This window comes from Pseudomonas sp. ADAK2 TE3594 (assembly GCF_053628675.1).
On record NZ_JBRJGV010000001.1, the window covers coordinates 2,778,503 to 2,836,173 of the forward strand.

Annotated in this window: 49 protein-coding genes, 2 tRNA genes and 1 pseudogene (1 of these 52 cut by a window edge); 28 read left to right on the forward strand and 24 right to left on the reverse strand. The window is 57.7% G+C overall.

Annotated features, from left to right (window positions below; translation table 11 throughout):
* Positions 1 to 1,029 carry the 3' portion of a transposase gene (locus tag AB7M22_RS12565; protein ID WP_184744775.1) on the forward strand. The gene continues 345 nt to the left of window position 1, outside the view, so 1,029 of the gene's 1,374 nt are visible here — the last part of the coding sequence; its start codon lies off the left edge, out of view; the stop codon is at positions 1,027 to 1,029.
* 245 nt (positions 1,030 to 1,274) lie between these two features.
* On the opposite strand, the gene AB7M22_RS12570 is transcribed toward AB7M22_RS12565, so the two are convergent.
* The 3 genes from AB7M22_RS12570 to AB7M22_RS12580 all read right to left on the reverse strand — a co-directional run bounded on the left by AB7M22_RS12570 (position 1,275) and on the right by AB7M22_RS12580 (position 8,288).
* Complete coding sequence (locus AB7M22_RS12570) at positions 1,275 to 4,115, reverse strand: AAA family ATPase (protein ID WP_454186534.1); 2,841 nt, start codon at positions 4,113 to 4,115, stop codon at positions 1,275 to 1,277.
* Positions 4,116 to 4,679: 564 nt separating this feature from the next.
* Positions 4,680 to 7,016, reverse strand: coding sequence for a KAP family P-loop NTPase fold protein (locus AB7M22_RS12575; protein ID WP_454186535.1), 2,337 nt, complete (start codon positions 7,014 to 7,016; stop codon positions 4,680 to 4,682).
* A gap of 381 nt (positions 7,017 to 7,397) precedes the next feature.
* A complete protein-coding gene (locus AB7M22_RS12580) occupies positions 7,398 to 8,288 on the reverse strand; it encodes a hypothetical protein (RefSeq protein ID WP_454186536.1) in 891 nt (296 codons plus the stop codon).
* Between the two features lie 584 nt (positions 8,289 to 8,872).
* Between AB7M22_RS12580 and AB7M22_RS12585 the strand changes: the two genes are divergently transcribed.
* From AB7M22_RS12585 to AB7M22_RS12605, 5 genes are all read left to right on the forward strand, one after another.
* Positions 8,873 to 9,388 (forward strand): Hcp family type VI secretion system effector, encoded by a 516-nt coding sequence (locus AB7M22_RS12585; protein WP_007900657.1) that lies wholly within the window; start codon positions 8,873 to 8,875, stop codon positions 9,386 to 9,388.
* Between the two features lie 126 nt (positions 9,389 to 9,514).
* Positions 9,515 to 11,557, forward strand: coding sequence for a type VI secretion system tip protein TssI/VgrG (gene tssI / locus AB7M22_RS12590; RefSeq protein ID WP_454186537.1), 2,043 nt, complete (start codon positions 9,515 to 9,517; stop codon positions 11,555 to 11,557).
* A 4-nt stretch (positions 11,558 to 11,561) separates the two neighbouring features.
* Positions 11,562 to 12,284: a DUF4123 domain-containing protein gene (locus AB7M22_RS12595; RefSeq protein ID WP_454186538.1), complete on the forward strand. Its 723-nt coding sequence runs from the start codon at positions 11,562 to 11,564 to the stop codon at positions 12,282 to 12,284.
* Entirely contained in the window at positions 12,284 to 17,158 is a 4,875-nt protein-coding gene (locus AB7M22_RS12600) for an RHS repeat-associated core domain-containing protein (protein ID WP_454186539.1), read from the forward strand. The genes AB7M22_RS12595 and AB7M22_RS12600 overlap by 1 nt, the downstream gene beginning before the upstream one ends.
* A 2-nt stretch (positions 17,159 to 17,160) precedes the next feature.
* Positions 17,161 to 17,382, forward strand: coding sequence for a hypothetical protein (locus AB7M22_RS12605; RefSeq protein WP_454186540.1), 222 nt, complete (start codon positions 17,161 to 17,163; stop codon positions 17,380 to 17,382).
* Between the two features lie 219 nt (positions 17,383 to 17,601).
* Here the strand turns inward: AB7M22_RS12605 and AB7M22_RS12610 are convergent, their stop codons facing one another.
* Complete coding sequence (locus AB7M22_RS12610) at positions 17,602 to 18,528, reverse strand: hypothetical protein (protein WP_454186541.1); 927 nt, start codon at positions 18,526 to 18,528, stop codon at positions 17,602 to 17,604.
* A gap of 281 nt (positions 18,529 to 18,809) precedes the next feature.
* On the reverse strand, positions 18,810 to 20,183 hold the full coding sequence (locus tag AB7M22_RS12615) for a transposase (protein WP_184744775.1): 1,374 nt from the start codon (positions 20,181 to 20,183) through the stop codon (positions 18,810 to 18,812).
* Positions 20,184 to 21,890: 1,707 nt separating this feature from the next.
* Here AB7M22_RS12615 and AB7M22_RS12620 point away from each other — a divergent pair.
* A complete protein-coding gene (locus AB7M22_RS12620) occupies positions 21,891 to 22,541 on the forward strand; it encodes a S1 family peptidase (RefSeq protein WP_454186542.1) in 651 nt (216 codons plus the stop codon).
* 413 nt (positions 22,542 to 22,954) lie between these two features.
* Here the strand turns inward: AB7M22_RS12620 and AB7M22_RS12625 are convergent, their stop codons facing one another.
* The 7 genes from AB7M22_RS12625 to AB7M22_RS12655 form a co-directional block, all read right to left on the reverse strand.
* Positions 22,955 to 23,557, reverse strand: a complete 603-nt coding sequence (locus AB7M22_RS12625) for a terminase small subunit (protein WP_454186543.1) — start codon at positions 23,555 to 23,557, stop codon at positions 22,955 to 22,957.
* Between the two features lie 614 nt (positions 23,558 to 24,171).
* Entirely contained in the window at positions 24,172 to 24,504 is a 333-nt protein-coding gene (locus AB7M22_RS12630; protein ID WP_454186544.1) for a phage holin family protein, read from the reverse strand.
* Positions 24,505 to 25,033: 529 nt separating this feature from the next.
* Positions 25,034 to 25,393, reverse strand: coding sequence for a PA0613 family protein (locus tag AB7M22_RS12635; RefSeq protein WP_454186545.1), 360 nt, complete (start codon positions 25,391 to 25,393; stop codon positions 25,034 to 25,036).
* Positions 25,386 to 27,605, reverse strand: a complete 2,220-nt coding sequence (locus AB7M22_RS12640) for a VapE domain-containing protein (protein ID WP_454186546.1) — start codon at positions 27,603 to 27,605, stop codon at positions 25,386 to 25,388. Before AB7M22_RS12640 ends, AB7M22_RS12635 begins: the two co-directional genes overlap by 8 nt.
* Entirely contained in the window at positions 27,595 to 27,819 is a 225-nt protein-coding gene (locus tag AB7M22_RS12645; protein WP_008080171.1) for a TraR/DksA family transcriptional regulator, read from the reverse strand. Before AB7M22_RS12645 ends, AB7M22_RS12640 begins: the two co-directional genes overlap by 11 nt.
* Positions 27,812 to 28,330 carry a phage regulatory CII family protein gene (locus tag AB7M22_RS12650; RefSeq protein WP_009049401.1) on the reverse strand — a complete coding sequence of 173 codons (519 nt, stop codon included), beginning with the start codon at positions 28,328 to 28,330 and terminating at the stop codon, positions 27,812 to 27,814. The genes AB7M22_RS12645 and AB7M22_RS12650 overlap by 8 nt, the downstream gene beginning before the upstream one ends.
* Positions 28,331 to 28,650: 320 nt before the next feature.
* Positions 28,651 to 28,875, reverse strand: a complete 225-nt coding sequence (locus tag AB7M22_RS12655; protein ID WP_045123078.1) for a helix-turn-helix transcriptional regulator — start codon at positions 28,873 to 28,875, stop codon at positions 28,651 to 28,653.
* Positions 28,876 to 28,975: 100 nt separating this feature from the next.
* Between AB7M22_RS12655 and AB7M22_RS12660 the strand changes: the two genes are divergently transcribed.
* The 9 genes from AB7M22_RS12660 (at position 28,976) to AB7M22_RS12700 (ending at position 33,108) form a co-directional block, all read left to right on the forward strand.
* A complete protein-coding gene (locus tag AB7M22_RS12660; RefSeq protein WP_258700448.1) occupies positions 28,976 to 29,725 on the forward strand; it encodes an XRE family transcriptional regulator in 750 nt (249 codons plus the stop codon).
* A 77-nt stretch (positions 29,726 to 29,802) separates the two neighbouring features.
* Positions 29,803 to 29,982 (forward strand): hypothetical protein, encoded by a 180-nt coding sequence (locus AB7M22_RS12665; protein WP_258700447.1) that lies wholly within the window; start codon positions 29,803 to 29,805, stop codon positions 29,980 to 29,982.
* Positions 29,979 to 30,569 carry a hypothetical protein gene (locus tag AB7M22_RS12670; RefSeq protein WP_258700446.1) on the forward strand — a complete coding sequence of 197 codons (591 nt, stop codon included), beginning with the start codon at positions 29,979 to 29,981 and terminating at the stop codon, positions 30,567 to 30,569. The genes AB7M22_RS12665 and AB7M22_RS12670 overlap by 4 nt, the downstream gene beginning before the upstream one ends.
* Positions 30,570 to 30,579: 10 nt before the next feature.
* Entirely contained in the window at positions 30,580 to 30,864 is a 285-nt protein-coding gene (locus AB7M22_RS12675; RefSeq protein WP_258700445.1) for a phage antirepressor KilAC domain-containing protein, read from the forward strand.
* Positions 30,851 to 31,030 (forward strand): hypothetical protein, encoded by a 180-nt coding sequence (locus AB7M22_RS12680; RefSeq protein WP_122707920.1) that lies wholly within the window; start codon positions 30,851 to 30,853, stop codon positions 31,028 to 31,030. Before AB7M22_RS12675 ends, AB7M22_RS12680 begins: the two co-directional genes overlap by 14 nt.
* The gene (locus tag AB7M22_RS12685; protein WP_258700444.1) at positions 31,023 to 31,403 is read left to right on the forward strand and encodes a pyocin activator PrtN family protein; all 381 of its coding nucleotides are present in this window, start codon (positions 31,023 to 31,025) and stop codon (positions 31,401 to 31,403) included. The genes AB7M22_RS12680 and AB7M22_RS12685 overlap by 8 nt, the downstream gene beginning before the upstream one ends.
* Complete coding sequence (locus tag AB7M22_RS12690; protein WP_454186547.1) at positions 31,400 to 31,873, forward strand: hypothetical protein; 474 nt, start codon at positions 31,400 to 31,402, stop codon at positions 31,871 to 31,873. The genes AB7M22_RS12685 and AB7M22_RS12690 overlap by 4 nt, the downstream gene beginning before the upstream one ends.
* Complete coding sequence (locus AB7M22_RS12695) at positions 31,870 to 32,076, forward strand: DUF4224 domain-containing protein (protein WP_258700442.1); 207 nt, start codon at positions 31,870 to 31,872, stop codon at positions 32,074 to 32,076. Before AB7M22_RS12690 ends, AB7M22_RS12695 begins: the two co-directional genes overlap by 4 nt.
* The gene (locus AB7M22_RS12700; RefSeq protein ID WP_454186548.1) at positions 32,077 to 33,108 is read left to right on the forward strand and encodes a site-specific integrase; all 1,032 of its coding nucleotides are present in this window, start codon (positions 32,077 to 32,079) and stop codon (positions 33,106 to 33,108) included.
* A gap of 93 nt (positions 33,109 to 33,201) precedes the next feature.
* On the opposite strand, the gene AB7M22_RS12705 is transcribed toward AB7M22_RS12700, so the two are convergent.
* From AB7M22_RS12705 to AB7M22_RS12715, 3 genes are all read right to left on the reverse strand, one after another.
* A tRNA-Leu gene (locus tag AB7M22_RS12705) sits at positions 33,202 to 33,288 on the reverse strand.
* Positions 33,289 to 33,483: 195 nt separating this feature from the next.
* Positions 33,484 to 33,557 (reverse strand) — tRNA-Cys (locus AB7M22_RS12710).
* A 340-nt stretch (positions 33,558 to 33,897) separates the two neighbouring features.
* Entirely contained in the window at positions 33,898 to 34,803 is a 906-nt protein-coding gene (locus tag AB7M22_RS12715; RefSeq protein WP_454186549.1) for a helix-turn-helix domain-containing protein, read from the reverse strand.
* Positions 34,804 to 35,125: 322 nt separating this feature from the next.
* Here AB7M22_RS12715 and AB7M22_RS12720 point away from each other — a divergent pair, with 322 nt between their 5' ends.
* Positions 35,126 to 36,436, forward strand: a complete 1,311-nt coding sequence (locus AB7M22_RS12720) for an ABC transporter substrate-binding protein (protein WP_454186550.1) — start codon at positions 35,126 to 35,128, stop codon at positions 36,434 to 36,436.
* Between the two features lie 212 nt (positions 36,437 to 36,648).
* On the forward strand, positions 36,649 to 37,422 hold the full coding sequence (locus tag AB7M22_RS12725; protein WP_454186551.1) for an L-iditol 2-dehydrogenase: 774 nt from the start codon (positions 36,649 to 36,651) through the stop codon (positions 37,420 to 37,422).
* Between the two features lie 30 nt (positions 37,423 to 37,452).
* Here AB7M22_RS12725 and AB7M22_RS12730 read toward each other — a convergent pair whose 3' ends face one another.
* From AB7M22_RS12730 to nirB, 5 genes and pseudogenes are all read right to left on the reverse strand, one after another.
* Positions 37,453 to 38,316 (reverse strand): methyl-accepting chemotaxis protein, encoded by an 864-nt coding sequence (locus AB7M22_RS12730; protein ID WP_454188795.1) that lies wholly within the window; start codon positions 38,314 to 38,316, stop codon positions 37,453 to 37,455.
* Positions 38,311 to 39,066: pseudogene (locus AB7M22_RS12735) on the reverse strand (MCP four helix bundle domain-containing protein); the annotation flags it as partial. The pseudogene AB7M22_RS12735 and the gene AB7M22_RS12730, both read right to left, overlap by 6 nt.
* A 164-nt stretch (positions 39,067 to 39,230) precedes the next feature.
* On the reverse strand, positions 39,231 to 39,671 hold the full coding sequence (locus AB7M22_RS12740; RefSeq protein WP_008013462.1) for a CBS domain-containing protein: 441 nt from the start codon (positions 39,669 to 39,671) through the stop codon (positions 39,231 to 39,233).
* A 31-nt stretch (positions 39,672 to 39,702) separates the two neighbouring features.
* On the reverse strand, positions 39,703 to 40,089 hold the full coding sequence (gene nirD / locus AB7M22_RS12745; RefSeq protein WP_454186552.1) for a nitrite reductase small subunit NirD: 387 nt from the start codon (positions 40,087 to 40,089) through the stop codon (positions 39,703 to 39,705).
* A complete protein-coding gene (gene nirB, locus AB7M22_RS12750; RefSeq protein ID WP_454186553.1) occupies positions 40,089 to 42,650 on the reverse strand; it encodes a nitrite reductase large subunit NirB in 2,562 nt (853 codons plus the stop codon). The genes nirD and nirB overlap by 1 nt, the downstream gene beginning before the upstream one ends.
* 954 nt (positions 42,651 to 43,604) lie before the next feature.
* On the opposite strand from nirB, the gene AB7M22_RS12755 reads away from it, so the two are divergent.
* From AB7M22_RS12755 to AB7M22_RS12770, 4 genes are all read left to right on the forward strand, one after another.
* Complete coding sequence (locus AB7M22_RS12755) at positions 43,605 to 43,964, forward strand: DUF6124 family protein (protein ID WP_454186554.1); 360 nt, start codon at positions 43,605 to 43,607, stop codon at positions 43,962 to 43,964.
* A gap of 280 nt (positions 43,965 to 44,244) precedes the next feature.
* Positions 44,245 to 44,850, forward strand: coding sequence for an SCO family protein (locus tag AB7M22_RS12760; protein WP_008013467.1), 606 nt, complete (start codon positions 44,245 to 44,247; stop codon positions 44,848 to 44,850).
* Entirely contained in the window at positions 44,850 to 45,323 is a 474-nt protein-coding gene (locus AB7M22_RS12765; RefSeq protein ID WP_454186555.1) for a copper chaperone PCu(A)C, read from the forward strand. The genes AB7M22_RS12760 and AB7M22_RS12765 overlap by 1 nt, the downstream gene beginning before the upstream one ends.
* A 163-nt stretch (positions 45,324 to 45,486) precedes the next feature.
* Positions 45,487 to 46,413: a bifunctional 5,10-methylenetetrahydrofolate dehydrogenase/5,10-methenyltetrahydrofolate cyclohydrolase gene (locus AB7M22_RS12770; RefSeq protein WP_050562571.1), complete on the forward strand. Its 927-nt coding sequence runs from the start codon at positions 45,487 to 45,489 to the stop codon at positions 46,411 to 46,413.
* Positions 46,414 to 46,580: 167 nt separating this feature from the next.
* Here AB7M22_RS12770 and AB7M22_RS12775 read toward each other — a convergent pair whose 3' ends face one another.
* Complete coding sequence (locus AB7M22_RS12775) at positions 46,581 to 47,099, reverse strand: SgcJ/EcaC family oxidoreductase (protein ID WP_008013037.1); 519 nt, start codon at positions 47,097 to 47,099, stop codon at positions 46,581 to 46,583.
* A 168-nt stretch (positions 47,100 to 47,267) separates the two neighbouring features.
* On the opposite strand from AB7M22_RS12775, the gene AB7M22_RS12780 reads away from it, so the two are divergent.
* From AB7M22_RS12780 to AB7M22_RS12795, 4 genes are read left to right on the forward strand one after another with little or no spacing between them, the layout of a single operon-like run.
* Positions 47,268 to 48,452, forward strand: a complete 1,185-nt coding sequence (locus tag AB7M22_RS12780) for a sensor histidine kinase (protein ID WP_454186556.1) — start codon at positions 47,268 to 47,270, stop codon at positions 48,450 to 48,452.
* On the forward strand, positions 48,449 to 49,099 hold the full coding sequence (locus tag AB7M22_RS12785) for a response regulator (RefSeq protein ID WP_454186557.1): 651 nt from the start codon (positions 48,449 to 48,451) through the stop codon (positions 49,097 to 49,099). The genes AB7M22_RS12780 and AB7M22_RS12785 overlap by 4 nt, the downstream gene beginning before the upstream one ends.
* Complete coding sequence (locus AB7M22_RS12790) at positions 49,096 to 51,423, forward strand: ATP-binding protein (protein WP_454186559.1); 2,328 nt, start codon at positions 49,096 to 49,098, stop codon at positions 51,421 to 51,423. Before AB7M22_RS12785 ends, AB7M22_RS12790 begins: the two co-directional genes overlap by 4 nt.
* Positions 51,420 to 51,884, forward strand: a complete 465-nt coding sequence (locus AB7M22_RS12795; RefSeq protein WP_007901111.1) for a response regulator — start codon at positions 51,420 to 51,422, stop codon at positions 51,882 to 51,884. The genes AB7M22_RS12790 and AB7M22_RS12795 overlap by 4 nt, the downstream gene beginning before the upstream one ends.
* Here the strand turns inward: AB7M22_RS12795 and AB7M22_RS12800 are convergent.
* Positions 51,861 to 52,778 carry an alpha/beta fold hydrolase gene (locus AB7M22_RS12800; RefSeq protein WP_008013031.1) on the reverse strand — a complete coding sequence of 306 codons (918 nt, stop codon included), beginning with the start codon at positions 52,776 to 52,778 and terminating at the stop codon, positions 51,861 to 51,863. The genes AB7M22_RS12795 and AB7M22_RS12800 overlap by 24 nt on opposite strands.
* A gap of 307 nt (positions 52,779 to 53,085) precedes the next feature.
* Between AB7M22_RS12800 and AB7M22_RS12805 the strand changes: the two genes are divergently transcribed.
* Positions 53,086 to 53,763 (forward strand): glutathione S-transferase family protein, encoded by a 678-nt coding sequence (locus tag AB7M22_RS12805; RefSeq protein ID WP_454186560.1) that lies wholly within the window; start codon positions 53,086 to 53,088, stop codon positions 53,761 to 53,763.
* Positions 53,764 to 53,845: 82 nt separating this feature from the next.
* Here AB7M22_RS12805 and AB7M22_RS12810 read toward each other — a convergent pair whose 3' ends face one another.
* Positions 53,846 to 55,120, reverse strand: a complete 1,275-nt coding sequence (locus AB7M22_RS12810) for a glucarate dehydratase family protein (RefSeq protein WP_454186561.1) — start codon at positions 55,118 to 55,120, stop codon at positions 53,846 to 53,848.
* Positions 55,117 to 56,514, reverse strand: a complete 1,398-nt coding sequence (locus AB7M22_RS12815) for an MFS transporter (RefSeq protein ID WP_454186562.1) — start codon at positions 56,512 to 56,514, stop codon at positions 55,117 to 55,119. Before AB7M22_RS12815 ends, AB7M22_RS12810 begins: the two co-directional genes overlap by 4 nt.
* 106 nt (positions 56,515 to 56,620) lie before the next feature.
* On the opposite strand from AB7M22_RS12815, the gene AB7M22_RS12820 reads away from it, so the two are divergent.
* Entirely contained in the window at positions 56,621 to 57,523 is a 903-nt protein-coding gene (locus tag AB7M22_RS12820; protein ID WP_007895703.1) for a LysR substrate-binding domain-containing protein, read from the forward strand.
* Positions 57,524 to 57,671 lie beyond the last annotated feature (148 nt).

Here is a 57,671-nt window from a genome sequence, read left to right on the forward strand (position 1 = left end):
CGGGACAGCGATCTGTTTCGCTGGTTGTTCAACGAGGTGCTGCGTCGTTGCATGGATGCTGGCCTGGTCAAAGGCGAAGGATTTGCTGTGGACGCCAGCATCATCAAAGCGGATGCGAGTCGGCAGCGCGGCGTACCGGGTGATGAACAGGTCAACTGGAGCGATCCGGCCCTGAGCACCCGCGCCGTGCGTGAGTACCTTGAAGCCCTCGATGAAGAGGCTTTGGCCGAAACGCTACCGAAGCGTTTATCACTGACTGATCCTCAGGCTCGCTGGACCGCTGCTCCAGGCGGCCCCGCGTTCTACGCTTACTCGACGAATTATCTGATCGATACCGAACACGGCGTCATCGTGGATGTGGAGCCTACACCGGCTCATCGAACGGCCGAGGTTGAGAGCACCAAGACAATGATCGAACGGGTCGAAGCGCAGTTCGACATCAAGCCGGAGCGCCTCATTGGCGATACCGCTTACGGTACAGCGCCGATGCTGGCTTGGATGGTGGAGGAAAAAGACATCGAGCCGCATGTGCCGGTGTGGGACAAAACAGAGCGCAAGAACGACAGTTTCTCGAGCACCGATTTCCACTGGAATGAAGAGGCTGATGAATACCGCTGCCCGGCCGGCAACGCCTTGCGCAGCGAGTGGCGAGCCTTCAAGAACGAGCGTTCGCACGTCACCAAAGCCAACACCATCATCTTCCGATCCAGACAGACCGACTGCGTAGCGTGTCCGATGAAAGCCAAGTGCTGCCCGAACACTGCGTTTCGTAAGATCGCCCGCAGCGTCCATGAAGCCGCTCGGGATGTGGCTCGGCGCATTGCAGCAACACCGGCGTATCAGCGCTCTCGCCACGAACGTAAAAAGGTCGAAATGTTGTTTGCCCACCTCAAGCGAATCCTGAAATTGGATCGCTTGCGACTACGTGGCATGAGCGGCGCGACCGATGAGTTCACGCTGGCCGCTGCGGTGCAGAACCTGCGCCGGCTGGCCAAATTTACCTCTCAAGGTCCACCGGTCACGGGATAGGTGCGCCTGCACTAAGCAAAAACCTCAAACTAACCCACTAACTGAGCGGCAACGGTCAACGAAGGGCCGAAAAACCACTCAATGTGGTGAGTAGGTTCTCCAGTGGTAGTCGTGCCTGAGTTCAGGCGATCTGAAAATCCGACTTTTTCAACAGAATCGACCCAAAGCGGCCGTTGAGTCCTCGCAGAATATGAGCTCAAAGCAGCCAGATCTGCTCCAAGCGGAACAGAGGTCATGGCAGTTCTTTAGCTTTGCTCGCGCTGAGCGACGCTGGCGAGACACTGTTCGATGAACTGAAGCTCCTGGTCGAGCTCGACCGCGCGCTTTTCCAGAGCTTTCAACGCCGCCTTGTGCTCCTTCTGCACCTCTTCTGGCGCCTTGACGAGTCTGGCAAGCTTGCGCTGCCTCCACGCGATATCACCGTTCAGGTCGGCAAGACATTTGACGCCTGATTCTCTCTTCTTAGCTGTAAATAGCTGGCACTCCAAATAGCGGATGGCGTCGTAGATTTTAACGACCTCACTGCTAGTCTTTGAGTGCACGAAGTTCAGGCTGCCCTCGTCGAAGGCGTGGTGCTCCTGGTTCTGCCCACCCCAGTTGACCAGGTCATTCTTGATGAAATTGAAGTATGACAGGTCATAATCAATGAACGGTTCCACCAGCGAAAAGGTGTGTTCCAGGCTGACCTGCAGGTACATGCTCTTCTTGAGCTGTGATTTATTAAAGTGCGCGGTTACTTTGACCTCATTTTCTATGCAGAACTCAAGCACCATGGATTCGAACCAGATACGACAATAGAGCAGCGCTTGACGCACATCGAATACCGAAAGCGCGGCAAGAATTTTCTCCTGGAAGCTGCCCACGTGATCAATGACTAGAATGCCTTTGTTCGTATAACTGAGAACATTACTGGTGTACTGCACCTGCTGAGCATGACGCTGGGCAATAATACAGAAACGCTCCCAGAAAAGACGGTCATGGGTGGTGACGAGCATTTGGATCCGGCGCAGGTAAGCATCGCTGAAGAACAGGTCGATGATGTTCGATCGGTGATCGGTGTCGATCGCATTGACGACGTCATCGAAGACGATGAGCGGGAAGTTGTTCTTCTCGGCCATCGCCAAGAGGATGGACAAACCCAGCGCTCGCAGATGCCCTTCGCTGAGCACCGCAAACGCATCAAGGATTGATCCGTCCACGCTGGTAATCTTGATCCGATAGCTATCCGCCTGGCGGTCGAAGGTCAACGACGCGATCTGCTCATGGTCATCGTCGTGGTTGTTGATCGCGCGGTAGTACTCGGCAGCCTTGGCTTCGATCCCGGTGATTCGCGCTTTCTCCAGCTCAAGCTTGTAATCCAGCAGGTCGCGGTACAGCGTTCGGTACTCAGCTTCCAGATCCTTGAGCAACTGGTTGAACTGGCTATTGTCGACTGCATCGTTGAACAATACCGCTTTTTGCTTTATCAGGTCTGCCATCTGGTCGTTGGCGACCTTGAACTCGCTTATCGCCAGTTTTTTTCTGTCGAACTGCAGCTTCAGCAATTCGTCAATTTCTTTCAGCTGCGTCACCCGTTCTTCGAGGCGGGCTGCCTGGGCGTCTGCCTGGCCAACCTCCCGAAGCTTGCGCTCACAGGCGCGCAAGTAGTCCTCAATCTGATCTGCACTCCGCGCGTAGAGCTTCAGAAACGAGTCGAGAACGGACGGCGCCACTTCCGAGCGATCGGTAGCGGCATGGAACTTTGCAAGCTCCACCTCCAATTCGTCCATGTTCAGTGGGCAGGGAACATCGGCATGCTCATTGCCTTTCACCGCGCCGATTCCGGTCGCGACTCGTGAAGCCCAGAGCGCGATCCGGGCGTCATTTCTCTGCCTGGATTGCTTGAGGGACTCCAGTGCACCCAACGCCTTGATCTGCTCTCGCGCCCTCTCGAACGGGTTCATCACCACCTGGTCGAGGGGCGTCAGGCATGCGGGACAGGTTTCCCCGACCTGCAACTGTTCGATGGCCACCAATGCCTCGTATACGGCGCGATAATTGACCTCGCAGGCCCTCTGCAGAAATACCTTCTCGATATCGGCTCTGCGGTGGAGCAAGCGCTGAGCGATGGCACAGATACGCCTGACCTGCGTTAGCGGTATAGCGAACGGGGCCTTGGCGGCTCGCAGGCGCTCAGCGCCACGAATATGCATTTCAACCGTGTCGCGCAGCCGCAAGACCTTTCGGCGTACATCGAAGTCTTGGTTGGCCCTCAGCCCCAGCAGCCTACAACTCTCGAAAATCGATGCATGAAGGTCTGTCCTGTGATTACGGCGCAGCTGGAGCAGGCTTACCCGGGCACGTTCCAGGGTGTCCAGTGCCTCGGCTTGATCAGCACGCATGAAGGCTTTGAGCGAGAAGCTTTCAGGCCGGACGAACCGAGAAATGACCTCCTGGAGTTCTTCCAAACCAAACAAGGTGGCCAGGACATCACTCTCGGCACTGCCAGTATCCTTGGAGCCCAGCAACGAAAATTCTTGAAGACGGTTCCGATCAATGAAACAGCCCGACCAGCTGATGCTTCGCTTGACTGGTAACTTGTCTGTTCCCATCAGCATGAGCTTGGGCTTCACCTCTCCCCGGGCGATGTACTGATTGACCTTAGTCTTGCGCCTGGCCGCTTCTTTGATATCGCCAGTGGTGCCGATTTCCACCGCCTCGCACAACGATGATTTGCCGCCGCCATTGGGTGCGTAGAAGATGTTCTTCAGCTTGCTGAAGCGAATGAAGGTGCCTGTGTCGTCAGGGCCAAATTCTCCGAAGCCTCGGAAGTTTTTTACGCGAAGGTAGTCCAACGTGCCGAGTCCGGACGGCGGTATTCGATCCAGTTCCGGCTTGCTGTCGAGCACCTTTTTGAAGCGTGCGGCGATGCGCTGATAGTTGCGACCCAGCAACTGGTCAGCTGCCGCTGTGATGTGCGTTTTGATGTGGTCGGAATAGCGGCCCTTGCCTTGGTTCGCCTGGTACATGCACCAAAGCAGCACGAGGTAAGCGTCACTGCGTCCTTCAAGATTCTGCCTTGCAAAACTCAAAAGGTACTGGCTCATCGCGCCTCCTCCCTGATACGCATGAGCGTAGCCGGACTGAAATCAGAAAGCCATTATCGCCAAGCCAAGTGTCGAGGCCCTTTGCTATTGTTGAGCTCTGCCGATCTAGGCTTGGTACCTCATAGGATTCAGCTCTGCTTCTTCATAATGATGCTCGTTCCGGGCACGTCCCATCAAAACCAAGGGGACGACCAATAGACGCGACCTGCTAGGGGGAACGGGACGGAATCTGTGATGAACTATGCTAGGGAGCCATAAAGACTTGGCGTCTGAGCTTACACAGGCGATTGTCCGCTGTGGGTCGATTGCAGCCCCTCGTCACGGGCAGCCATCGGCCCAGGCTGTGTGAAAACGTTTTGGAGCAGGTTTTACAGTCAAGACTGGAACGAAAATCGCGCTCCTACGCAAATTTCCGGTCTGCTGATGAATTTTACGTAGCAACGCAGACTTCAAAACGGCGCATGCGTTTTCACACAGCCTGGGCCAGAAGAAGCCAGGCGGATGCGTCTGGAAAATCCGGCGCGCTTCAGCTGTACGTTGCCTATATATCAATAGGCCCCGCGATCAGTAAAAAAGGTCGCCCTCTTTTATTCCGAGCCAGATCTCGAGATGGTTATGCAAAGTTCTCAGGGACAACTCGTGCTCCGAGAAATCGGCGGGATTGATCGCGTCGCACCTAGCCTTGGCCACGTCGATACCGATGAAGTCTTCGATCGTCTCTCTGTTGAACATGTTGTGCACTGTGGAGACTCGATCACCCCATGAATGGCTTTTGCCAGTGCTCATCATGCGAGTGGTCATGCTTGCAAAGCCATCGTCGGTTTTGATTGCGTCTAACATCCAGCAACGAGGCTCGTCAAAGGAACCCGAATAATCCTTCCATCGGTAAAGTTGGAACATGAGATCCGGCGCGGTAATCAAAGCGTAACCGCCCGCCGCGCGACTCCTTATCAATTGCAACCATAAGGCCTTCATCGCCTCGACAGTATCGAGATCGAGTACTGGATCAAAGGTATCTGCCTTACCTTCTTTCTGATCGGCGGGATCATTCAAGTGAATCAGCATCGCAGCAACGGATAGCGCTTTAGTCCGGTGGAGCGCTTCGAGCGCTAGATCACCTCGTAACTCTTCCGGGATTCGCTTTAGGAACCAAGAAGTCGCTCGCCATGCGGAAATCCACGGAGAATTGAAGGAATCGCCACGCAGACCCACGAGTTTCTGAGCAATGCTGAACATCCCTGGCAGCAGCACAGCAGCGTTCTCTACAGGAAGGCGATCAACGGACTCGTCGAATCTCGCAACGAGCGACGATAGCAAGCCGTCTGCCTCGACTTCTGCGATCGTGGCAGCTAGACCGGCATCTGTCGCCGTCGCATCTAAGAACTCGACGAAGCGACGCTCCGACATTTCGCCGAGCGCCGTCTGGAGTTCGAAGTAACGTGGAAAGTAGCGCGGCGAGCAAACCCGCTTTGCCGCCAGCCAATTGAGATGAAAACCGTCACCATAGTTGGTGCCGCCGAATGCCCACTCGAGAGGCGGGAACAGCTCATTGACCGTGTCTCGGGCGATGGCGCGGCGCTCTTCCGGCACGACCTCAAGAAACCGCTCGGCTGCCGCTCTTTCCGCATCCTGCCTGCCGTCACGCTGGAAACGCCGTTCTTGGAGAACCAGCGCCCTTTCTCGGAACAGCGCCTCGTGTAGGTCTGACTCGAAGACTCGTAAAGCTTCCAGAACCAAGAAGTCCACAATATTCACTTCGAAGACGTCGCCGGACGCATGCAATGGCATGTGAACTGCGATGGACGAGATCAGTCGACGCGCATCTCGCATGTTGCGTAAGCGGGGTTGGATGCACCCGATCAAGGCGTTACCCCAGCGCGTCTGCGAAAAACCGTTCGCCTCGGTCGCATAGCGGTCCACCAACTGGGACAGTTCCTCCAAAAAAATGCGATGCACGATCGACACCGGTACGACGGGTAGGTCGAAGTTGGCTTGCACGATTTTTTCGAGGAAGGCGCGACCATCGCCGTCGGCGACCGGGTCAAGCGCTCGTTCTACTATGCTGGGCTGGAACAGCAGCACGAAGACGATATTGGGCAAGTTGGCGTTCGCCTTTACCTGCCGGAGGAGAGCCCGAATTTGCTCGGGTTCGAGCCTATCAATGTCGTCAACGAAGACGATTAATGGTCGATGGAGTTCGCGAAGACGAACGTCCAGCGCTTCACGTACCTTGTCGAGCGGCTCGCCAGTGCGGTCCCTCCCGAAATGCAACAGCGTGCGTCCGAGAAGAGACGTGCCAACGGAAAGAGCGGCGAGAGCGGCCGCGATTTTCGCAGCAGTGGGAAGATCGAAGCCTATGGCTGAAGCGACGAAGAGCACTGAAGCGTTCGTTAGCGCCGACGAAATGACGTGATTGGAACCACTGGCCTTTTTAAGCGGTGCGCTGGCTCCTGTCAGAATCGTCCCGTAGCGTCGCAGCGCTTCAGCACGGGCGTGCTCTGCCTTTGAATGCTCGCCCCCTAGTCGATCAGCTATTTGGCCGAAGAGCGCGCGCGCGATCGCGCTGCTGTCGCCCCACTGCCAGGGATTGAAATCAAGCCAGCCCGTGTCGTCGTTCCTAGCTTCAAGTCGTTCTGTAATTAGGTTCTTGAGGGAAGACTTGCCAAAGCCCCATCCGCCTCGGATTGCGAACACTCTACCTTCACGCGGACTGAGCTCCGAGAGCACGCCGGCTATGCGGTCTGCGAAGTCAGCCCTCCTAAGGCGATCCTCTGACTTCGTCCGAATCGGCGCCTCCGATCCGATTTCGCTCATCGGCTGATTGACCGTAGCGGCATCGTTTTTGAGCTTTGCTTGACGACGGGCACGCCACGCTGACAGGCGGGTCAATAGTCCGGTCATAGTGCTGGAACTCTCAGGGAAACTTCCGTCCGGCGCGAAGCGCGTTGCGTGGTGAGTGGTTTCATAGCATTTTTCCAGCCCAAGGCCCCGGTTCCATAGGAAGATGAGGACCCTGCCTCCGTTAACACACGGTCACTGGAGAGATCAGCGCCAAGGGTCTCTATAAACGCGGCGAATGATTGCCCGTCGCGTATGCTACCCAGCAATTCATCAAGATCTACAAACATCGGCATCCCTGCATCAGCGTATTGGCGTGAGAGTGAGAGTGAGAGTGAAGGCCCGCATGCTGCTATTCACGAGGATAGGGAGTCAACCCAGTGTCTGTATATGGCTGTGGATTCAACCGGTCGATAGTTGCCATTCGCTTGAGAGCATCTGCTCTCAAGCTCCAACTCGCAATCGCGCCCAAATGCTGGCCTTGGCTCTATTCCATAATTCCGGTATAGGGACAAAGAAAAGCGATATGACCTTCAAGAAACCAGCAAGCTTCTTGCTCTCCGGATTGATCGGTTCGCTGGCAATGTGTATGGCAAGTAGGTAGCGGTAAACTCGCCGGCTAGACAGAGGTAACAGGCCGATCTGCTCGAGCAGCGAAGGACCAATCTCGCGAACCATGCCAGTGGCCATGATCCATAACAGTACAAGTTCGGTGCATAAAAAAGCACTAATCACGATGTTGACGCCTAACGTTCTCCAGTCTTGCAAGGCTTCGAAAATCGAGTCGACGCTGCTTCCCAAGGTTACCAGCGTGGCAATAATTGCAACAATTGCAACCAGCAATCCTATGAATCGCGCAGGGTCGGGTAGCCGGAAGAACGCAGCGAAGCGTGGCCCCATGGTGTCGTTGCTAGCCAACCGTCGAATTTCCTGGCGCTCCTCCCACTTATGTCTCAAGTCTCTTGCCCTATCTAAAAGCTCGCTTGGACAACATTCATAACGCTTGCACAGCCACTCTTGCTGGAGCCGTAAACGCTCGGTGCGGGAAGTGCTTGGGCCTGCTCCCAAACCTTCCGCACGAATCTGAGAATACACCTCTCCCATGTGTGCCGCGCAGATCATGGTAATCAGCAATATGGGAAGCAAAATAGGTATGTAGTGGGACAGCGTGATCCCAGGTACTTCTATTAGCGCCCACAGCAGTGCTATCAGGCAGGCGGCAATCCAGACTAGACAACTACGCGCGTCTCGTCTGCGCCAAGCAGCTTTGAAGGGGACTCGCTCAAAAAGCTGAAAGTGTTCTTCGAGATCGATGTGGAGTTGGCTAATGCTCATAACGCGCTTCGCTACTCAGGCAAAATCATGAGCTTATACAGCTTGATCGACCGCGCAACAGCTTCATATTGAAATTGGAATTCTCGGGCTTGCACACTAGATCAATGATCACAATTGGCCTTAGCCGCTGACCTCAAAGGTCAGCCCATGGACCAGTACGACGATTAATCTGATGAACTCATCTTTTGGCCACCCAAACCAGCGCCTATCTCTGTGCTTCAAATCTACCTATCGGCTGCAAATGTCCACTGGCATTTTGTGTCGAGCTCGCTCTTGATGGCACAACGCCACCATGCGCAAGAAGTTGCGCAACTATTTCGGTGAAAAGTCCCCCAGCGACGCTGGACGCCAGGTTTATCAAGCCCTCCAGCCGAGTGCGCAAGAAGTTGCGCAGTGGTGCGCAACTTCTTGCGCATTTTGTCGGGCGATCTCGGTTCAAATCCGTTCAGACGATTGAAAAACCCCTCTCAACCCACCGGCCTATATGGCTTTCACCATTTCTGGCACGGACCTTGATAACAGTCAGGCACCCACCGGGCGATACCGCCTCCCGGGCACCCTAACTTTTAGCAAGGAGCACATCCATGGCTACACCAGCGTACATGTCCGTTACTGGCGAGAAACAAGGCCTGATCACCGCCGGCGCGTTCACCGCCGACTCCGTTGGCAACACCTACCAGGAAGGTCACGAAGACCAGGTCATGGTTCAGGCTTTCAGCCACGACGTGATCATCCCGCGTGACCCACAGTCCGGCCAACCGACCGGTCAGCGTGTACACAAGCCAGTCGTAATCACCAAGGTCTACGACAAGTCTTCGCCACTGCTGCAAGCGGCGCTGACCTCCGGCGAGCGCATGAGCGAAATCGTTATCCAGTGGTACCGCACCTCGGCTCAAGGCACCCAAGAGCACTACTACACCACCAAACTGGAAGACGCGATCATCGTCGCCATCAACAACAAAATGCACAACTGCCAGGATCCGTCGAACTCGCACTTCACTCACCTGGAAGAAGTGCAATTCACCTACCGCAAAATCACCTGGACCCACGAAGTATCCGGTACTTCGGGTTCCGATGACTGGCGCGTTCCGGTCGCCTGATCCAGGCCGACCGTTTCAAGCATCGGCCAGCTCTGCTGGTCGATGTTGTTTACGCCCTTCCAGAATTTTGCGTCCATTGACCCGGCTTCCGGGTGTCAACGAACGCCGCAGCACGAGGAACAAGGGATGTTCGCGCCGGCCAATCAGACTCACTTTGCCCTGACTATCGAAGGTCTGGAAAACGATCTCCAGGTCTTTTCCCTGCAAGGTCGGGAAGCCATCAGCCAGCCTTTTGTGTTTGAGGTGGAGCTGGTCAGTGAACAACCGTCCCTGGACCTCGAGACCCTGCTGCACAAACCGGCCTTTTTGCAGCTCTCGCCAGACGGCAGCGGCATCCATGGCCAGATCTATCGCGCCGCCCAAGGCGATTCAGGCAAACGCCTGACCCGCTACGCGGTGACCCTGCGTCCGCAGCTGTCTTACCTGGCGCACCGCATCAACCAACGCATCTTCCAGAACCTCACCGTGCCGAAAATCGTTGGCATGGTCCTCGAAGAGCACGGCATCCAAAGCAATGCCTACGAATTCAAAGTCGGGGCGATTTATCCCGAGCGCATTTACTGCGTTCAGTACGATGAATCGGACCTGCAGTTCATCCAGCGACTGTGCGAGGAAGAAGGTATCCACTACCACTTCCAGCACAGCGCCACGGCCCACAAGCTGGTGTTCGGCGATGACCAGACGGTGTTCCCGAAACTGGCGCCCGTGGCCTACCAGCAAGACTCCGGCATGGTCGCCAACGACCCGGCGATCAAGCGCTTCGACCTGCGCCTGGAAACCCGCACCAGTCGCACCACCCGCCGCGACTACGACTTCGAAAAACCGCGCCTGACGCTGGAAAGCGAAAACCGTGGCGACGCCCTGCCCGACCTCGAAGACTACGACTACCCCGGCCGTTTCATCGACCGCGAACGCGGCAAGCACCTGGCCAAACGCGCCCTCGAGCGTCACCGCAGCGACTTCCAGCTCGCCGAAGGCAAAAGCGATCAGCCGTTGCTGGTCAGCGGTCACTTCCTGGCCCTGACCCAACACCCAAAAGCCAAATGGAACGACCTGTGGCTGTTGACCGAAATCCTTCACGAAGGCAAACAGCCGCAAGTGCTGGAAGAGTCGGTCACCAGCAACACGACCCAGCTCAAGGACGACTTCCACCAGGGCTACCGCAACCGCTTCCAGGCCACCCCGTGGGACGTGCCGAACCGCCCGCCGCTGAACCACCCCAAACCACGCATTCTCGGCAGCCAGAGCGCCGTGGTCACCGGGCCAAAAGGTGAAGAGATCCACTGCGACCAATACGGCCGCGTCAAAGTGCAATTCCATTGGGACCGCGAAGGCCAGGCCGACGACAAGACCAGCTGCTGGCTGCGCGTCTCCTCCGCCTGGGCCGGCGCCCACTACGGCGGCATCGCCATCCCGCGGATCGGCATGGAAGTGCTGGTCAGTTTCCTTGAAGGCGACCCCGATCAACCGCTGATCAGCGGCTGCCTGTACCACAAGGAAAACGTCGTCCCCTACGCCCTGCCGGCGAACAAGACCCGCAGCACCTTCAAAACCCTGAGTTCTCCGGGCGGCGGCGGTTTCAACGAACTGCGCATCGAAGACAAAAAGGGCCAGGAACAGATCTTCCTGCACGCCCAGCGCGACTGGGACGAAAACGTCGAGCACGACCAGAAAATCCGCGTCGGCAACGAACGCCACGACACCGTCGAGCAAAACAGCTACAGCGAATTCAAGGCCGAAGAACACCACACCGTCTACGCCGACCGCAAAGTCGAGGCCCGGGCAAACGACCACCTCACCGTGGGCGTGAACCAGCACATCAAGGTCGGCACCGGCCAGTTCATCGAAGCCGGCCAGGAAATCCACCTCAGCAGCGGCATGAAAGTCGTGCTCGAAGCCGGCAGCGAACTCACCCTCAAGGGCGGCGGCAGCTTCATCAAGATCGACGCCAGCGGCGTGACGCTGAGCGGGCCGGTGATCAACATGAACTCCGGCGGCAGCCCCGGCAGCGGGACCGGAGCGGCGCCGTTGATGCCTGGGGCGTTGAAACAGGCTGATGCGGATAAGGCTGGCGCGGTTCTGAGCCCGGCGCAGATCAATACGCTGAAACGCAACGCGCCGTTCTGTGAAGAGTGCGAGAAGTGTAAGGCAGGTGCTTGTGCGATCTGATCTGATGACTCCGCAGGCTTGGCTGGCTGAGCGGCCGTTGCAGACGGGTGAGCGGTTGTACCTGATCGTTAGCGCGGCCAGTGATGCCGAAGCGCTCAAGACGCTTTACCAAAATGAACCCACAACCCAGGCGATTCCGATCTGGGGCGGTACACCCTATGCGGCTTGGCAGCCCGTGATGCCCTACCTCACCGAATTGAAACCCAACTCAAGCTTCCTGCCATGGATCGCCGAAACCGACGCCCTCGATTGGGGGTGGCTGGCCGTATCCAGCAGCGAACCGAACGTGGTGTTCGAACATCTGCGTAGCCTCACTCAGGTTCGGATGCCGGATGGGACTGAAGTGTTTTTCCGGTTCTGGGATGGGCGGCATATCTATCCGATTCTGGAAGGGCTCGGCGATGCCGCAGGGGAAGTGCTGCCGGTGTTTGATAGGTATCTGATCAATGGGAAGAGTCTGGAGGTGGGGCCTCGCGCGGTGCCATCGGCGAAAGACTGGCCGTGGTGGGAGGTGCCGAAGGATTTGTTGGATGGATTGACCAAGGAAAATCCAACGGCCCTGATCGGCAACCTGATGCAATGGCTGGAAGAAGAACGTCCCGACATCTACACCGCCTGGCCTGAAAACAACCTGAAGCTGAAAGTCACCCGTTTCGTGCGCCGGCCGGATACTCCGAAAAATCTTAAAGAAGCGCTGTTAAACCACCTGATTCTGGAGCAAGGCTGATGGATCGCGTTGCCACTATCGAAGCACAACTGGACACCTTCAAAAACAGCCTGAAGCTGTACCGTGAAGAAACCAAGAGCTGGTATGCGCAGCTTGCTGACAAAGCCAGCCGGGCTGCAGATATGCCTTCGCTTCTCGGTATGGAGCGAGTGATTAAGGCTGGCGACTCCAGCAAATCTGTCAGCATGACTGACGATGACTTTTCATACGTCGCGCGGTGTCCGCTAGTAGGTCCGCTGCTGATTGAAAGCAAATTTGAATCGCTTTATGACATCCCTATCGGCGACATCAAAGTCGACATCATTGCAGTTGATGGAGGCGCGAAGTCGACGATTACCTTAGATAAGCAAGGTAAAGGCAGCTTTCAGGGAGAGCCCGGTAAAGCGTACAAAATCCACGTCCACGACCAGGTAACGTCAGCGCAGATCGACGCCCTTTTCAAATCCTACGACGGCTTAGCTGCCGATTTGGAAGGATTCCTGCGCAAGGAATGGGCAGGCTTCAAACCCCAATGGTCGAACCAAAGTGCTTCAGCCAAAGCGATGGCGATAGGGACCGGCATTCTCGAAGGTGGATGGGAAGCCATCAAGGGCGTCTGGGATGGCATATCAAAAGCGCTAGACATCCTTCAAAACCCTAAAAAATTCGCAGCGGATTTGGGCGCTGGCGCCGAAGAACTGATCAAGCTTGCCGAAGAAGCGCCAGACGTCATGAAACAAGCCATGTTGCTTGCGAGTGACGAGGCTGCACTGTTTTTGATGGTTCACTGCGCATCAATCTGGGTTGCAGGATTACCGCCTACACAAGCGGCGGGCCAAGCGGCGAAGATGACATCCGCCGCCGTCATCGGAATTCTCATCGACATCGTGATTTCGGTCGTGCTGACCGTTGCGGCCGAAGGTGCCGGGCTGTTTTACCTTGCCGCACGGTTGGCTAAGTACGGCCAGATCATCGTCAAGGCTGTTACCGGTTTTGTGAAGTCGCTGTTCAACATCATCAAAGGCTTTATGGGCTACGTAGGAAAATACGTCGCTGTTGCCGCCCGTGGTGTGGCGACTCGGGTAGAAAAAGGAGTTGCGCAGCTGCGATTTGATGGCAAGAACAACACGACCGTTGAGCACGGAAAACGTCCTGACGACGCCTCGCATCAATCAAAAACTCCCGACGACAAAAGTGCGGGGCCTGCTCAGGACACCTGCACCAACGGATGCCCGGTTTCAATGGTCACGGGTGAAGAGTTATTGACCCTCACCGACGGCCAGCTCGACGGACTGCTGCCTTTTGAGTGGACGCGTTTGTACCGCACCAGTGCGGTCGAGATCGACAACCGTCTCGGGTATGGTTGGAGCCATGCTCTTTCCCATCGTCTGGATCTGGATGATGAAGGGGTGCTGTGGACGGACAACGAGAACCGAAAAACTCGCTTTCCGATGCCGACACAGCAGCGCCCCGCCATCACCAACAGCCTGTCAAAAGCAGCCATCTATCTGGGTTCCACTCCCGGCGAACTTATCCTGACGCAAGCCGGACAAAGTCCGCGCTTTTACCATTTCCTTGCGGGCCGCTTGATCACCATCAGCGACGCCTACGACAACCAGTTGCTGTTGAGCTACGACTTTGTTGAGCGTATCCAGCGTATCGACAACGGCGCCGGTCGCTCCTTGCTCATCCGTTATGAAGATCGTCATATCGTCGCCGTGGATTATCAGCAGCGTCGCGCCGAATACACGGATCAGGGTGAACGACAGGAACCTTGGGTCACCGTACAAACGTTGGTGACCTATCGGTACAACCGCCAAGGCGAACTGGTCAGTGCCACCAACGCTGCAGGTGAGACTGAGCATTACCGTTACAACGACCAACACGTCATTTTAGAGCGTCAACTGGCCGGCGGTGCGAGCTTCTTTTGGGAGTGGGAAAACGAAGGTAAATCTTCACGCAGCGTCCATCACTGGGCCAGTTTTTCGCAGATGGACTCGTATTACGCTTGGGACGATGCCGGCAAAGTCACCGTTACGAACGTGGATGGCAGCGAGCAGATTTATGTGCACGACGAAAATGCGCGACTCATCAGTGAGACCGCTGCAGACGGCGCAGAAACACAAAAGGTCTATGACGACAAAGGTCGTCTGATCGAAGAGAAGGATCCACTCGGCGCAATCACCGAATACCGCTACAACGACTCGGGTTTGCTTGCCGCTGTTATTCCTCCTGAAGATGCACCAACGTTTTACGAATACCGACATGGCTTCGTGAGCGAGATTTATCGTGGCAAAGCCAGTTGGAAATACCAGCGAAATGGCCAAGGCGATATCACCCGACAGATAGATCCTGACGGTAACGAAACACACTACAGCTACGATGCCCATGGTCGTGTGCTGGAGATCGTTCATCCAGACGGCGGGCGGCATCAGCTCGTTTGGAACGGACTGGGTCAGTTGCTCGAAGAAGCGCTGCCCGATGGTGGCCGGCGTAAGTACCGCTATGACGCTCTGGGTCGTCAGATCACCCGCCAGGATGAACACGGCACTATCACCCATTACCAATGGGATGCGGCTGGCCGCTTAACGCAGATCATCCAACCAGGCGGGGCGACTCGCACTTTCACCTATAACGCCTACGGAAAAGTTACAGCCGAGCGCGATGAACTGGGCCGCATCACCCGCTACGAATACGCCGACGACCTGCAGCTTGTCAGCCGCCGTATCAACCCAGACGGAAGCCAGCTGCGCTACCGCTACGACAACTCACGCCTGCTGCTCACGGATATCGAAAACGAGCGCGGAGAACATTACCAGCTCGACTACTATTCGAACGGTCTAATACAACAGGAAACAGGTTTCGACGGTCGCCGCACCGCTTACGAATACGATCTCAATGGCCACCTGCTGAAAAAAACCGAGTTCGGCGACGACGGTAGCGAACTGGTCACCGAGTACCAGCGTGATGCCGCTGGCCGCTTGCTCGTGAAGGCCTTGGCCGATGGCGAGGAAATTCACTACAGCTACGACGCCCTCGGCCGTTTGGTCAACGTCAATGACGGTCGCTGGCCGCTGGCCTATGAATACGACTCACAAGATCGACTGATCACCGAACACCAGGGCTGGGGCACGCTGCGTTACGAATACGACAACGTCGGCCAACTCAAGCATTGCCGTCTACCTGACGGTAGTAAGCTTGACTATCGCCGACTGCCTGGTGGTCACCTCAGCAGCATTGATCTCAATGGTTCTCGCCTCACGTCTCACCAGTTCAAGGCTGGTCGTGAACAACAGCGCCAGCAAGGAATGTTGCTGAGCCAGTACCAATACGACGATCAGGGTCGCCTGCAGTCTCACAACGTCAGTCAGCGCGATAGCGTCGTGTTCCAGCGCCGGTATAGCTACGACGCGACCGGCAACCTCGCAGCTATCAATGACAGCCTCAAAGGCATCCGCAACTTTCACTATGATCCGCTTGATCGTCTGATCAGCGTACGGGGTGGTACGCCGGAAAGCTTTGCGCACGATCCAGCCGGCAACCTGTTAGGCCAGAATGACCTGCCCGTTGCCAGTTTGGTCAACGTCAAGGGCAACCGTTTGCTCATGCAGGGCGACCGCCACTACGACTACGACGCCTACGGAAATCTGATTCGCGAACGCCGGGGTACCGGACAGAAACTCGTCACTGAATACCGCTATGACAGCCAGCATCGTTTGATTGGTGTCAGTCTTCCAGGCGGTAGTATCGCGTCCTACAAGTACGACACTTTCGGCCGGCGCATCGAGAAGACGGTCGATGGCCATACCACCGAATTTCTGTGGCAAGGCGAACGACTGATCGTAGAAAGTGGGGACAATCGGTATCGCACCTATGTCTATGAGCCCGACAGCTTCCGCCCTTTGGCGTTGCTGGATGGTGAAGGCCCGCTAAAAGCCACGCCGTTCTATTACCAGCTCGATCACTTGGGCACACCGCAGGAACTCACCGATTACAGCGGTGCGATCATGTGGTCGGCCAAATATCGGGCCTACGGCAACCTGGCTGCGCTGGACATCGCGGAGATCGATAACCCGCTACGTTTTCAAGGCCAGTATTTTGATGCGGAGACAGGCCTTCACTACAACCGTCATCGCTACTACAGCCCGAGCACAGGACGGTTTCTGACCCCTGACCCGGTAAAACTTGCAGGTGGCTTAAACAATTACCAGTACGCTCCGAACCCTACAGGTTGGGTAGACCCGCTCGGCCTGATGTTCAGGGCGATTACGAAAGCTGTTTCCGGTGTGGCCAAGAAGGCACCGCTAAAACCCTCTGCGAACTGCCCCAAGCCAGCTAGTTCATCATCTCCAAGCGCTACCCCTACCCTTGCAGACTCCAGCGTAAAGAGCGGAGATGTTACTCCTCCGGTAGTCACAGAATCGAAGCCTGACTTCTATGTCGGACCGTCCGGACCGGACTCGACATTGCCAGCCACGGGCTACCGATACATGGGTTACCAAAATGCCGATGGGAGTGTCAACGGTCGCGCACAGGACACGATCGACACTCAAGAAGCTCGACTGTCGTATTTTGGATTCGAGAAATTTGAGACTGGCGACGCTGCGACGGAAGCTTTCCAGGTACGAGCGCCGAAGCATGTCACTGCGGCCGACCCAGATCCCGCGTGGAGTGATGGTCGTCTGCGATTGAAGTTTGACACGCTGCAACTCTACAAAGATGGTGTGCCCAACGCTACAGTGCCGCATGAACTCGGTGGCAAAGGTCCAAACCTGGAACCGTTCACCAAAGCGTACCCTGAGTACGGAACGGGTGGCGCACAACAAGTCATCCCGAAACCGGGTAATCCCACTGTCATTAAAGTGGATGAAGTCACCATTTTGCCGGAGAAGTAAAAGTGCTAACCGATCTGCAGGCCCGCGTATCACTCAAAGAGCTGATCGAAAAATACCTCAAGGGAAGAGATCCCGATTACGACCGCCTGATCGAAATCGTTCAGGATCCTTCGCGGCAAGTTCCGATCAGAGGTGTGCTTGAAGACATTAGACGGTACAACAAGGTCCAGTACACGCAGCAGGAGCTTGAGCTGATCGACGACCTTTTGTACATGTATGGGTGAGACGAAGCGTGTGAATAGCGGGCGAATGGTTGAAATATGAACGACTTTGATTAGCGCCCGTTCAAGCTTGGCGAGAGCAGCGCAAGCCGTTTAGCTCATTCTGTCTTCCCATTTTGATATCTAGCATTACCCGATAGCTGCCACTGATGACGGTCAGCTATCGGCCAAAAGCGGACTGTGCAGCGCATCACCCATGACCGCCGTTAATTGATTCGTAGTCTAAACAAGACTAACCAGCTCGACTTTTTTAATTCTTTGAGCCGAGTGAACAGTATCGAACTCGCGATCGCTCGTTTGCGGAGTGATGCCGTCAACAACTTCAATGCCAAGAAGATTCCTCAGCGGTATTAGTGATTGAGGAAATGTGGATTCCAATACAAGGATCGCTCTCGCGATTTGAGGGCGTGCTTCAGCGAGCAGCACTGCGTCCATAACAGCTCTGTATTTAACGCATTGGAATAGCCCCCTTACAATGTCAGATTCCGCAGAGACTGCAGATTTGACCTCCGCAGCTACCCAAACCGCTTTGCTATTGAACGAGACGTCAAGGCTGTCACCGGATGGTAACCGGTATTCGGTCACTCCCACTGGGATGTTAGAGCTGAGCCCGATAACGCGCGGGTTACATGCAACATAGTCTTTGAGCGCCTTATGGTCCTCGCTCTCTCCAGCGCCGTAGCCCTCACTGGCTTTTTTTAAGATAGGTGAAAAGTCGCACGCTACTGGCTCAATCGAAAGCGCTTTAAGAACTTCGTCCCATCGAGCAAAGGAAAAGACGTGCGCAAGTTCTGCCTCAACAATGACACGTTTCTGGCGAAGCGGAAGTGCTGAAAAGTCCTCTTTTTTCACGAGAAACCAACCAATGCCCTCTCCTGGTAGGCCGGTGTTTTTGTTGATCACGAGACACTGAAGAGGTGGAACCTTGACCTTCCATATCTTTGAAAGACGTTCTAACGATTGGCCAATGCTCCCAAGAACATAATTAAGGTTGCGCGGGTTAGGCATCCCCAGTTCCTCGGCAAGATCGGAATAAAAAACTGGGACACCCGCCTTCGCTTGACGAACAAGCAGAGGAAGCGCGGCGCGGGCACGTATTTGGTAGGCCTTATCACCCGAAATTGGCTCAGAAACCTTCGCGGTACTCATTTCTCTCCTTGAATATATAACTGGTTAGACGTCATGTCTCGGAAGACAGTTATGAGCGTATACAATTATTCGGGATCGAGAGTAGCCTATGGCCATCATTTGCAGCAAGGTCCGCTTTGGGTCGATTCTGTTGAAAAAGTCGGATTTTCAGATCGCCTGAACTCAGGCACGACTACCACTGGAGAACCTACTCACCACATTGAGTGGTTTTTCGGCCCTTCGTTGACCGTTGCCGCTCAGTTAGTGGGTTAGTTTGAGGTTTTTGCTTAGTGCAGGCGCACCTATCCCGTGACCGGTGGACCTTGAGAGGTAAATTTGGCCAGCCGGCGCAGGTTCTGCACCGCAGCGGCCAGCGTGAACTCATCGGTCGCGCCGCTCATGCCACGTAGTCGCAAGCGATCCAATTTCAGGATTCGCTTGAGGTGGGCAAACAACATTTCGACCTTTTTACGTTCGTGGCGAGAGCGCTGATACGCCGGTGTTGCTGCAATGCGCCGAGCCACATCCCGAGCGGCTTCATGGACGCTGCGGGCGATCTTACGAAACGCAGTGTTCGGGCAGCACTTGGCTTTCATCGGACACGCTACGCAGTCGGTCTGTCTGGATCGGAAGATGATGGTGTTGGCTTTGGTGACGTGCGAACGCTCGTTCTTGAAGGCTCGCCACTCGCTGCGCAAGGCGTTGCCGGCCGGGCAGCGGTATTCATCAGCCTCTTCATTCCAGTGGAAATCGGTGCTCGAGAAACTGTCGTTCTTGCGCTCTGTTTTGTCCCACACCGGCACATGCGGCTCGATGTCTTTTTCCTCCACCATCCAAGCCAGCATCGGCGCTGTACCGTAAGCGGTATCGCCAATGAGGCGCTCCGGCTTGATGTCGAACTGCGCTTCGACCCGTTCGATCATTGTCTTGGTGCTCTCAACCTCGGCCGTTCGATGAGCCGGTGTAGGCTCCACATCCACGATGACGCCGTGTTCGGTATCGATCAGATAATTCGTCGAGTAAGCGTAGAACGCGGGGCCGCCTGGAGCAGCGGTCCAGCGAGCCTGAGGATCAGTCAGTGATAAACGCTTCGGTAGCGTTTCGGCCAAAGCCTCTTCATCGAGGGCTTCAAGGTACTCACGCACGGCGCGGGTGCTCAGGGCCGGATCGCTCCAGTTGACCTGTTCATCACCCGGTACGCCGCGCTGCCGACTCGCATCCGCTTTGATGATGCTGGCGTCCACAGCAAATCCTTCGCCTTTGACCAGGCCAGCATCCATGCAACGACGCAGCACCTCGTTGAACAACCAGCGAAACAGATCGCTGTCCCGAAAACGGCCGTGTCGATTTTTGGAAAAGGTCGAGTGATTGGGGACTTCATCCTCAAGGCTCAACCGGCAGAACCAGCGATACGCCAGGTTCAAATGGGCCTCTTCGCACAACCGCCGTTCGGAGCGAATGCCGTAGCAATAGCCCACGATCAGCATGCGGATCATCAGTTCAGGATCAATCGACGGACGCCCGATCGGGCTATAAAAATCGGCGAGGTAATGGCGCAGGTCGTTCAGATCGAGACACTGATCAATGCTTCGCAGAAGGTGATTGGCTGGGATGTGATCTTCAAGGTTGAACGAGTAAAACAGTCGATCCTGCCCACTCGATAACTGTCCCATCATGCTGTGTGCTTCCCTGCTGGCCAATGCAGAGATTTTGCCGCAGGCCAGACAGGGGAGCTACTTTTTCAACAGAATCGGTCGAAAGCGGACATCGCAGACTTAGCGTCGAATGACGGCCTGTGCGCCGCCTCCGTGACCCGGTATCCGGAGTACGGCATGATTTTCCATAAGCCCAGCTTCGACGATGCTGCGCCAGCCATGCCAAGCGACGAAGGGGCGTCCCGAGATCAAAAGCTGGAGTTCTCTTCTTTGGGCCCTTTCGGACACATCAGCCGCGCGACTACGGAAAGCCGAGTACGTCGCTGAGACGTTTTGAAAATTGTCGAAGAGTGCCATCCCGGAGTACGCGTCCATTGTCAAACTCCAGTGACTAGGGGGGACGGCCTTGAAGTGTGGATTGATAACAAGTCCGATCCTGCGCACTTCTACCTCGGTTGGTCGGTCAGCTAGATACTAAAAAAGCTGACTCAACAGCCGTTCTGGACCCTTATCCTTGCAGCCTTGGTCAAATTAGAGGTAGTCAATGAAGCCAGCAACGCCCTGCAGGCCGGCTTGTCCTGTGACCTTCCCGCCGGGGCCGCCTTGCCCACCGTCAACCTTCGCAACCGGAAAAGTCCCTGTTGTTTCGCTGAGCTCGAGTCCCAGGTAACCCCCGTCGCCTCCTGGTGCACCGCCGCCGCCGCCCCAGCCGAGTCCCATGGCCCCATCATTACCTTTGCTGCCGTCCGTACCAGCGGCGCCGTGGCCGCCTGTCAAAATGAACTCGCCTCCAGAGCCGTCGAAAGTTCCCAGACAACGGATAAATACCAAACCACCATTCCCTGATACGCCCCGTCTGCCTCCAGCCCCCCCGCCAGGGGCGCCACGCATATCAGTGGCATCCGCTCCGGGCTTTTCACCCTGCATACCGTTCGATCCAGGGCCACCACCCCCGCCACCCGCTTGTGTCGTACCATGTGCGCCTCGTCCTCCGTGACCTTTACCCATGACGCCCTTTCCGGTTCCATCTCCTCCGTCTCCTCCGGCCGAGGTCATCGGAAATTGGTACCTCAGCGCCCGCCCTTCAGGTGTGATTGCCTCAATGGGCTCAGTCGTGGCGTAAAAATTTTGGTACTCGATCGTGCCGTGTATGTCGCAATTACCAACGCAATGAAGAATCAGCCACTGCCTTGAGTTGGGCGCAACCCGCAGGACAGCACCTTTTGCGATATTGATTTCCGAGCAATGGTATGTCCGGGCTGGGATTTCCAGTACCTCGCCGGCAGCGACTCGTAGCGGTTGCAGAGCAAAGTCATACATGGTGTCTCCTCCCATAGTAGTTCGCACGTCCAGTGTAGTTGCCAGGCGAATTCATGCTCTCGTGAAAAACCCGCCTTGTTTTGGCCAGGCTACGAAATACCGGCGGAGGGCTCGTGAAATGCGACAGCATTCGGCCAAACGTGGACGGTGGACACGGTGATGGCAAATGAGTAGTGTCACGGATGTTGCTTGCGACTCTAGCGGGCAGCAGGGCTTGCCGTAATCCATGTCGCATGTCTCCCTGAGTAATATCGCGTTTGCCGCGACCACCTCTAAGCTAGACAAGGACTTACAGGGCAACAGGGAGCGTTATACGACAGGCCATCGGGACAAGAAACGCGACATGACATGTCACCTAATACCTAATACCTAATACCTAATACCTAATAATAGTTAGGCAGCACAAACATGATCACAGCCAATATTATTCAAAGAGTATTCCGCATCTCTCATAAGGGGAGAACGGCCTCTGCGTATACAATTGAAAAAGATGAAAATCAGTATTTGATTTCAGCGTCTCATGTCTTTGATGGCTCATCGGAAATCCCTAGCGTAACCATATATCAGGATGGTAAATGGAAAGACATTCATGTCCAGACTGTCTATAATTCGCGCGACGTTGGCGACACAATTGTGTTCAAACTACCCTATGATATTTCACCTAGACATAAAATCTCCCTAGGTACCGAGAATATAATATGGGGAACATGGGCCTATTTTTTAGGTTTCCCATTTGGGATAACCAATCCCGATAAAGGAATTAACAATAATTTCCCTATCCCGTTCATTAAGGCAGGATTAATTTCGGGGCTAAATTTTGAGCGCGAAGGACTAATTACGGTATTTCTAGATGGCCACAACAACAAAGGCTTCTCTGGAGGTCCGGTTGCCTGGATCAACCCTGAAGACAGAAAAGAAATTCAAATAATTGGCACCGTAAGCGGCTACTTGACTGAGAGCCCCATTCATACACAGACGCTTGATGATATTAAAGATTACGGTAACAATGCAGGAATTATCGAAGCATTTTGGATAAAAAATATCCTGAATTTAATATGAGCAGTAGCCTAACAAACTGTTCAAGGCCGTTCGTCGCCCAGAAAAGCTAGGCGCGCGTCTCATCTTTCCCGAGAATCACCCGGTCCCTCGCGCTGAACGCGCCCAGTCTGTGAGACCGGGTGAGTCTCGGGAAGAGGAACTACAGGAGCAAAGTGAGTGGCTGCTTTTGGCCGATTCTGTTGAAAAAGTCGGCTTCGGTTGTCACGGCAGAAAAGTACGCGTCTGAGATTGAAATCCGTGTTTTGCGCAGAAGAGTTTGGGCTCAGATTTGACATAGCAGCGTGCAAAAAAGGAGTTTTCACCGCTCAATGTATGGCTGGTCAAACTGGGTCGACTTTTTCAACACAATCGGCCGAAAACAGACCTCACTCAATCACGCTGCGAGCCGAATAAAAGCGTGTTAGCAGATATTCTCAGCACTCGCTCAATGCGAATCCGAAGTCGTCACTGGACACCTGTGCCGCCTCGTTGAGCCGTTGACGCAGGGCGGCAGTCAACTGCCTCTCTACTTCCCATGGATCCGACAGGGCAGCTAGCTGGGGTGCCAATTGCGGTGACAGGCTCATCAGCGACTGATTGAGCGAACGCGCCGTCTCATACGCGGCTTTCTGCACAAAGCTGATCTCCACAAGCTCTCCCTGTGCCTTTCGAAACTCCATCTCCGCCATCCGCGCGAGATAATGCTCCCGATGGGCTCGTGCCTTCTGAAAGTCAGGAGTTTGCCCATGAGCAAAATCAGTGGGCAGCGGCGCAGCCGTGTTAGTCGGCTCGGATTGCGCTGAGAGTTGACTGTACACGTCACGCTGAAGCCGCTCCTGTTGGTGGCGAGCGGCGACAGCGGCCTTGCTTGGATCGGCGGTATCGCGGATCAACGCTTCGGTGGCCAGCACGTCGACTTGCTTGCCGTTGGGAGACAGGACCAGCCGGCCGTTTTCCTTAAGCCAAGTGATGTAACTCGGTGACCGTCCGATATGTGCAGCGAAGGCGCTTTTGGACAGATACGTGGCTGTGCTCATAAGCCCTCCTTTTCAGCGGCTTTTCAATGAATCCTTTCAAGATTTCAGTGGATTGAAATTTCAGTAAGCTGGCGGACCTCCCACTAACACGATCCCGCGGGTTTCCGACCCCGTGTTGGTTGAAAAGCTCCAGGGGCCCCGTCGGTTTTCAGCTCTCCCCTGCGCGCGGCTCTTCCAGTTGGCTGCCTCCGCCCCCGCTGCCTTCGCACCTCGCGGATTTAAGCGATCCGGATTTCATCCAGGCTGGTCAACTGCCAATCGTTAATGCCTATACCCTTCATCACATAGCCGGCATTGCGTTCGCTCCAGATGGTCGACGATTTCACATTGCGTTGGCATGGTCATGTCCTGGTACTGAATAGGAAGCGGAACCCCCTATGTCGGGTTGAATCTGCAAAAAGATCGGGGTTCGAATTACCCCATTCCTCCAGATCACCGGAAGGACCCATTTAAAATTGGGGGAAGACCTCGATCACAGCCTGAATCGCCGCAAAAAAGACGGACATCGCTGCGAAATTTTCAGCTAGAGAGAATCCGCGAGTTCGATAACCCGTGTAGGGGGCGGCGCTCGGGGAGGACCCGTAAAAAACGGCCCCCCGCCCGGCCTGCCCAGCTCATGCCTTCGGCTCGGCCTCGCTCAGGTCCAGCCGCTTGGCCACCCAGCGCTCGTACAGGCCGATGGCGACATCGGCGCCGGCCATCGCGGTCAGGCAACCCAGAGCGCCTGCTGTCCAGATCGACAAGCCTGCGCCGAACAGCAACATCATCGCTGACACGCCGCAGACGATGCAGGCACCGGACCGAAGTGCGAGGCGGCGCAGTAATACCCAGCCTCGTGCCCCATCCTTGTCAGCGCGCCACATCTCGCCGGACACGCCACCGACCAAGGACAGGGCAATCACCAACCAGATCGGCATCTCTGCCAGTGCCTGTTGCTCGTTCGTCATTGCCCTGCCCCTTAAACAAAAAGACCCGGCGCAATGGCCGGGTCAGGTGGTGGCTTGTCTGCCGCATTCTGCGGTCGCACCCATCGAAGATGGCCCCTTTTTACAGGTCGATTCTGGTGGCAGCAAGACCGTTTTAATGCCATCCGGTGAATGTGTGGGGTACGCCCGGTGAACGGCTGGCGAATGTCGGTGAATATCTATCCCGGCTGTCTTTTGCTGTGGCGGCGTCCCATACGTCCCACCTCTCTAAAACTAGGTGGGACGTCTGAAAGCCCCGCAGATTGGGGCTTTGCCCCACCGTCCTACTTTTATCTCTTCTTTCTCGTGTAAAGAGAGAAATTTAAAAAGCACGCGTGCGCGTAAACGCGCGTACCTGTACCCGCTACGCACACACGGGCGGGAGGCAGGAAAAAGGTGGGACGGTGGGACAGCCCAACAACGAAGCGGCCTGCGCCCGTCCCACCACCGCAAAAAGCGGTGGGACGGAGGCAGGCCGGTGGGACGGCGTAAGCCAGAGGGATGCCCACGATCAAGCCGCTTCCCCCAGGAGGAAGTGCTCGACCACGATGTGGGCGTCATGCAGGCGTTGGTAATAGATGTTGCGCGTACAGCCACTTCGCGCCAGACGCGCTGCCAAGGGCGTATCGGGTTGGCAGTAATGCACCTGCACCACCGTCATCAGCTCGGGATCGAGGCGTTTCTTGACGATGCGTTCGATGTCCAAGGAGGCTTCCAGCGGCACCCTGCTCCCGCGCCTGCCGCGCAACAGCTGACCACCGCTTTCCATCATCATCGCGACCATGTTGCCGCCCGAGTAACCGGCGGCCACCTCATCGCTGTTCAGCTCCTGCGCCCATTGCTTGAGGGCCATATCGATTGCCTTAATCATCGAAGCACGGCTCCTCGAATTCGTCCTTTTGCAACGCAGGCGCCCTGCCCCAATGCTCCGGTTTCTTGTATGCCCATGGCCGCTGGCCGCTCTTGCTCAAGGCACCCAAACGGAACCGTCGCCAGCCCAACCGGTGCATGATCGCCCCGACGCGCATCTGCTCCGGCTTGCCCCAATGCCCGGGATCGAGCTTGAGTGCCTGACTCATCACTTCACTACCGGTGGCGGTCTCGCCGATCTGCGACTCCTCCAGCCAGGTCAGGATCGGACCTTCCCATTCATCCACGACAAAACGCTGGTCCTGGGCTTCGGCGAACATCGGCGCTTCGTCCGGCGTCACCCACCACAAGTCTCCCGCCTCGTAACAGAACACGGCTTCGGCCCAGAGCTGATCACGGATCTCGCGCAACAACGCCACGTCGACCTTGGTACAGGCCACCGGCCAATACCGGCGGTTGCCGGTGGCGTCCTTGAGATACTCGTCCTGGTTGGTGGTACCGACGAACACACACTGGCGTGGCACGTCCATGGTTCTGCGGCCATAGCTCTCGCGGTAGGTGTCGGTCGAGGCGGAAAAGAACTGCTTGGCCTTAGTGCTCTCGGCCTTGTTGAAGCTGTCCAGCTCGCCCAATTCGACGATCCATTTACCGCGGATCGCCTGAAAGCCGTCCTTGTCGCCGAGCGCAAACGGCGTGTCCATGAACCACTCACCGCCGAGCACACTCATGGCGGTCGACTTACCGGCGCCCTGCGCGCCTTCGAGGATCATCACCGAGTCGGCCTTGCAGCCAGGCTTCATCACCCGGGCCACGGCCGAGATCATCCAGCGCTTGCCGACCTTGGCGGTGTAGTCGCAGGCCGGCACGCCCATCACGTCGGTGAGCCAGGCATCCAGGCGCGGCACGCGGTCCCACTCCAGCTTTTTCAGGTACTCGCGCACTGGGTGAAATGCGTGGTCATGAGCAACCACACTCACCGCCTCAATCACATGCGACGACTTCACGCGCAGGTTGTACTGCTGCGCGAGCCACTTCATCACCCGCACGTCATCGATGTCGGCCCACTCGCCGGTGCCACCGCCATAGGGCGCTGCACGCAACTTGACGATCTTCGAGCTGAACGCGCTGTAGCTGATCACCCCGGCCCAGCGCTCATCGTGAGCGAGGATCAGTTCGACATTCTGCATGTGCGCGATCAGCGCGCCGCTTTCACTGCGGGCGAGCTGGTCTTTCCAGCCACCGGCAGCCGGTGGACGCACCACAGCCAATACCTGACGACGCACCGCGTCGAGCCCTTCGGCGACGTGCAGATCGTTGAAGTCGGTCCACTTCTCGTGGCGTTCGACCGAGAAGATCGGCGCGACCACCTGGGCACCGACAATCAACGCAGCATTGCTCGCCTTCTCCTCACCGGGGTTCCAGGCGTCGCCGTTGGGCTTGGTGGTCTTCCAGTCATCGTCGCGGCAGATGATCAGCGGGCAGCCGGCGAAGCGTTCGCGCATGACCTTGCACACGGCCAACAGGTTGCCCGCATCGAAGGCCACCGCCACGGCAAGCGAGGTCGCCATGTGTAGGCTGGCGCCGGTGGCGTAACCCTCACAAACCAGCACCGGTTCGCCCGGTACCGGGTGCGGGCCGAGCAGGTGAAAGGTGCCCTCCTTCGCCATCCCGTAAGGCCAGTAGGATTTGTCACGGCCGGTGTCGTCCTGCTTGTTCGGGAAGATCACCTGCAGGCCCATGATCTGCTCACGGGCATTGTTCATCGGGACCAGTACGGCGCCGGTGCGCGGCGCGTAACGGACCTTGATGCCGACGATCTGTTTACGGTCCAGGTAGTCGCTGCGCCCGGTGGTCGGCATGCGCTCGAACAAACCCTGCGCCCTTTTCGCGGCCCGCCGCGCAGCGTTATTCGCGATTTCCGCGGCGCGGCGCTTGGCTTCTTCCTGACGCGCACGCATCACTTCACGCTCTTCCGGCGACATCCGCCCGGCCTTGACCTTGATCTTCTGCGTCTCGCCCGAACGCCAGTCACCGAAGGCGCCGAAGATCAGCGTGTCGCCCTTCTCCGTGCGCTGCTCGTGGACGACGTACCAGCCGTTCTTTTCCTTACCCTTGTCCTGCGATGTCTTGCAGCGCGTCAGCTTGCCGAACACCAGCGGTTGCGCCGGCTCCAGACCGTAATCGGCAAATTGCCCCAACACTTCATCGAGCATGCTGAATCCCCCGCTCAGAGAGGGACTGGCAACTGATGCACTGCGAGCAGCCCGGTTGTGCCAGGCGGCGTGCTTCCGGAATCGGATCGTCACAGGCTTCACAGAACAGCAAAGAATGGGCAGCGCTTTCGGCCTTGGCAGCGCTGCGTGCGGCCATGGCCTGATCGATGCGTTCCTGCACCAGATCGTTGGCGAAATCGGCAATGTCAGCCACGGTCGGCACCTCGCGTCGTCTGGTTGACGTAGGTGGCGCGGTTGAACAAACCCAGCAGCCCTTGAATGCCCCGGAATACCTGCAGGCGAATCGCCGCCAGTTCCTGATCGGTGACGACGCCGTCGCCGATGCTCTTGGCCCAGGTCTCGGCCAGATCGGCGACCTGTCGGAAGTATTCGGCGATACCCGTGGTCAGGGTCTCGGGCATGTCGTTGGTGTAGGTGTCAGCAAGCTCCTGCCAGATCGTGTCACCGACCAGCGCATGCACCGCATCGAGAATGCGGCGATCTTTGGTCAGTTCGAGGATCTCGCCGAACTCCTGAATGTTGATGGAGTGGCTCGGGTGGGTTGGCGACAGCTTGTGCTGCAGGGTGGTCGGGTTGCGACCGGTGGTGGCGGCAATGGCCGCAGCACCGCCCGGGTAATCGCGAGCGGCGTGGTACAGCGCTAAATCGAGCGGCAGGATTTCCCGCTGCGCCCGTTCCAGAGAACTGAGAGCGATACGGCTCATGGCATTAATCCTAAAAGTTGCCAGTGCCGCGCGACAGAAGTTGGTGATACATTTGCCGCGTGGTCTGGAGAGGCCCAAACGCCGGCTAGGTTCGTAAGACCAACACCGGCACCGTGCCGAGGCGAACAATCCGTTGTTCACCCCTGGCGCAACAGCTGCCAGCTCTGTGGTAAGAACGGCAGCAACACCAAGGCTTCCGAGCCTTGGAAACGCGATGAAGGTCGACGGCATGTGGTGTGCTCGCCTTCCGACATCGCGACCCGACAGCATTGTGGTGATGCTATTGGGAGAAACTGGGCGACCCTTGGGTCGCCTTTTTTCTATGCGGCTTGGGACTCTTCCATTTCCGGAGGAAATACGTCATCAAGACTGCACGGCGCTCCTAACTTATTGAGCGCTCTGACTATGGCTCTGCACTCCGTAAGTCCTGCGATTCGACGTCCTGCTTCGTAATTGCTTATACGTGCCTGAGTCCACCCAAGAGCTACAACGAGTTCCTTTTGCTTGATCCCAGCTTTCTCTCGATGTTCAGCGATCAGATTCATGATCCCCTCCAATTAGCCGCAGCCATCTTAATCACGAATCGTAGATATTTCAACACGCAAAGTGATGATAAATAATTTCATAGCGTGGTAAAAAAAGCACATGAACACACTCGGCGCACGTATTAAGCAATACCGCAAAGCCAAGGGCATGAGCCAACAAGCCCTTGCTTACGCTTGCGGCTGGGAATCCCAGTCTCGGATAGGTAATTACGAGAAAGGGGCTCGCCAGCCCAACCTCCACGACTTGCAAAAGATAGCGACAGCACTGGGAGTGTCTTTTCCAGACCTGGTAGCAGGAAAAAATCGTTCCGACGTCGAGTCGTACTCAGACGCCATTCAAGGTCGGATTCGGTCTGAAGACCGTCTTGTGAGGGACTACGGAAGATCGAAAGACAAAGACCAACCTGTTAGCAGCCTTGTAGGCTGGGCTAAGGATGGAAAGGTGCCTGTGCTATCAAACGCACAGCTGGGGAATGAGGGCTTCTTCGACACGGTAGAACCGCCACCTGGTCAAGGGGAAGGCTACCTAAACATACATAGCGATGATCCAGATGCCTATGGCATAAGAGTCATGGGCGACAGCCTGATGCCCCGCATCAAGAATGGCGAGTTTGTGCTTATAGAGCCGAACAAACGCTTCAGTAGCGGTGACGAGGTCATAGTTCGAACATCCTCCGGCAAAGCCATGATCAAAGAGTTTATTTATCTCCGCGACGGAATGTACCGGTTGGATAGCGTCAATACCGACCAAGAAACTCTTCATATAGCAGAACAAGAGGTGGAGGAAATCCATCTCGTAGGCGGAATACTGAAGTCATCACGCTTTCTACACAGTGCCGCACTATTTTAATCACATTATGTGTTGACACAAACAAGCACACTGCGTGATATTTGCCTCACTCTTTACCACAGAGCGAGGCAACACCTATGCGCACCACCGCAACCTTGCATGTCCATCCGGCATGCGTCAGCAATCGCAAACTGATCGAACAGCTGCAGCTCGCCACGGGCTGTCTGGTCGTCATTCATAACAGCAAACCCAAGCTTGTTGCCAAAACTTGCCAGCCCTCTCCTCTCGATCCGAACGATGGAGGGCACGCGGCATGATCAAGTACAAGATCGACAACCGCACCCTGCAGTTGCTCAACGCCCAGGTTAACCTGACCGAGACCTTCAACCATGTCCTGCGAACAGCGCCCAAGCGTGAATGTCTGGCATTCCGTCTCAAGGCTGAGCGCGGCACAGTGGAAAGCACTTTTGTCGTCGAACTGGGCAGCGAACGCCACACGCTGACCTTGCAGAACGACAAGAAAATGCACCTCAAGCTGGCCGACTTCATCGAAGAGATCGCCAACGGTCCGCTCGACGCGAGCAACACCAGCGACGCAGTGCATCGCCCGCACGCAGATCGCCAATACGGCCGCTTTGAAGTCCAGGACAAGCAGCGCGTATTCGAGCTGATTCGCACTGGCGGCGTGCTGAGCCTCGACATGGGCTTCGATGTTCCTTTGCATGTCGTTGTGCATCGCCAGCACACGCTCACCTGCGTCACCGCCATCCTCAGCATTGGCAAAAAGAGCCCACGCACGAGGTGCTTCACCGCATGCGGCTCCGATGTCGAGATCTACGGCAAGGTCACCGAGTCCATCAACCACCTTGCTGCAGCGGCAACCCCTGCAGCGCACGCGGCATGAGGAGCAAGTCATGGAACGCACTCTTGCTCAAGCCGCAACCCAGCTCGGCCTAACCCGGCCACAACTGATTGCTCTCCTGCAGGAAAAAGGTCTGCTCAACGAACGTCGATTGCCGACATACCCCACCCGTGACTGTGAGTACCTGCGAGTCAAAGACGGCCAGTGGTATCACGAAAAATACGGCATGCAGTACAGCCAGTCGACACGAGTCAAGCAAGCCGGCATCCGCTGGCTGGCGGACCAGTTGGACATCGATCTTCCTGCCATCCCGGCAGACCGCCGTGACGTGGCCTAGGGAGTACGCCCGCCAGATCGTCGCCATGCGCACACGCGAGGAGCGCAACGCCGCGCTTCTCGAAGTGCCCGAACATCTGCGCGAGCTGACCAGACGCCACTGCCTGAACGCCTGGAACCACCCGGCACGACAACAACGCAAGGAGGCTCGACAAGGCCATGAGTAACGCTGCACAGAATCCGCTTCGCCTGCATCCGGCGCCCGAATCGGCCACCGTCGAACTGCTCTATCGCATCTTCGGTGACGTCCTGATCCCGCTGGAAAAAGTACGCGAGCAATACTTTCGCAACCTCAACGAACAATCGTTCGTGACGGAGATCAACAGCGGCCGAATCCAGCTTCCGATCACCACATTGGACACCAGCCGCAAGGCGCTGAAGTACGCGCACATCCGCCACGTTGCCTCGCTGATCGACATACGCGCCTACAAGGCTGATGAAGACATGCAGCGACAGCAGGACGGCCAACGCCATGCTGCCCCCACACCACTGACGGCTGTCACCACCAGCCAACGACAATCCCAGGAGTACACCACATGATGACCCCAATACAAATCGGTGCACTCGTCACCCTGATAGTTCTGGCCGCCCTGCTGCTTTGGGGCGGTTACATCATGGGCCGCAGCGATGGTGTGGAGACCGGCCTTCGCGAGGGTGAAGACATCCAGCGCGCCGCAAGCGCCAAAACCATCCGCGAGCTTCAGGCCTCCCTGCAGTTCATCCGTGCCGATCACACGCGTCTGGCACAAACCTGCAAACGACTTGAAGCAGGTCCGCTCTTCGGCCCGGGCGAGCACCAGGCGTTGATCGCCATCAGCGAGTTGCTACGTATCGCGGCCAAGACCTTCAGCGCCTTTCGTACCGGGAAGAAACTTGAACGTGATGCTCGGTCCCTTCGCGAACAGGCTCTTGCGATGGCTGGAAGCCTGTCGCCGGCTTTAGACGACGAACACACCGATCTGCAAGCACATTTGAGGCACGCTTTAGGACCTAGCAAGGAGGCAGCATGACTATCCAGTTTCTAAGCCATGAGCAGGTATGCGAATTGACCGGCGCCAAAACCAAAGCAGGTCAGATCACTGTTTTAAAGCGAAATGGTATCCGCCATACCATAAAAAGGAATGGATGGCCCTGCGTCGTTACTTCTGCGCTGACAGGACTAACTGCCACCGCATCGGAAACGCCGAAGTGGCAGCCACGCTTGGTGGGATAGATGGGACGAAGACCAACGAAGCCGGGGAGTATTCCCCGCTTGCGTGAAAGAAAGCGCGGCAAAACAACCTACTACCTGTACGACACTGGTGGAAAACCGCGCAAGGAAATCCCCTTGGGCACTGACTATGGCCTTGCCATCTTAGAGTACGCAAAACTGGAGAAAAGCCGTGTATCTCAGGCATTAACGCAAGAAGTATTAACCTTTGCCTACGTTGCCGAGCTCTATATGAAGGAGGTCGTACCAACCAAAGCCCATGCCACCCAAAAGGACAATGCGCGCGAACTAAAAAACCTTCTGTTGTTTTTCAACGATCCGCCTGCCCCGCTTGAGGCAATCGAACCAAAGCATGTCAGTCAGTACCTTCGTCATCGGGGAAAAACAGCACCTATTCGTGCGAATCGAGAAAAAGCGTTACTCAGCTCCATTTGGAACTTTGCTCGTGAGAATGGTTACACATCTCTGGCAAATCCTTGCGCCGGGGTAAAGGGCAATAAGGAAACTGGTCGCGACGTATACGTCGAAGACGACGTACTTGCCAAAGCCTATCAGCATGCCGATCAGCCATTGAGAGATGCACTGGATCTGTTCTATCTGACAGGTCAAAGGGTGGCCGACACGTTGAAGATGGATGAGCGAGACATAAAAGACGGAAAACTTTCCGTCCAGCAGGGAAAGACTGGTGCCAAACGAAGGATCGAGATTATTGGAGAGCTCAAAATCGTAATAGACCGAATCATGGCTCGAAAGGCTGGCCACAAAATCAGATCAACACGCCTGGTGGTAATCGACTCTGGACAGCCGATGACGACGAGCATGCTCAGGAAAAGGTTTGATGACGCCAGAGAGGCAGCCGGGATTCCGAAAGCAGAATTTCAGATGCGGGACTTACGAGCAAAAGCGGCAACGGACAAAGAGGAGTCAACAGGGAGCATCCGCGAAGCTCGGGACCAGTTGGGACATACAACCGTTGGGATGACAGAGCAGTACATCCGAATGCGAAAGGGCTTGAAGGTAACCCCTACGAAGTGACTGACGGTCGCGAATTGCGGAAAAGTTTTTTTGATTGCGGAAAAAAGAACTAAGGGCTTGCATGAGGTATGTCATGCAAGCCCTTGATATTCATGGTGCCCGAAGCCGGAATCGAACCGGCACGCCCTTACGAGCGGGGGATTTTAAGTCCCATGCGTCTACCAGTTTCGCCATTCGGGCGGTAGCGCGGTAAAGCAGTCTGAAGACTGGCCAATAACGATCTGGCAGTTCTGACGCTTGTGCAACAGAGGGGGAAATATATACATCCCGCTCCGGTGAAGCAAGTTCGCAAATCCCCTTTTCAAGACTAAATCTTGCAGGACTGCGAAAATAAAAAAGCTCCGTAGATCATGGATCTACGGAGCTCGTTTAAAGTGGAGGCCGAAGTCGGAATCGAACCGGCGTAGGTGGATTTGCAATCCACTGCATAACCATTTTGCTATTCGGCCTCAAACATCTGATGTCAGTAGCACAACACCAAACGTGTAAACTCGTATCTGGAAACAAGATTCTAATCTAGTATCCAACCCTTTGAAATCTAAGGGGTTTTCGTGTTCCCTAAGCAGGAATGGACGCAATTCTGGACTGGTTCGAAAGGCATGTCAAGAACTGGAGAAAAATAATTCGAGATGCGCGATCGCCAATACCCGGTCGCTTTGGAGCCTAACACTTCAGCGCCACAAAAAACGCTACCTATCGCTAGATGAGTATCGGCTTTTGTGCCTAGCCCATAGGCGCGTAGTCGCCGCCGAAGGCTGCGATCTTTTGATCTTGCTTATATGTCCCTCTTCAATGACTGACCGCCACCACCCGTTGCAATCGCTGCCGATACTGGCTGGGTGTCTCCTGCATTTCATGTCGGAAGTGCCGATTGAAATTCGACAAGTTGGCGTAACCCACTTCAAAGCAGATATCTGCAACGCTGAAGCTGCTTTGCGCCAGCAAACGGCAGGCACGCTGGACGCGCAGTTTGCGCGTCAGGTCGACGAAGGTATGGCCAGTGGCGCGTTTGAAGAATTTGGAGAAGGCCGGTTCGTTCATGTCCAGGCGTTGGGCGATGACGGACATCCGCAACTCATCCGCAAGGTCGTTGAGGATGTAGTCGAAGACGATACTCATGCGCTGGGCCGTCAACGCGTCGAGCATCGGCGCATATTGCAGGCTGGCAAGTGTCTGTTTCTCGTTGTCGGGGGCCGACGCCAGCAATTGCAGCAATGACAGGAACAGGCACAGTCGCTGCAATCCGTGGCACTGGCCGATGTCTTCCAGCAGGCGGGCCGCTTCCTTGCGGGTATTGCCATGAAATTCGATGCCCTGTGCCGCCTGGCGAAACAGGCTTTGCAACTCGCTGAGTTCAGGGACCTTGTCGCGCAGTTGCATCAGCATCTGACCGTCGAACTGCAACACCACGTCGCGCCCCTCAATCACCTCGCCTTTTCCCAGGTCGCTGATCCAGTCGTGTGGCAGGCCAGGGCCGATCAGGGCGACATGGCCGGCCTCGAACACGCCGATATAGTCACCGGCCAATAGCCGTCCGCTGCCTTCTCGGATCAGGTGGATCTCGAACTCCGGATGATGGTTCCAGCGAGCAAGGTCGAAGGGATAGTCATGCTCATACCAACGAAAGCTGTGCTGCGGCTCGTTCAGAATGACTTCAAGCGCCGGCGGCTTGTCTGCGGTTACGTGATGGTTCATCACTCTGGCGATCCCGTTTTTGTTGGTTTTATCAAGGCTACCGCGAAGCCCGGGACGATTCGAAGCTGATTCGAAACGCCAAGGCGCGGTTATCAGATTCACACTAAGCAGGCAGCAAGCCTAGCGCGCTACAGCGCGGCCACTGATACTTTTTTCCACGAGTGCCACGGTTAAAAAAGTATCAGTGTCGCGTATGCCGTTCATTTGTTCACCGCTTGGGTTGCTGTAATCCTGTGGTCATCCCGTTGCGGCGATGACTCGCACCGTGGACTACAACAACAATAAGAGCCTCTGCCGCCTAAGGCGCAGAGCGGAGAACACGATGAAGATCATTCCAACAGCGCTTTTTCTGTCCGCAGGATTGTCCTCCGCCCTGCTCTGCCAGGCGGCCGAAACGGTGACCATCGCCACGGTAAACAACAGCGACATGATCCGCATGCAGCGGTTGTCCAAAACGTTCGAACAGCTGCACCCGGACGTGAAGCTCAACTGGGTGGTGCTCGAAGAGAACGTGTTGCGTCAGCGCCTGACCACCGACATTGCCACTCAGGGCGGTCAATTCGACGTGCTCACCATCGGCACCTACGAAACACCGCTGTGGGGCGCCAAGCATTGGCTGGAGCCGATGAAGAACCTGCCCGCCAGCTATGACCTCGAAGATATATTCCCCTCGGTCCGCCAGGGACTGTCGGTCAACGACACCCTCTACGCCCTGCCGTTCTATGGCGAAAGCACCCTCACCTATTATCGAACCGACCTGTTCAAGGACGCCGGCCTGAGCATGCCCGAGCACCCGACCTGGACGCAGCTCGGCGAGTTCGCCGGCAAGCTGCACCAGCCGGATAAAGAGCAGTATGGAATGTGCCTGCGCGGCAAGGCTGGTTGGGGTGAAAACATGGCGCTGTTGACCACCATGTCCAACGCCTTCGGTGCACGCTGGTTCAACGAGCAGTGGCAGCCGCAACTCACCGGGCCGGAATGGACCGCCGCCGCGAACTTCTACGTCAACACCCTCAAGCAGTACGGCCCGCCGGGTGTTTCGAGCAATGGTTTCAACGAAACGCTGGCGCTGTTCAACAGCGGAAAATGCGCGATCTGGGTCGATGCCAGCGTCGCAGGCTCCTTCATCACCGATACAACTCAAAGCAAGGTCGCCGATAAGGTCGGCTTCGTCGCGGCCCCCACGCAGGTCACCGACAAGGGTTCGTCCTGGCTCTATGCCTGGTCGCTGGCGATTCCTGCGACGTCCAAACACAAGAAAGCCGCCAAAGCCTTTGTGACGTGGGCGACCTCCAAGGAATACATCCAACTGGTCGCCGAGAAGGATGGCATCACCAACGTACCGCCGGGCACTCGCATGTCCACCTACAGCGACGCTTATTTGCAGGCTGCACCCTTCGCCGGTGTCACGCTGAAAATGATGCAGCACGCCGACCCAGCGCACCCCTCAGCCCAACCCGTGCCCTATGTCGGCATCCAGTACGTGACCATTCCCGAGTTCCAGGCCATCGGCACCTCGGTCGGCAAGCTGCTGTCTGCGGCGCTCACCGGGCAGATGCCGGTTGAGCAGGCCCTGGCCTCGGCCCAGCAAACCACCGAACGCGAGATGAAACGCGCTGGTTATCCCAAATAGCAACATACCGATAAATCAAGACGCAGAACCTGTGGGAGCACCTGTAGGAGCGAGGCTTGCCCGCGAAGAATGCGCCGCGGTTTTTCAGGTATTACGCGTCATCGTTCTTCGCGGGCAAGCCTCGCTCCTACAGGGGTTCTTCGCAGATTGACGACCGCTTTTAATGCCCTCGATGGGGGCGTCTCTATAGTTCTTACGATTGGATGAAAAAAATGACACGTCTGGAAGGAAAAAGCGCCCTTATCACCGGTTCTGCCAGAGGCATCGGGAGAACGTTCGCGCAAGCCTATATCCGCGAAGGCGCTACGGTCGCGATCGCAGACATCAACCTGGAACGTGCGCAAGCCACCGCTGCCGAGCTGGGGCCCAATGCCTATGCGGTCGAGATGGACGTGACCGATCAGCAATCCATCGACGGTGCCATCGCTGCGGTCATCGCGACCACAGGCAAGCTCGATATCCTGATCAACAACGCCGCCCTGTTTGATCTCGCACCGATTACCGAGATTTCTCGCGACAGCTACGAACGACTGTTCTCGATCAACGTTTCCGGCACGCTGTTCACGCTGCAGGCCGCGGCCAAACAGATGGTCCGCCAGGGGCATGGCGGCAAGATCATCAATATGGCCAGTCAGGCCGGTCGGCGCGGTGAAGCGCTTGTCGCGGTGTATTGCGCAACCAAAGCCGCGGTGATCAGCCTCACGCAATCGGCCGGCCTCAATCTCATTCCCCATCACATCAACGTGAACGCCATCGCGCCGGGCGTGGTGGACGGTGAGCATTGGGATGGTGTCGATGCGCTGTTCGCCAAATATGAAAACCGGCCGCTCGGGGAAAAGAAAAGGCTGGCGGGTCAGGAAGTACCGTACGGACGCATGGGCACGGCAGATGATCTTGTCGGTATGGCGATCTTTTTGGCATCGACCGAGAGCGATTACATCGTGGCGCAGACCTATAACGTCGATGGCGGCAACTGGATGAGCTGACTGGCCCCGGGAACAGGGCCAGCCAATGCCTCAAAGTCGAAACCGATCCACCGATTGCGAGAGCTGGCCCGCCAGGGTGGACAGCTCATCGGTGGTCGAAGCGGTCTGGTTGATGACCTTGCTGTTGCCTTCGGACATGCCGGCAATCATTTCCACCTGATGGGCGATTTCGTTACTGGCCAGGCTCTGTTCACCGATCGTGCGGCTGATGTCATTGACCAGTTCAGTGGTGCTGAGCGTGGCCTGGAGGATCTCGCGGATGGCGCGCTCGACATCGGCGGTCACCGCCATGCCTTTGTCGACCTGTGCGACGCCCGCCTCCATGCTGGTGACCGCCTCACGGGTGCTTTGCTGGATGCGCGCGACCATGGTGGCGATTTCCTGGGTGGAGGCGCTGGTGCGGCCCGCCAGGCTGCGCACCTCATCGGCCACCACGGCAAAGCCACGGCCCTGCTCCCCGGCGCGGGCGGCCTCGATGGCGGCGTTAAGTGCCAACAGGTTGGTTTGATCGGCGATGCCCTTGATCACCTGAATGATGCTGAAAATCCCCTCGGATTCCTTGTCCAGCGTGCGAATCACCTGGGCCGACTGCTGCGCGGAACGCGCAATACCGTCCATGTCGCTGACCACCTGATGAATCACGCGACCGCCGTCCTTGGCCAGTTCCTCGGCCTGGTTGGCCATGTTCAGCGCACGCTCGGCGTGCCGGGTGATTTCCTCGATGCTCGCGGTCATTTCGCTGGCCGCCGCGGCCATGGTGCTGGCGGCGGCGCTTTGCTGCTGGCTGCTGCCGGCAACCTTATGGCAGCCGCTGCTCAACTGCTGACTCATGCCATTTACGCCATGGGCATTGCTGCGAACCACCTCGATCATCCCGCGCAGATCGCGCTGCATGGTCGCCAGGCTGCGAATCAAGGTGCTGGCTTCGTCCGTGCGGGTGGGTTCGACAATAGGTTCGCTCAAGTTGCCATGGGCGATGCTCTCGGCAATGCGACTGGCGATCTGCAACGGCCCCATGATACTCAGGATCACCCATCGCCCTTGGGCGAGTAGCAGTAACAGGCTGGCAATCAGTACGGCGCCGAGGGTGAAGTTGGCACTGCTGATGGCTTGCGCAGTGCCTGCGCTGGTCTGTTGGGTGTTGGTTTCGATCAGCTCGCTGAGGGCGGCCATCTGGTCTTCCAGTTGACTGAACGCGGTATTGAACGAGCCAAGCTGCTGTTGTGCAGTATCCGGATTTTCCAGCGCCAGCCCGACAATGCGCTCGGCGGTACTGATGTACGTATCGAGGCTGGGCTTGATCTTGTCCAGCGCTGCCTTGAGGGTATCGTTGACCGGCAGCTTGAGGTTGTCACCGAGCATCTCGCGAAAATGCGCCGCATGTTCTTCGAGGGAGCTGCGCACCTCAGCCTTGCTGCTGGTGCTTTTCCCCAACCCGACCAGCATCGCCGACAGCACATCGGCACGTAGCGCATCGTGCATCATGTCGGCTTCGAGGTGGTTGTGCAGCGCGGTCATGCTGACCTCGTTGTCACTCACCGCTTCAGCCATCCGGGTATTTCCCAGATAACTGACCAGGCTCACGATCAGGGCGGTGAGCAAACTGGTGCCGATCAGCAAAATCAAACGTAATTTTATGGACACTCGATGATCCCCTGGCGGCGTGTGCGTGGTCGGCTGAGTTGCCGTGCTTTTCGGTTTATCGACTGTTCCAACCGGTTACTTAGGCTTATTTCCATTTGAGCCGGTTTTTACGACCTGCGGTATGCCCTGTCGCGTTTGATCTTGTGATCGGTCCCGCAGCGTCCTCAGTGCCCGCGAATGTAGTGCTCCAGTTGCCGAATCAAATCGGCCTGCTCGACGATGGCTTCCTTGACCAGATCGCCAATCGACAACAGCCCGATCAGTTCGCCGCTCTCCAGCACGGGCAGATGGCGTAAATGACTGTCGGTCATGACCGCCATGCAGCGCTCGATGCTCTGCTGACTGTCGGCGGTCACCACCGGTGCACTCATGATCTCGCGCACCGGCGTGCCGACCGAAGATCGTCCCTGTAGCACCACCTTGCGCGCATAGTCGCGCTCGCTGATGACGCCGACCACCTGCCCGTCTTCGATGACGGGCAACGCGCCGACGTTCTTCTCGGCCATCATTTTCAGGGCGTCGAGCACCATCCGGTCCGGTGCGATGCTGTGCACCTGCTGGTTTTGCACGACTTTCAGTTTGAGCAACTGTGCGGCTGTCTTCATCAACGTTCTCCGATACGGTTCAGAGCGGCGATCAAGCCGCCGCGACTTCCACGACGCCGGCGTTCAGGCGCACCGGCCATACGCGCAGGCGCTGCTCCGGGTACTCCAGGCAACTGCCGTCTTCAAGACGGAAATGCTGCTTGTAGATCGGCGACGCCACCACCAGATCACCCTTGAGGCTGCCGATCAGTCCGCGACCGATGACGTTCGCGCCGGATTGCGGATCATGGTTGTCGATGGCGTAGAGGGTGCGACCTTCGGCCTTCGGCAGGTAGAACAGCGCCACCTGCGCGCCGTCGAGCCAGACCACGACGCCGGAGTTGCTGACCAGATCCTGCTGGCTGCACACCGCCTGCCAGGTCTGGGCATTGGCCGCGGTTGCAGGGGCTTCGACACGCTGGGTAGTGGACTGGCTCATCAGGCATTCTCCTCGGTGACAGGGATAAGGTTGAGTTCGGCGGCCATGATCGGCCGGCGCTGACCGCGTTCCTGAACAAAATGGATGTCCGGGTCCGGGCGTTGATCGTTGACGAAGGTGCGGAAGCGCTTGAGTTTTTCCGGGTCTTTGAGGGCGTTGGCCCATTCGCATTCGTAGCGGTTGACCACCAGTTGCATCTGCGCTTCGAGTTCTGCGCCGAGGCCCAGGCTGTCGTTGATGATCACGTCCTTGAGGTAATCCAGGCCGCCCTCCAGGCTTTCGCGCCAGACCGAGGTGCGCTGCAATTTGTCGGCGGTACGGATGTAGAACATCAGGAAGCGGTCGATGTAACGGATCAGGGTTTCATCGTCCAGGTCGGTGGCGAACAGCTCGGCGTGGCGTGGGCGCATGCCGCCGTTACCGGCGACATAGAGGTTCCAGCCGTTCTCCGTGGCGATCACGCCCACGTCTTTGCTCTGCGCCTCGGCACATTCACGGGTGCAGCCGGAGACCGCGAACTTGAGCTTGTGCGGCGAGCGCAGGCCTTTGTAGCGATCCTCGAGGGTCAGGGCCATTTTCACGCTGTCCTGCACGCCGTAACGACACCAGGTGCTGCCCACGCAAGACTTCACCGTGCGCGTCGATTTGCCGTAGGCGTGCCCGGTTTCGAAACCGGCCTCAATCAGCTCGGACCAAATGTCCGGCAACTGATGCAACTGCGCGCCGAACAAGTCGATCCGCTGGCCGCCGGTGATTTTGGTGTAGAGGTCGTATTTCTTCGCCACCACGCCAATCGCAATCAGCTTGTCGGCTGTGATCTCGCCCCCGGCAATGCGCGGCACCACCGAATAGGTGCCGTTTTTCTGCATGTTAGCCATGAAGGTGTCGTTGGTGTCCTGCAACGGCACCAGCGAGGCGTCCATGATCGGCTGGTTCCAGCACGAAGCGAGAATCGAGCCCACCGCCGGTTTACACACGTCGCAACCAGTGTGACCACGGCCGTGTTTAGCCAGCAGCTCTTCGAAAGTGATCACCCCTTCTACCCGCACCAGCGCATAAAGCTCCTGACGGGTGTAGGCGAAGTGTTCGCACAGGCTCTTGTCGACACTGACGCCACGGGCAATCAACTCATGCTCGAACACTTGCTTGAGCAGCCCTGCGCAACCGCCGCAACCGGTGCAAGCCTTGGTCTGCGACTTGAGCAGGCCCAGGTCGGTGCAGCCACCGTCGATGGCCGAGCAGATCGAGCCCTTGGTGACGTTATGGCACGAGCAAACGGTCGCCGACTCGGGCAGCGCGCCCGGGCCCAGGGTTGGCGCGCCGGTGGACGATGGCAGAATCAGGCTGGCGGGTTCCGACGGCAAGGCAATGCCGTTCTGCATGTATTGCAGCAGGGTGTCGTAATAGCTGTTGTCGCCGACCAACACCGCGCCGAGTACGCGTTTGCTGTCGGCATCCACTACCAGGCGACGGTAACTGGCCGTCGCTTCATCGATGAACTGATAGCTGCGCGCCCCCGGCGTCTGGGCATGAGCATCGCCGATGGAGCCGACATCGACGCCGAGCAGTTTGAGCTTGGTCGACATGTCGGCGCCCTGGAACGGCTCCGCCACTTGATTGCACAGCAGCGTCGCGACGCCACGTGCCATTTGATAACCGGGGGCTACCAGACCGAAGAGGCTGCCGTTCCAGGCGGCACACTCGCCGATGGCGTAGATATTCGGATCGCTGGTCAGGCACTGATCGTCAATCACCACGCCGCCACGCGGACCGATGTCCAGCGCACATTGGCGGGCCAGCGCGTCTTGCGCGCGGATGCCGGCAGAGAACACGATCAGGTCGGCTTCGAGGAATTCGTCATTGGCAAAATTCATCCGGTAGCGGTACTGCTCGCCGGCACTGATCGACTGCGTGCCACGCGACAGATGCACGCCAACACCGAGCCGCTCGATTTGCGCCTTCAGCGCCAGGCCACCCTGCTCGTCCAACTGCACCGGCATCAGGCGCGGGGCAAATTCCACCACATGCGCTTCCAGGCCCAGGCTTTTCAGGGCGTTGGCGGCTTCCAGACCGAGCAGGCCACCACCGACCACCACGCCACGCCGGGCATTGGCTGCCGCGGCACGAATCGCGTCGAGGTCTTCCAGAGTGCGATAGACCAGGCGCGAGTCACCTTCCGCACCTTCAATAGGCGGCACGAAGGGATAAGACCCGGTGGCCAGAACCAGTTTGTCGTAAGCGACGCAACCTTGTGCGGTGATCACCTGACGTCGCGCTCGGTCGATTTCCAGCACCGGCACGCCCAAATGCAGAGTGACGCCCGGCGTCTGATACAGAGAGGCTTCGCCCAGGGCCAGTGACTCGGCATCGCGACCACCGAAATACTCCGACAGATGCACCCGGTCGTAGGCGCGCATCGGCTCTTCGCTGAAGACATGCAGGCGATAGTGGTCAAGGGCGCCGCGCTCGATGAGCTGCTCGACACAATGATGTCCGACCATGCCATTGCCGATCACGATCAGTGTTTGCAGTTTGTTCAACGCGGCAACATTGGAATTCATAGTAAGCACCCAGCCAAAGCCAATCACGGTTAAAAAAGCAAAAAAAAACGCCTGAAACCTCTCGGTTTCAGGCGTCTTTGCCTGTTCTTCGCGGTGTTCGACCTGGCGCCTTCGCCGGATCCACCGATGTTGCCCACGACCTGCTCGGCCAGTCGATCTTCGTTGATCGAGTGGGCTGCCCATCTGTTTTCGATGGACCTGAGGGGAACAATGCAGCCTTTGTGCCAGTCCGCGGTTCAGTTCTGGAAAACCGATCTCTGAACGATGGGAAAATGTGATAAAGACACCGGCCCACGCAGGTCTCATCGGGCGCGAGCCAACTTTGCAGGCCCCTGCGAGCGGGTGGACGGACGTTGGAGTGGTAGGAAGGAATAGCTCAGGAAACCGCTTCGCACTGGTGCACGCTGTCAGGCATGGCTCTGTAAAAGTGCATGCGGCTACGTTCTATTTGGGCTTAGTCCCGCAAGCAATGCCAGTCAGTTAAGCGCGAATCCCTGTGGGAGCGAGCCTGCTCGCGATAGCGGTGGATCAGTCAATATTGATGCTGAATGTTCCGCCGTCATCGCGAGCAGGCTCGCTCCCACAGGTTTTCTCAACATTGCCGGAATACGCGTGTTTAAAAGCCCCGAAGGTTACTTCCTGAAAGCTACAAGATCTTGCGCCGTTGCCTACGCTTACGCCAGAATCCGCCGGCTTGTGCGCCTTGCCCCTGGCCTCTATTGTTTCCGTGCCACTGCCCATCAGTGGTCGGGTTTAGTCGCCCGGTTGGATATTTAGAGAGTTGCACAAGCTCATCAGTTAGGCAGATCCACGCCTTCGCTCGATGGTGGCTGTGCGCAGGGCGCCTTCGGGCGCGCCGGCTTTGCTAGCTTCCCCGGTCTGCTAACCTGCGTACAGCTGCCTCCCTCTCGTTTAGCAGCAGGAGGGTTGGCACCCAATCAGAGAAGCCAGCTTATGTTCAAAGTTACGCCCAACCCACCGGACACCGATCCGATATCCCCCTACGAACCCAATTCAAAAAAACTCAACGAGGCCGCCGAACGGGCCCTCGATTATCACCTCAATACGATTGCCGACATCAAAGCCACCGCGCGTAAACCCAGCAAGCTGTTTTCCGTGGCCCCAGAGGCGACTACCGAAACCCTGGCGGTTTTTTTGGTCGAGACGCTGGCCTCGGTCGATGTGATGGTCCATCAGTTGGTGGATCATCTGGAGGGTGAGTCGCGTCACGCCCTGCTGGGCATTTCCAACAGCATCATGGTGGCGGAGATCACCGCGAACCGGGTGCTGGATCACATTAATACGCCTGAGTAGGTATGGGCTGTTGTGGTGAGTGAGTTGCTGACGCGGGGTTGTGCAGTGATCCTTTTTTTGGGGGCCGCTGCGCGACCCAGCGGGAGCAAGCTCCCTCGCCACAGGTTTCTCGGTGTTTGTTCCCAGTAGAGTATCCCGAGGCCGCGACCTTTTGGCGCATGACCGGCGGGCCATCGATTGAGCGCCATGGCGCAACAGTTTGTTAACATCCGTGCGCTTTTTTTCGTCTGATTGATCAGCCACTGTAGATTCCCGGTCGCTACACAGGATGCTTTTTTCCATGAGTACGTTGTATACCCGTCGCACGGTCCTGCAAGGCATGAGCCTGTTGAGCCTTGGCCTGCTCGCCGGCTGCGATGACAGCAGCAAGCTGTCGTTCAAGTACGGCAAGGACCTCAGCGACAAGATCATGGGGCGCACCTTCAAACTCAAGGACGCCCAAGGCGAAACCCGGATGCTGGGCAGCTATCGGGGCCTGATGCCGATGGTTTTTTTCGGTTTCACCCAATGTCCGGCTGTTTGCCCAACGACGCTGGCCCGTGCGGCACAGGCGAAAAAACTGATGGGCCGCGATGGCGAACGCCTGCAAGTGATCTTCATCACCCTGGACCCCGAACGCGATACGCCGCAAATGCTCGACGCCTACGTCAAAGCCTTCGATCCAAGTTTCGAGGCGCTGCACGGTACGCTGGAAGAAACCGCCGCCACCGCCAAGGAGTTCGGTGTGTTTTTTGAAAAGATCCCGAGCGGCTCGACCTATACCCTCTCCCACACCGCGACCAGCTTCGTTTTCGACTCCCGAGGCACTTTGCGCCTGGGGCTGTCCGCGTCCCTTACCGCTCAAGAGTGTGCAGAAGACCTGCTCACCGTCATGGAGGTCTGCTGATGACTTCGATCTACGCACCACGTATTAAACAGCTGACCCTGGGCCTTTTCCTGATCGGCATGGCCTGGCAGGTGTCCGCTCAAACCCAGGTGAACGACGCCTGGGTCCGCGCGACAGTGGCCGGCCAGCATTCGACCGGCGCCTTCATGACCCTGCAGGCCGACAGCGACAGCAAACTGCTCAGCGTGCAGTCGGCGGTCGCGAACACCGTGCAAATTCACCAATCCAGCATGAAAGACGATGTGATGAGCATGAGCCAGGTCGAATCCGTCGCGCTGCCGGCCGGCAAACCGGTGAGCTTTGATCCCCATGGCTACCACATCATGCTGATGGACCTGACGACGCAGGTTAAGGAAGGCGACAAAGTGCCCCTGACCCTGACCGTGGAAAACGCCAAGGGCGAAAAAGAGACGATCAAGGTTGACGCCGAGGCTCGGGCGCTCGGCATGCAGGATCACAGCAAGATGCATTGAGAGGCTCAATCCCGGCCCGTCTGATCGCCGCTGTTGCGGTGGTATTGGCCTGCCCTCAACTGGTAGCCTGAGCCCCCTTGCCTGCATGTCTCTGAGGGGTCATCGTCGCGCAAAGACGCCTCGATGATCCTCACCCCATTCAATCAAGACAACGGTGACTCTTTTGACCAGCAGCACCCCCGCATTTGCCCGCGATATCGACGGCAAAGCCATCTCTGCCCAGGTTCTCGACGAGGTCCGGGAAGAGGTTCTGGCCCTGGCCGGCCAGCAGATCTATCCCGCCCTGGCGGTCCTGTTGGTCGGCGACGACCCGGCCAGCCACGTGTATGTACGCAATAAACTGCTACGCGCCAAGGAAGTCGGCATCCGCTCCCTTGAATACCGTCTGCCGGAAACCGCCAGCCAGGCCCAGGTGCTGGAACTGATTGCGCAACTCAACGCCGATGCCTCGGTGACCGGCATCCTGGTGCAACTGCCCTTGCCCGCCGCTATCGACGAACAGGCGGTGATCCATGCCATCGACCCGATCAAGGACGTCGACGGTTTTCATCGGGAAAACGTTGGCGGGTTGGTGCAGGGCATGGAGGTCTTGACCCCGTGCACGCCCAGTGGCTGCATGCGCCTGCTGCACGAGACCTGCGGTGATGACTTGAGCGGCTTGCACGCGGTGGTCATCGGCCGTTCGAACATTGTCGGCAAACCGATGGCGACCTTGCTGTTGCAGGCCAACTGTTCGGTCAGCGTGGTGCATTCGCGTAGCGTCGATGCCCCGGCGTTGTGCCGGTTGGCGGATATCGTGGTCGCGGCGGTGGGTCGGCCTGAGTTGATCGACGCCAGTTGGCTCAAGCCCGGTGCCGTGGTGATCGACGTTGGCATCAACCGCATCGCCAGCGAATCCGGCGATCGTCTGGTGGGCGATGTCGACTATGCCAGCGCCCGCACCGTCGCCCGGGCGATCACCCCCGTTCCCGGTGGTGTCGGGCCGATGACCATTGCCTATCTGCTGAAAAACACCCTAATCGCCAGCCAATTGCAGCGCGCCGCCCAAGCCCGCGGGCAGCAGCCTGTGGACGACCTTGCGCTGAACTGAGCACAACGCACGGAAAAACCTGTGGGAGCGGGCTTGCCCGCGATAGCGGTGTATCAGTCAACATTGATATCGACTGACTCGCCCTCATCGCGGGCAAGCCCGCTCCCACATGGATTGTATTTAACTGGCTGGCATTGGGCCGTGTCGATCGGGCCTTGAAGACGCGGCTATTTCCCGGCGTGCAGCACCTGTGCTTGCGGCATCGCCGAAGAGTGGTGGTTGAGAATCTTCCACTGCCCGCCAACCTGTTCATAGACGAAGGTGTAGCGCGCCTGCACCTGACGGGTCTTGCCATCGGCCTCGGTCAGGGTAAAGGTGTAGACGCCACTGTCCATGGCCACGTTGGTGCCCAATGGGCGGATCTCACGGTAGTTGATTTGGCCCACCGGCTTGAGCGCCATGAAGTGATCGAAGTAGTCCTTGATCTGTGCCGGCGTGGTGCGCACCTTGTTGGAAACCGTCGGCTGCAACACCGCGTTCGGCGCGTACAGGTCGACCACGCTCTGCACATTGCCGCTCTTCAGCGCGCTGTTCCACTGGTCGAACAATCCGGCGATTTCGCGATCCTTCACATTAGCGGGCTGTTCGGCCACGCTGCTGTAAACGTAAGGCACTGCCTCCAACGCTTGGGCCAACGGGGCGGTCAGGGCAAAAAACAGGGCGATGGCTGAGGTCTTGAATTTCATTGCGCGATTCCAATGGTGGTCGATGGGCACACTGTGCCGCTCGGAACGCTGTCCGCCATCGGCCAACCGGAGCTATTTGCCTATGCCATTCGGCAGATAGCGCCCTGCCCCGTTAACAAGGTTTAATGACGCCCCAGCCCGAACGGGCGTGCCCGCCGGACCCCGCCCATGCAAAACCCTGATCATGACCCCGGTAGCGCCCTGGCCATTCGCACCCAGTATCGGCAATCGCAAAGTCGCGCCGCGCGGTTGCGTTTGCTGGTGGACACCGGCCAGGAACTGACGCAACTGGCCCCCGAAGCCATGCGTCAACGGGTGCTGCAACGGGCCTGTGCCTTCCTCGCGATGGACCACGCGCTATTGCTGGAATGGGACGCGGATGCGCAGGTCAGGACCACCGCCAGTCACGGCAGCCGTGAGCGTTTATGCAGCCTCGAACACCTCGCCGATACCGCGATGCGCACCCCGCAATGGCAGGAGCAACCGAGCGCGGTCCTGCCCAATGTGCTGCGGGTGCCGTTGCGCGGCGGCGATGGTGCGGCCTTCGGTGCGTTGGTGCTGGCCAACAGCGTCAGCATCGGTGCACCGGACACCGAGGACCTCGAATCCCTGCAATTGCTCGCCACCCTGCTGGCCGCGCACCTGGAAAACCAGCGGTTGCTGGATGCACTGGTCGCGCGCGAACGCACCATGTCCGACCTGGTGCATCGATTGTTCAGGGCACAGGAAGACGAACGCAAGCGCATGGCTTACGACCTGCACGACGGCCTGGCGCAAACCCTCGCCGGGCTGCATCAGCGTCTGCAAGGTTTTGCCGGGCGCTGCCCGCCACTGCCCGACGAACTCGGCGCAGACTTACAAACGATTCTGGCACTGGCCCAGCATTGTGTCGGTGAAGGCCGGCAATTGATCAGCGGCCTGCGCCCGACGGTACTCGACGACTTTGGCTTGCTGAAGGCGGTCGACAAAGAAGCGGATCGCCTGCGCGACGCCGGGATCAAAGTGAACTGGAGTGCGCGTTGCGAAGCGCGTTTGCCCAGCCAAGTGGAAATCGCCCTGTTCCGGATTGCCCAGGAAGGCATCAACAATATTCTCAAACATGCGCAGGCCAGCCACGTCGTCCTGGCGCTGGAGCTGCACGAAGGACAAGCCTCGCTGCGGGTCGACGATAACGGCAAAGGCTTTGCCATGGAGCAACGACTCGACACCTGCGGCGCCCGGCACCTGGGGCTCGCCGCGATGCAGGAACGCGCGAGCCTGCTGGGCGGTGATTTCACTTGCGTCAGCCATGCCCACGGCGGGACGCAACTGCGCGCCACCGTACCCTCCGACCTCAATGGAACAGCTCAATGACTGAAGTTTTACGTCTGGTTCTGGCGGACGATCATGAGGTCACCCGAACCGGTTTCGTCGCGCTACTGGCCGGCCATCCGCAATTCGAAGTGGTCGGCCAGGCCCGCGATGGCCAGGAAGCGGTGCACGCGTGCGAGCGCCTGTTGCCCGACATCGTCATCCTCGACATTCGCATGCCCGTGCTCAACGGGCTGGGCGCGGCGCGGATTCTTCAGCAGCGCCTGCCGGCCCTGAAAGTGGTGATCTTCACCATGGACGACAGCCCGGATCACTTGGAAGCGGCGATGAATGCCGGTGCCGTGGGCTACCTGCTCAAAGACGCCAGCCGTGATGAAGTGATCAACGCCCTGCAACGCGTCGCCGCGGGTGAGGAAGCGCTCAATAGCGCGGTCAGCGCCCGCCTGCTGCGGCGCATGACCGAGCGCAATGCCAGTGGTGCCGCCCCGGATACCTTGACCCCACGGGAACGTCAGGTGCTGGGACTGGTGGCCAACGGTATGAGCAACCGTGAAATCGGCGAACAGCTCGGCATCACCACAGGGACGGCCAAGGCCCACGTGGAACGGGTCATCGGCAAACTCGGCGCCGCCGACCGAACCCAGGCTGCCGTCCGTGGCATCGCCCTGGGTCTGGTGACCCAGTCATGAAGGTTTCAAACGCTCGACGCTGGGCCGATCTGCCGTTACGTGGCAAAGCCCTCGTGGTGATTTCCCTTCCATTGGTAATCCTGCTGCTCTCGCTGGTACTGATCTATATCACCGAGCGTCAGACCGCACGTGCCGAAGAGGACGTGCGCCGCGTGCTGCTGGTGCAAGGCGATATTCAGGCGGTGCACACATTGCTCGCCGAAGCCGCCGCCAGCGTGCGCGGCTATCTGCTGACCCGTCGCGAGGATTTCCTGCCAGGTTATCGGCAAGCCAAGCCCTTGATCGAATCGGCCCTGCAGCGACTCGACAGCAACGTTCGTGATGAGCGGGTGCGCAAACATCTGGAGGCTATCACGCCACTGATCGACACCAAGGTCGAGGGCCTGGTTGAACTGCTCGATGATCGCAACGCCACACCTGAGTCGATGACCACCATCCTGATCAACAACAAGCACATCCTCGACGAACTGCGCGAACGCATCAGCGCCATGCGTACCCTTGAAGACACGCTATTGGCCGAGCGTACCGCTGCCGCTGCCTCTACTCGACAACGTTTGTTGTTCTCCACCCTGCTGGCCGCTGCCTGCGGGCTGTTCGGCGCCATTGTCGCGGTGCTGTTTCTGTCCAAGGGCATCGTCGCCCGGGTCAAACAGGTCCAGGGCAACGCACAACGTCTGGCACTCGGTCAGCCGTTACTGCCGCAGCCGCCGGAGAACGATGAGATTGGTCAATTGGGTACGCGCCTGGTCGAAGCCGGGCTGTTACTGGCCGAACGGGAGCGGGCCTTGCGCGATAACGAAGAGCGCTTGCGGCTGATCATCGACGGGGTGAAGGATTACGGTATTTTCGCCCTCGACACACAGGGCTTCGTCACCAGTTGGAATGCGGGCGCCGAACGGATCAAGGGCTACACGGAACAGGAAATCGTCGGCCAGCATTTCTCGGTGTTTTATCTGTCGCAAGAATGCCCACAGCATCCCGACATGGCGCTGCACGAGGCCACTCGCGATGGTCATTACATGGAAGAGGCCTGGCGTTGCCGCAAGGATGGCAGCCGCTTCTGGGCCAGCGTAGTGATTACCGCGCAATACGACAGCAGTGGCGCCCTGCGCGGATTTTCCAAGATCACCCGTGACATCACTGATCGCCGCGCGGCCGAGATAGCGCTGAGCACCGCACGCGAAGAAGCCGAACGCGCCAGCCGCGCCAAAAGCGAATTCCTGTCGCGCATGAGCCACGAATTGCGTACCCCGCTCAACTCCATTCTCGGCTTCGCGCAACTGCTGGACATGGACTCGCCCAAGGGCCAGCGAGCGCAAATTGGTCACATCCTGCGGGCCGGACAACACTTGCTGACCCTGATCAACGAGGTGCTGGACATCGCCAAGATCGAAGCCGGGCGCCTGCCACTGAATGTTGAAGCCGTGCCGTTGGCGGTGGTGCTGCAAGAAGCCCTGACGCTGGTTTCCCCCATGGCCTGCGACGCGGGCATCCAATTGGTCGATTTGCCGATGCTGGCCGCCGACAGCGGGATCGTCGCCGATCGGCAACGCCTGGTTCAGGTGCTGCTGAACTTGTTATCCAACGCGATCAAATACAATCGGCCCCAGGGCCAGGTGCGCATCGAAGTCAGGGTTGATCAACAGCGCATTGCCGTGTCGGTCTGCGATACCGGCAAGGGCATTGCGGCCGATCGACTGGAGCAACTGTTCAAGCCGTTCGAGCGTCTGGAGACCGATCCGAACGTGGAAGGCACCGGCCTGGGCCTGGCCTTGAGCAAGAGCCTGCTGGAAATGATGAACGGCAGCCTGACTGTCAAAAGCCAGCCCGGCGCAGGCGCAAGTTTTACCCTGGAGTTGCCCTTCGTACGCCTGCAGCCAGTCACCGAGCCACCGGTTGCACGAATCAGCCACCCAACGGTCACGGCCGCCCTCACCGCCCCCGATTACCAGGGCAAAGTGCTGTGCATCGAAGACAATCTCTCGAGCCTGGCCCTGATCGAAACCCTCCTGCAACGGCGACCGCACATCCAATTGCTCTCAAGCATGCAGGGGCAAATGGGCCTGGACCTGGCCCGTCAACATGCGCCGCAGCTGATTTTGCTCGACGTGGCGCTGCCGGATCTGGATGGTTTCAATGTTCTGCAACGCTTGCGCCAGTCGTCCATCACCCGTGCCATTCCAGTGCTGATGATCACCGCCGATGCCAGCGACCTCACTCATCTGGCGTTGCTGGAGGCGGGAGCGACGGCGGTGCTGACCAAGCCGATTAACATCCCTTCATTCCTCGCCCATCTTGACCAGCATCTACCGGAGCCCGTGTGAACACCGACCTGCGCATTCTGATCATCGACGACCAACGGCCCAACCTCGATTTGATGGAGCAGTTGCTTGTCCGCGAAGGGCTGACCAATGTACTGAGCAGTACCCAGCCGCTGCGAACCCTGGACCTGTTCAACAGCTTCGAGCCTGACCTGGTGATTCTCGACCTGCACATGCCGGAGTTCGACGGCTTTGCCGTACTGGAACAACTCAACCGGCGCATCCCGACCGGCGAATACCTGCCGATCCTCGTGCTCACCGCCGACGCCACCCGCGATACCCGGCTGCGTGCGCTGGCCCTGGGCGCCAAAGACTTCATCAGCAAGCCACTGGACGCCCTCGAAACCATGCTGCGCGTCTGGAACCTGCTTGAAACCCGGGCGCTGTATAAAGCCTTGCGTACCTTGGTCCCGGCAGATCAGATCGAACTACTGCGTCAGTTAAAGCCGCACCCAGTTAGCTGACTGAAGGGGTGGAATCACTGACGCTTTGCTACCGAAAGCCAGGTCACGGGGCTGGCTCGGTATTTTGGCGACTGGTTGCAGAAAGCCCAGCAAGGCCTGCTGGGTGTCATTCCAGGCCGTCGGGTGTTCCATATCGAGGAAGTGCCCGGCGTTCTTGATGGTCTGAAACTGCGCCTGACGGGAATGAGTTGCGAAAAGACGGGCGTCTTCCACCGAGGTGTACTCATCCCGTTCGCCGTTGATAAACAGCAGCGGAACTTCGATGGCATCGGCACAGGAAACGTAGCAGTGGGTGTCCTGGGTCAGCACTTCATTGACGTGAAAATGCATCTGCCGGTATTCGTGTTCGTCCAGGCTGCTGACATGGCGCTCATTGAAACGCTTGAACAGCGACGGCAGGTGCTTGCCGATGGTGCTGTTGATCAAGCGCCCGACATTGCGCCGATCGCACGCCTGGAGAAAATCCCGCCCACTCTCCAGGTAATCGCGCATCGGCGTGTTGATCCGTGCGGCAAATGAACTGATCACGGCCTTTTCGATTCGTCGCGGATGCTGCGCCAGCGCCAGCAAGGTCGCCGCCCCGCCCCAGGAAAAGGACATCACATGCTGTGCGCGAAAGTGCTCGATCAACTCCAACAGGATTGCGGCCTCGTCTTCCTTGCGGATCGGTTGGTCATGCAGGTTGTGTTGTTTCGACTGACCGGCGTAGGGCTGATCGTAGAGGACTACGTTGAAGCGTGGCCGCAGGTAGCGCACCGTTTGGGCAAAGGATGCAGTCGTTGCCAGCGAGCCATTGACCAGGATGATGGTCTTGTCGGCGGTGGCGTTGAGATAATGCTCGGTATAAACCTTGTACTTCTTACCAATCTCGACGATCGCAGTTTTCAGCGTCATGTCATTCTCTTCCTTGAACAAATTGGATCAACACACACAGCGCAATTGACTATCCGGCTTCCTCCGGGCAAGCCTGACAGCACGAACCAGCGACAACGGTACAAGGGCGCTGAGATGAACGCCATGACCAATAAGTCACAAACCGACCAGCGGTTCAGAGTAAAGCAGGGATTCTCCCGTGTGCAAGTACGCACGCCTGAAAGTGGCGGCCCTGACGCATCGCCAACATCCGCCTATGATTATTCATTGCCCCACCTTCATCAGTTCCAGGGCTCTCGCCCCCTCACGTCAAATGAGGAGTTGAAAGATGTCGCTGACGCTTTACTACCATCCGCTGGCGTCGTTCTGCCACAAAGTACTCATCGCGCTCTACGAAAACGGCACCGAATTCGAGAGAAGGATCATCGATCTCGGGGACGCTGCCGACAGCGCAGAACTGCAGGCATTGTGGCCAATCGGAAAGTTCCCGATTATTCGCGACCATGCCCACCAGCGGAATCTGCCGGAGTCCAGCATCATTATCGAGTACCTGGATCGACGGTATCCGGGCAAGCACAGACTGGTTCCAGACGATTGGGATAGCGCGCTGGAGGTGCGGTTATGGGATCGTTTCTTCGACCATTATGTACAAGTGCCGATGCAACAGATTGTCAGTGATCGGCTACACGCGACCAACGGTGATTTGACCAGGGAGCGGTCCACGCTGGAGACGGCGTACGGCATGCTCGAACGCCGGATGGCGTCCAGAATCTGGGTGGCCAGCCCGCAGTTCAGCATGGCCGATTGCGCCGCCGCCCCGGCACTTTTCTATGCCAGCACGCTCGTGCCGTTCCCCGACGACTACCGGAACTTGAGCGCATATTTCGACAGGTTGGTACAGAGACCGTCATTTCAGCGGGTGATCGACGAAGCCAGGCCCTGGTTTTCGTTGTACCCGTTTGCGGATGCCATCGAGCAGCGGTTTCTGGCGCCGGATAACACATGAGTGGCTCTGACTGCCTTCGCGCCCGATGCCAGTCGGTTCGAAGCGCGAAGGGACAGTTGCCGGTTTTTGCGGGAATGCGCGATCAAAAACGCGGCTTGATCGTCTTCCACTCCGGCTTGTAACGCTGCATCTGCTTCACGTCATCGCGCTGACGAATGCCGCAGGTCAGGTATTGGTCATGCAGTTTGCCCAATTGATCGTGATCCAGTTCAAGGCCTAACCCTGGTGCACGGGTGATTTTCACGCAGCCATCGACGATGGGCAGCTTACCGCCCTTGATCACCTCCTCGTCCGGTTCCTGCCAGGGGTAATGGGTGTCACAGGCGTAATCGAGATTCGGCACCGAAGCGGCGACATGCGCCATGGCCATCAGGCTGATGCCCAAGTGCGAATTGGAATGCATGGACACGCCAAGGCCGAAGGTGTCGCACATTTTCGCCAGCGCCTGGGTGTCGCGCAGGCCACCCCAGTAATGATGGTCGGCGAGCACGATCTGCACGCTGTTCAGGGCTACGCTGCGGCGGAACTCATCAAAGTCAGTGACCACCATATTAGTCGCCAGCGGCAGACCGGTGCGTTTGTGCAGTTCGGCCATGCCGTCGAGGCTCGGTGTCGGGTCTTCGTAATACTGCAGGTCATCGCCCAGCAGTTCGGCCATGCGAATCGAGGTTTCCAGCGACCAGTTGCCGTTCGGGTCGATGCGCAGCGGGTAGCCGGGAAAGGCCTTTTTCAGCGCTTTGATGCACGACACTTCATGCTCCGGCGGCAGTGCGCCGGCCTTGAGTTTGATGCTCTTGAAGCCATAGGCCTCGATCATGCGCCGGGCCTGGGCGACGATCTGCTCTTCGCTCAGCGCCTCGCCCCAGCTATCCGGTTTGTAGGGGGAATCGATGTGTTGCGCGTACTTGAAGAACAGATAGGCGCTGAACGGCACCTCATCACGAATCGCCCCGCCCAGCAGGTCCACCAACGGCACGTTCAGGGAATGCGCCTGTAGATCGAGAAACGCCACTTCGAACGCCGAATACGCGTTGCTTACCGCTTTGCTGGCGTGAGAGCCAGGCGCCAGTTCTGCACCGGCGATGCTCTGGGTTTTGTTTGCCGCCACGGTGGCCTGCACGATGGCGCGTAACTGGTTGAGGTTGAACGGGTCGAGACCGATCAGCTGACTTTGCAATTGCTGTTGAATCGCCAACGCCGGGGCGTCGCCGTAGCTTTCGCCCAGGCCGATGTAGCCATTGTCGCTCTCGATCTCGATGATCGAGCGCAGCGCGAAGGGTTCGTGAATGCCACTGGCATTGAGCAGCGGCGGATCACGGAAGGCGATGGGGGTGACGGTGACGCGTTTGATTTTCAAGAGGCAGCTCCCTTTGGCTCGGTATTCAAGGCTTGATGACTGACAGGATTTTTTGCTGCTGCGACGTCGACTGGTTTACCGGTGAGCGAGCGGCGCGTGTCGCCACGTGGTGCAGTGCGGGCAAAAAAGATCACCACGGCCGCCACCAGAGAAGTGGCCGCCAGGCCGTACAAACCGCCTTCGATGGAACCGGTGGTCTGCTCCAGGAAACCGAACGCGGTCGGCGCGACGAAACCGCCGAGATTACCGATGGAGTTGATCAGCGCGATCACCGCCGCGGCAATGCGCGCATCCAGATAGCCTTGGGGAATCGGCCAGAACAATGCTGAAGCCGCCTTGAAACCAATGGCCGCAAAACAGATGGCGACGAAGGCGAAGATCGGCCCGCCGGTGGTCGACATGAACATGCCGAATGCGGCAATCACCAGCGTCACGGCCACCCAGGCCTGCTGGTATTTCCATTTGCTGGCCATGGCGGCGAAGCCATACATCGCCAGGATGGAAATGATCCACGGAATCGAGTTGAACAAGCCAACCTGGAAGTCACCCAGGTTACCCATCTTCTTGATCATGCCGGGCAGCCAGAACGTGGCGCCATAAATCGTCAGGGCGATGGAAAAGTAGATAAAGCAGAACAAAGCAATCTGCCGATCGGCGAGCAATTTGAACATCGACGGTTTGACCGTCTGCATGGCTTCGCGAGCCTGCTGTTCCTGGGCAATGGCGCTGACCAGTGCATCCTTTTCTTCGGCGCTCAGCCAATTCGCCTGACGTGGATGGGATTGCAGCCAGAACCAGACAAACCCACAGAGCACGATGGAGGCAAAGCCTTCAATCAGGAACATCCACTGCCAGCCGTGCAGGCTGAAGCCGCTGACGTGCAGCAGCGCGCCGGACACCGGACCGGAAATCACCGACGCAATGGCCGAACCGCTAAGAAAGATCGCCATGGCCTTGCCCCGTTCGGTCGGCGGCAGCCATTGGGTGAAGTAGTAAATGATGCCGGGGAAAAACCCCGCCTCGGCGGCGCCAAGAATGAAGCGCAGCACATAGAAACTCGTTTCGCCGCGCACAAAGGCCATGGCCATCGCCGCCGCGCCCCAAGTGAACATGATGCGCGTCAACCAGGCGCGGGCACCGTAGCGTTGCAGCAACATATTGGAAGGCACTTCGAAGATCGCGTAACCGATGAAAAACAGCCCGGCACCCAAGCCATAGGCCGCGGCGCCAATGCCCAGGTCGGTTTCCAGGTGGCTGCGCACGAAGCCGATGTTGACCCGGTCGATGTAGTTGACGATGAACATCACCACGAACAGCGGCAGCACATGACGTTTGACCTTGGCCGCTGCTTGGGCGAGGACTGTCGGGTCCGGCGGACTCTGATGGTTATTCAAGGGGCGACTCCCGTTCATTGTTTTTTTAGGGGAAAGCCGATCATGGACGGGCCTATTGATCCCGTCTAATCTAACTTGGCACTCGATTGATACCTGGATTAAATCAATGTTCGAACTGACGCAATTGCGCTGCTTCACCACCGTCGCCACCGAGCTCAACTTCCGCCGGGCCGCCGAACGGTTGAACATGACCCAACCGCCCCTCAGTCGGCAGATTCAATTGTTGGAGCATCACCTCGGCGTTGAGTTGTTCACCCGCAGCACGCGCAGCGTCGCCTTGACCGCCGCCGGCCGGGCCTTCTTCATCGAAGCGCAGAACCTGCTGGAGCGCGCTCAGCAAGCCGCGGTGACCGCCCGGCGTTTTGCCGAAGGGGACATCGGCACGGTCAACATCAGCTTCGTCGGCAGCGCCGTTTACGAGTTCCTGCCCAAGGTCATCGCTGAAGCGCGGCTCAAACAGCCTCAGGTCAAAATCGATCTGTCGGAAATGAACACCTACCAGCAACACGAAGCCCTCCGCGCCCGCCGGATCGATCTGGGCATCGTCCGCGCGCCGTTGCTGGAGCCGGGCTACGCCACCGAATGCCTGGTGCGTGAACCCTTTGTATTGGCCGTCCCCCACAACCATCGGCTGGCCAGCGCCGAAACCGTGTCTGTCAAAGACCTGGACGCACAACCCTTCCTCATGTACTCCCATGCGGCTTACCCGCCGTTCAACGAACTGCTGACCGGCATGCTCCGCTCGGCCCGCGTCGCCCCGGAATATGTGCAATGGCTCGGCTCATCCCTGACCATCCTGGCCCTGGTCAACGCCGGAATGGGCCTGGCGCTAGTGCCGCGCTGCGCCACCAGCGTCGTGTTCAAGAACGTGGTGTTTCGCGATATCGATCTGGGGGAAGGCGTGCAGAGCGAGCTGCATTTGATCTGGCGCGAGAACAATGACAACCCGGCGTTTGCGATGTTGCTGGAAGGGATTCGAAAGGCTGTGAAAGAGGGATGGGGATTGTGAACTGTCGGCGTATGTTGCGAGGGAACCCTCGTAGGAGCTGCCGAAGGCTGCGATCCTTTGATCTTTTCCAATAGACGACTCATTCCCTGAACAAACGCCAAAGTCAAAAGTCGCAGCCTGCGGCAGCTCCTGCATTAGCCCGCCTCCA

Excerpts from the sequence above, each read along its gene's own strand:
- AB7M22_RS12570 (WP_454186534.1), bottom strand. The coding sequence starts at position 4,115 with ATGAGCCAGTACCTTTTGAGTTTTGCAAGGCAGAATCTTGAAGGACGC.
- AB7M22_RS12575 (WP_454186535.1), bottom strand. The coding sequence starts at position 7,016 with ATGACCGGACTATTGACCCGCCTGTCAGCGTGGCGTGCCCGTCGTCAA.
- AB7M22_RS12580 (WP_454186536.1), bottom strand. The coding sequence starts at position 8,288 with ATGAGCATTAGCCAACTCCACATCGATCTCGAAGAACACTTTCAGCTT.
- AB7M22_RS12585 (WP_007900657.1), top strand. The coding sequence starts at position 8,873 with ATGGCTACACCAGCGTACATGTCCGTTACTGGCGAGAAACAAGGCCTG.
- tssI (WP_454186537.1), top strand. The coding sequence starts at position 9,515 with ATGTTCGCGCCGGCCAATCAGACTCACTTTGCCCTGACTATCGAAGGT.
- AB7M22_RS12595 (WP_454186538.1), top strand. The coding sequence starts at position 11,562 with ATGACTCCGCAGGCTTGGCTGGCTGAGCGGCCGTTGCAGACGGGTGAG.
- AB7M22_RS12600 (WP_454186539.1), top strand. The coding sequence starts at position 12,284 with ATGGATCGCGTTGCCACTATCGAAGCACAACTGGACACCTTCAAAAAC.
- AB7M22_RS12610 (WP_454186541.1), bottom strand. The coding sequence starts at position 18,528 with ATGAGTACCGCGAAGGTTTCTGAGCCAATTTCGGGTGATAAGGCCTAC.
- AB7M22_RS12615 (WP_184744775.1), bottom strand. The coding sequence starts at position 20,183 with ATGATGGGACAGTTATCGAGTGGGCAGGATCGACTGTTTTACTCGTTC.
- AB7M22_RS12620 (WP_454186542.1), top strand. The coding sequence starts at position 21,891 with ATGATCACAGCCAATATTATTCAAAGAGTATTCCGCATCTCTCATAAG.
- AB7M22_RS12625 (WP_454186543.1), bottom strand. The coding sequence starts at position 23,557 with ATGAGCACAGCCACGTATCTGTCCAAAAGCGCCTTCGCTGCACATATC.
- AB7M22_RS12630 (WP_454186544.1), bottom strand. The coding sequence starts at position 24,504 with ATGACGAACGAGCAACAGGCACTGGCAGAGATGCCGATCTGGTTGGTG.
- AB7M22_RS12635 (WP_454186545.1), bottom strand. The coding sequence starts at position 25,393 with ATGATTAAGGCAATCGATATGGCCCTCAAGCAATGGGCGCAGGAGCTG.
- AB7M22_RS12640 (WP_454186546.1), bottom strand. The coding sequence starts at position 27,605 with ATGCTCGATGAAGTGTTGGGGCAATTTGCCGATTACGGTCTGGAGCCG.
- AB7M22_RS12650 (WP_009049401.1), bottom strand. The coding sequence starts at position 28,330 with ATGAGCCGTATCGCTCTCAGTTCTCTGGAACGGGCGCAGCGGGAAATC.
- AB7M22_RS12655 (WP_045123078.1), bottom strand. The coding sequence starts at position 28,875 with ATGAATCTGATCGCTGAACATCGAGAGAAAGCTGGGATCAAGCAAAAG.
- AB7M22_RS12660 (WP_258700448.1), top strand. The coding sequence starts at position 28,976 with ATGAACACACTCGGCGCACGTATTAAGCAATACCGCAAAGCCAAGGGC.
- AB7M22_RS12665 (WP_258700447.1), top strand. The coding sequence starts at position 29,803 with ATGCGCACCACCGCAACCTTGCATGTCCATCCGGCATGCGTCAGCAAT.
- AB7M22_RS12670 (WP_258700446.1), top strand. The coding sequence starts at position 29,979 with ATGATCAAGTACAAGATCGACAACCGCACCCTGCAGTTGCTCAACGCC.
- AB7M22_RS12675 (WP_258700445.1), top strand. The coding sequence starts at position 30,580 with ATGGAACGCACTCTTGCTCAAGCCGCAACCCAGCTCGGCCTAACCCGG.
- AB7M22_RS12685 (WP_258700444.1), top strand. The coding sequence starts at position 31,023 with ATGAGTAACGCTGCACAGAATCCGCTTCGCCTGCATCCGGCGCCCGAA.
- AB7M22_RS12690 (WP_454186547.1), top strand. The coding sequence starts at position 31,400 with ATGATGACCCCAATACAAATCGGTGCACTCGTCACCCTGATAGTTCTG.
- AB7M22_RS12695 (WP_258700442.1), top strand. The coding sequence starts at position 31,870 with ATGACTATCCAGTTTCTAAGCCATGAGCAGGTATGCGAATTGACCGGC.
- AB7M22_RS12700 (WP_454186548.1), top strand. The coding sequence starts at position 32,077 with ATGGGACGAAGACCAACGAAGCCGGGGAGTATTCCCCGCTTGCGTGAA.
- AB7M22_RS12715 (WP_454186549.1), bottom strand. The coding sequence starts at position 34,803 with ATGAACCATCACGTAACCGCAGACAAGCCGCCGGCGCTTGAAGTCATT.
- AB7M22_RS12720 (WP_454186550.1), top strand. The coding sequence starts at position 35,126 with ATGAAGATCATTCCAACAGCGCTTTTTCTGTCCGCAGGATTGTCCTCC.
- AB7M22_RS12725 (WP_454186551.1), top strand. The coding sequence starts at position 36,649 with ATGACACGTCTGGAAGGAAAAAGCGCCCTTATCACCGGTTCTGCCAGA.
- AB7M22_RS12730 (WP_454188795.1), bottom strand. The coding sequence starts at position 38,316 with ATGCAGCGCGATCTGCGCGGGATGATCGAGGTGGTTCGCAGCAATGCC.
- AB7M22_RS12740 (WP_008013462.1), bottom strand. The coding sequence starts at position 39,671 with ATGAAGACAGCCGCACAGTTGCTCAAACTGAAAGTCGTGCAAAACCAG.
- nirD (WP_454186552.1), bottom strand. The coding sequence starts at position 40,089 with ATGAGCCAGTCCACTACCCAGCGTGTCGAAGCCCCTGCAACCGCGGCC.
- nirB (WP_454186553.1), bottom strand. The coding sequence starts at position 42,650 with ATGAATTCCAATGTTGCCGCGTTGAACAAACTGCAAACACTGATCGTG.
- AB7M22_RS12755 (WP_454186554.1), top strand. The coding sequence starts at position 43,605 with ATGTTCAAAGTTACGCCCAACCCACCGGACACCGATCCGATATCCCCC.
- AB7M22_RS12760 (WP_008013467.1), top strand. The coding sequence starts at position 44,245 with ATGAGTACGTTGTATACCCGTCGCACGGTCCTGCAAGGCATGAGCCTG.
- AB7M22_RS12765 (WP_454186555.1), top strand. The coding sequence starts at position 44,850 with ATGACTTCGATCTACGCACCACGTATTAAACAGCTGACCCTGGGCCTT.
- AB7M22_RS12775 (WP_008013037.1), bottom strand. The coding sequence starts at position 47,099 with ATGAAATTCAAGACCTCAGCCATCGCCCTGTTTTTTGCCCTGACCGCC.
- AB7M22_RS12780 (WP_454186556.1), top strand. The coding sequence starts at position 47,268 with ATGCAAAACCCTGATCATGACCCCGGTAGCGCCCTGGCCATTCGCACC.
- AB7M22_RS12785 (WP_454186557.1), top strand. The coding sequence starts at position 48,449 with ATGACTGAAGTTTTACGTCTGGTTCTGGCGGACGATCATGAGGTCACC.
- AB7M22_RS12790 (WP_454186559.1), top strand. The coding sequence starts at position 49,096 with ATGAAGGTTTCAAACGCTCGACGCTGGGCCGATCTGCCGTTACGTGGC.
- AB7M22_RS12800 (WP_008013031.1), bottom strand. The coding sequence starts at position 52,778 with ATGACGCTGAAAACTGCGATCGTCGAGATTGGTAAGAAGTACAAGGTT.
- AB7M22_RS12805 (WP_454186560.1), top strand. The coding sequence starts at position 53,086 with ATGTCGCTGACGCTTTACTACCATCCGCTGGCGTCGTTCTGCCACAAA.
- AB7M22_RS12820 (WP_007895703.1), top strand. The coding sequence starts at position 56,621 with ATGTTCGAACTGACGCAATTGCGCTGCTTCACCACCGTCGCCACCGAG.